The organism is Streptomyces sp. NPDC050625 (assembly GCF_040654755.1).
Classification (GTDB): Bacteria; Actinomycetota; Actinomycetes; order Streptomycetales; family Streptomycetaceae; genus Streptomyces.
Genome location: NZ_JBFAIQ010000011.1, coordinates 1 through 56,675 on the forward strand (window position 1 = coordinate 1; position 56,675 = coordinate 56,675).

General features: G+C 71.1%; 53 protein-coding genes (1 of these 53 running past the window's edge). 28 read left to right on the forward strand and 25 right to left on the reverse strand.

The features are described from left to right. The 7 genes from AB0I54_RS24195 to AB0I54_RS24225 all read left to right on the forward strand — a co-directional run. Window positions 1-618 (forward strand): putative PEP-binding protein (locus AB0I54_RS24195; RefSeq protein ID WP_363298212.1); only part of this gene is annotated, 618 nt, incomplete at its 5' end. A gap of 2 nt (window positions 619-620) precedes the next feature. Then, window positions 621-1,613 (forward strand): dihydroxyacetone kinase subunit DhaK, encoded by a 993-nt coding sequence (gene dhaK, locus AB0I54_RS24200; RefSeq protein ID WP_363298213.1) that lies wholly within the window; start codon window positions 621-623, stop codon window positions 1,611-1,613. 67 nt (window positions 1,614-1,680) lie between these two features. Next, a complete protein-coding gene (gene dhaL / locus AB0I54_RS24205; RefSeq protein WP_363298215.1) occupies window positions 1,681-2,334 on the forward strand; it encodes a dihydroxyacetone kinase subunit DhaL in 654 nt (217 codons plus the stop codon). A 372-nt stretch (window positions 2,335-2,706) separates the two neighbouring features. After that, entirely contained in the window at window positions 2,707-4,797 is a 2,091-nt protein-coding gene (locus tag AB0I54_RS24210; RefSeq protein WP_363298216.1) for a nitrate- and nitrite sensing domain-containing protein, read from the forward strand. Between the two features lie 247 nt (window positions 4,798-5,044). Then, window positions 5,045-5,716 carry a hypothetical protein gene (locus tag AB0I54_RS24215; RefSeq protein WP_363298217.1) on the forward strand — a complete coding sequence of 224 codons (672 nt, stop codon included), beginning with the start codon at window positions 5,045-5,047 and terminating at the stop codon, window positions 5,714-5,716. Between the two features lie 294 nt (window positions 5,717-6,010). Next, window positions 6,011-6,394, forward strand: coding sequence for a hypothetical protein (locus AB0I54_RS24220; protein ID WP_363298218.1), 384 nt, complete (start codon window positions 6,011-6,013; stop codon window positions 6,392-6,394). A gap of 353 nt (window positions 6,395-6,747) precedes the next feature. Next, window positions 6,748-7,530, forward strand: a complete 783-nt coding sequence (locus AB0I54_RS24225) for a class I SAM-dependent methyltransferase (protein WP_363298219.1) — start codon at window positions 6,748-6,750, stop codon at window positions 7,528-7,530. A 30-nt stretch (window positions 7,531-7,560) separates the two neighbouring features. Here AB0I54_RS24225 and AB0I54_RS24230 read toward each other — a convergent pair whose 3' ends face one another. The 3 genes from AB0I54_RS24230 to AB0I54_RS24240 all read right to left on the reverse strand — a co-directional run bounded on the left by AB0I54_RS24230 (window position 7,561) and on the right by AB0I54_RS24240 (window position 9,432). Next, the gene (locus tag AB0I54_RS24230) at window positions 7,561-8,001 is read right to left on the reverse strand and encodes a VOC family protein (protein ID WP_363298220.1); all 441 of its coding nucleotides are present in this window, start codon (window positions 7,999-8,001) and stop codon (window positions 7,561-7,563) included. Between the two features lie 207 nt (window positions 8,002-8,208). Then, window positions 8,209-8,550: a hypothetical protein gene (locus tag AB0I54_RS24235; RefSeq protein WP_363298221.1), complete on the reverse strand. Its 342-nt coding sequence runs from the start codon at window positions 8,548-8,550 to the stop codon at window positions 8,209-8,211. A gap of 135 nt (window positions 8,551-8,685) precedes the next feature. Then, window positions 8,686-9,432: a hypothetical protein gene (locus tag AB0I54_RS24240; RefSeq protein WP_363298222.1), complete on the reverse strand. Its 747-nt coding sequence runs from the start codon at window positions 9,430-9,432 to the stop codon at window positions 8,686-8,688. 311 nt (window positions 9,433-9,743) lie between these two features. On the opposite strand from AB0I54_RS24240, the gene AB0I54_RS24245 reads away from it, so the two are divergent. The 3 genes from AB0I54_RS24245 to AB0I54_RS24255 all read left to right on the forward strand — a co-directional run bounded on the left by AB0I54_RS24245 (window position 9,744) and on the right by AB0I54_RS24255 (window position 11,834). Next, window positions 9,744-10,085, forward strand: coding sequence for a hypothetical protein (locus tag AB0I54_RS24245; RefSeq protein WP_363298223.1), 342 nt, complete (start codon window positions 9,744-9,746; stop codon window positions 10,083-10,085). A 291-nt stretch (window positions 10,086-10,376) separates the two neighbouring features. Then, entirely contained in the window at window positions 10,377-10,628 is a 252-nt protein-coding gene (locus AB0I54_RS24250; protein WP_362331596.1) for a hypothetical protein, read from the forward strand. Window positions 10,629-10,640: 12 nt separating this feature from the next. Continuing rightward, a complete protein-coding gene (locus AB0I54_RS24255; protein WP_363298224.1) occupies window positions 10,641-11,834 on the forward strand; it encodes an SPFH domain-containing protein in 1,194 nt (397 codons plus the stop codon). A gap of 67 nt (window positions 11,835-11,901) precedes the next feature. Here AB0I54_RS24255 and AB0I54_RS24260 read toward each other — a convergent pair whose 3' ends face one another. Then, the gene (locus AB0I54_RS24260; protein ID WP_363298225.1) at window positions 11,902-12,468 is read right to left on the reverse strand and encodes a hypothetical protein; all 567 of its coding nucleotides are present in this window, start codon (window positions 12,466-12,468) and stop codon (window positions 11,902-11,904) included. Window positions 12,469-12,499: 31 nt separating this feature from the next. After that, a complete protein-coding gene (locus AB0I54_RS24265) occupies window positions 12,500-14,242 on the reverse strand; it encodes a VCBS repeat-containing protein (protein WP_363298227.1) in 1,743 nt (580 codons plus the stop codon). 434 nt (window positions 14,243-14,676) lie between these two features. Between AB0I54_RS24265 and AB0I54_RS24270 the strand changes: the two genes are divergently transcribed. Then, entirely contained in the window at window positions 14,677-15,105 is a 429-nt protein-coding gene (locus AB0I54_RS24270; RefSeq protein WP_363298414.1) for a GNAT family protein, read from the forward strand. A gap of 180 nt (window positions 15,106-15,285) precedes the next feature. Next, window positions 15,286-16,431: a hypothetical protein gene (locus AB0I54_RS24275; RefSeq protein WP_363298228.1), complete on the forward strand. Its 1,146-nt coding sequence runs from the start codon at window positions 15,286-15,288 to the stop codon at window positions 16,429-16,431. Between the two features lie 83 nt (window positions 16,432-16,514). Here the strand turns inward: AB0I54_RS24275 and AB0I54_RS24280 are convergent, their stop codons facing one another. The 4 genes from AB0I54_RS24280 to AB0I54_RS24295 all read right to left on the reverse strand — a co-directional run bounded on the left by AB0I54_RS24280 (window position 16,515) and on the right by AB0I54_RS24295 (window position 20,177). Continuing rightward, a complete protein-coding gene (locus AB0I54_RS24280; RefSeq protein WP_363298229.1) occupies window positions 16,515-17,072 on the reverse strand; it encodes a dihydrofolate reductase family protein in 558 nt (185 codons plus the stop codon). Between the two features lie 56 nt (window positions 17,073-17,128). Then, window positions 17,129-18,076 (reverse strand): sigma-70 family RNA polymerase sigma factor, encoded by a 948-nt coding sequence (locus AB0I54_RS24285; RefSeq protein WP_363298230.1) that lies wholly within the window; start codon window positions 18,074-18,076, stop codon window positions 17,129-17,131. 84 nt (window positions 18,077-18,160) lie between these two features. Further along, the gene (locus tag AB0I54_RS24290; RefSeq protein WP_363298231.1) at window positions 18,161-18,724 is read right to left on the reverse strand and encodes a low molecular weight phosphatase family protein; all 564 of its coding nucleotides are present in this window, start codon (window positions 18,722-18,724) and stop codon (window positions 18,161-18,163) included. Between the two features lies 1 nt (window position 18,725). Further along, window positions 18,726-20,177, reverse strand: a complete 1,452-nt coding sequence (locus AB0I54_RS24295; protein ID WP_363298232.1) for a polysaccharide biosynthesis tyrosine autokinase — start codon at window positions 20,175-20,177, stop codon at window positions 18,726-18,728. A 300-nt stretch (window positions 20,178-20,477) separates the two neighbouring features. On the opposite strand from AB0I54_RS24295, the gene AB0I54_RS24300 reads away from it, so the two are divergent. From AB0I54_RS24300 to AB0I54_RS24315, 4 genes are all read left to right on the forward strand, one after another. Continuing rightward, on the forward strand, window positions 20,478-21,209 hold the full coding sequence (locus tag AB0I54_RS24300) for a hypothetical protein (RefSeq protein ID WP_363298233.1): 732 nt from the start codon (window positions 20,478-20,480) through the stop codon (window positions 21,207-21,209). A 76-nt stretch (window positions 21,210-21,285) separates the two neighbouring features. Then, the gene (locus AB0I54_RS24305) at window positions 21,286-23,133 is read left to right on the forward strand and encodes a DUF4012 domain-containing protein (protein ID WP_363298234.1); all 1,848 of its coding nucleotides are present in this window, start codon (window positions 21,286-21,288) and stop codon (window positions 23,131-23,133) included. Then, window positions 23,126-23,917 carry a glutaminyl-peptide cyclotransferase gene (locus AB0I54_RS24310; RefSeq protein WP_363298235.1) on the forward strand — a complete coding sequence of 264 codons (792 nt, stop codon included), beginning with the start codon at window positions 23,126-23,128 and terminating at the stop codon, window positions 23,915-23,917. The genes AB0I54_RS24305 and AB0I54_RS24310 overlap by 8 nt, the downstream gene beginning before the upstream one ends. 193 nt (window positions 23,918-24,110) lie before the next feature. Continuing rightward, the gene (locus AB0I54_RS24315; RefSeq protein WP_363298236.1) at window positions 24,111-25,574 is read left to right on the forward strand and encodes a sugar transferase; all 1,464 of its coding nucleotides are present in this window, start codon (window positions 24,111-24,113) and stop codon (window positions 25,572-25,574) included. A 36-nt stretch (window positions 25,575-25,610) separates the two neighbouring features. Here the strand turns inward: AB0I54_RS24315 and AB0I54_RS24320 are convergent, their stop codons facing one another. Together AB0I54_RS24320 and AB0I54_RS24325 are read right to left on the reverse strand one after the other, a co-directional pair. Then, window positions 25,611-26,048, reverse strand: coding sequence for a DUF6233 domain-containing protein (locus tag AB0I54_RS24320; protein ID WP_363298237.1), 438 nt, complete (start codon window positions 26,046-26,048; stop codon window positions 25,611-25,613). 107 nt (window positions 26,049-26,155) lie between these two features. Next, complete coding sequence (locus AB0I54_RS24325) at window positions 26,156-27,010, reverse strand: alpha/beta hydrolase (RefSeq protein ID WP_363298238.1); 855 nt, start codon at window positions 27,008-27,010, stop codon at window positions 26,156-26,158. Window positions 27,011-27,116: 106 nt separating this feature from the next. Between AB0I54_RS24325 and AB0I54_RS24330 the strand changes: the two genes are divergently transcribed. Beyond that, window positions 27,117-27,518, forward strand: a complete 402-nt coding sequence (locus tag AB0I54_RS24330; protein ID WP_363298239.1) for a hypothetical protein — start codon at window positions 27,117-27,119, stop codon at window positions 27,516-27,518. On the opposite strand, the gene AB0I54_RS24335 is transcribed toward AB0I54_RS24330, so the two are convergent. Then, entirely contained in the window at window positions 27,481-28,443 is a 963-nt protein-coding gene (locus tag AB0I54_RS24335) for a hypothetical protein (protein WP_363298240.1), read from the reverse strand. The genes AB0I54_RS24330 and AB0I54_RS24335 overlap by 38 nt on opposite strands. Next, window positions 28,440-28,787, reverse strand: coding sequence for a PadR family transcriptional regulator (locus AB0I54_RS24340; RefSeq protein ID WP_363298241.1), 348 nt, complete (start codon window positions 28,785-28,787; stop codon window positions 28,440-28,442). Before AB0I54_RS24340 ends, AB0I54_RS24335 begins: the two co-directional genes overlap by 4 nt. A gap of 150 nt (window positions 28,788-28,937) precedes the next feature. On the opposite strand from AB0I54_RS24340, the gene AB0I54_RS24345 reads away from it, so the two are divergent. Beyond that, window positions 28,938-29,774: a slipin family protein gene (locus AB0I54_RS24345; RefSeq protein WP_363298242.1), complete on the forward strand. Its 837-nt coding sequence runs from the start codon at window positions 28,938-28,940 to the stop codon at window positions 29,772-29,774. Here the strand turns inward: AB0I54_RS24345 and AB0I54_RS24350 are convergent. Next, window positions 29,710-30,909, reverse strand: a complete 1,200-nt coding sequence (locus tag AB0I54_RS24350) for an MFS transporter (RefSeq protein ID WP_363298243.1) — start codon at window positions 30,907-30,909, stop codon at window positions 29,710-29,712. The genes AB0I54_RS24345 and AB0I54_RS24350 overlap by 65 nt on opposite strands. Before the next feature lie 150 nt (window positions 30,910-31,059). Here AB0I54_RS24350 and AB0I54_RS24355 point away from each other — a divergent pair, with 150 nt between their 5' ends. From AB0I54_RS24355 to AB0I54_RS24365, 3 genes are all read left to right on the forward strand, one after another. Beyond that, on the forward strand, window positions 31,060-32,106 hold the full coding sequence (locus tag AB0I54_RS24355) for a winged helix-turn-helix domain-containing protein (protein ID WP_363298244.1): 1,047 nt from the start codon (window positions 31,060-31,062) through the stop codon (window positions 32,104-32,106). Window positions 32,107-32,115: 9 nt separating this feature from the next. Then, window positions 32,116-32,622 (forward strand): glutathione peroxidase, encoded by a 507-nt coding sequence (locus tag AB0I54_RS24360; protein ID WP_363298245.1) that lies wholly within the window; start codon window positions 32,116-32,118, stop codon window positions 32,620-32,622. Window positions 32,623-32,753: 131 nt separating this feature from the next. Beyond that, complete coding sequence (locus AB0I54_RS24365; protein WP_363298246.1) at window positions 32,754-33,602, forward strand: MerR family transcriptional regulator; 849 nt, start codon at window positions 32,754-32,756, stop codon at window positions 33,600-33,602. A gap of 322 nt (window positions 33,603-33,924) precedes the next feature. Here AB0I54_RS24365 and AB0I54_RS24370 read toward each other — a convergent pair whose 3' ends face one another. The 3 genes from AB0I54_RS24370 to AB0I54_RS24380 form a co-directional block, all read right to left on the reverse strand. Beyond that, a complete protein-coding gene (locus AB0I54_RS24370; RefSeq protein ID WP_363298247.1) occupies window positions 33,925-34,116 on the reverse strand; it encodes a DUF397 domain-containing protein in 192 nt (63 codons plus the stop codon). A 190-nt stretch (window positions 34,117-34,306) separates the two neighbouring features. Then, window positions 34,307-35,164, reverse strand: a complete 858-nt coding sequence (locus tag AB0I54_RS24375; RefSeq protein ID WP_363298248.1) for a helix-turn-helix transcriptional regulator — start codon at window positions 35,162-35,164, stop codon at window positions 34,307-34,309. A 265-nt stretch (window positions 35,165-35,429) separates the two neighbouring features. Beyond that, a complete protein-coding gene (locus AB0I54_RS24380; RefSeq protein ID WP_363298249.1) occupies window positions 35,430-36,185 on the reverse strand; it encodes a GPP34 family phosphoprotein in 756 nt (251 codons plus the stop codon). A gap of 211 nt (window positions 36,186-36,396) precedes the next feature. On the opposite strand from AB0I54_RS24380, the gene AB0I54_RS24385 reads away from it, so the two are divergent. Together AB0I54_RS24385 and AB0I54_RS24390 are read left to right on the forward strand one after the other, a co-directional pair. Further along, window positions 36,397-39,477: a D-alanyl-D-alanine carboxypeptidase gene (locus AB0I54_RS24385; RefSeq protein WP_363298250.1), complete on the forward strand. Its 3,081-nt coding sequence runs from the start codon at window positions 36,397-36,399 to the stop codon at window positions 39,475-39,477. A 197-nt stretch (window positions 39,478-39,674) separates the two neighbouring features. After that, entirely contained in the window at window positions 39,675-41,585 is a 1,911-nt protein-coding gene (locus AB0I54_RS24390) for an MFS transporter (protein ID WP_363298251.1), read from the forward strand. Between the two features lie 17 nt (window positions 41,586-41,602). On the opposite strand, the gene AB0I54_RS24395 is transcribed toward AB0I54_RS24390, so the two are convergent. Continuing rightward, a complete protein-coding gene (locus tag AB0I54_RS24395) occupies window positions 41,603-42,445 on the reverse strand; it encodes a hypothetical protein (protein ID WP_363298252.1) in 843 nt (280 codons plus the stop codon). A 97-nt stretch (window positions 42,446-42,542) separates the two neighbouring features. On the opposite strand from AB0I54_RS24395, the gene AB0I54_RS24400 reads away from it, so the two are divergent. Then, on the forward strand, window positions 42,543-43,328 hold the full coding sequence (locus tag AB0I54_RS24400) for an SDR family oxidoreductase (RefSeq protein ID WP_363298415.1): 786 nt from the start codon (window positions 42,543-42,545) through the stop codon (window positions 43,326-43,328). Between the two features lie 218 nt (window positions 43,329-43,546). Continuing rightward, window positions 43,547-45,094 carry a sodium:solute symporter family protein gene (locus tag AB0I54_RS24405; protein WP_363298253.1) on the forward strand — a complete coding sequence of 516 codons (1,548 nt, stop codon included), beginning with the start codon at window positions 43,547-43,549 and terminating at the stop codon, window positions 45,092-45,094. Window positions 45,095-45,145: 51 nt separating this feature from the next. Here AB0I54_RS24405 and AB0I54_RS24410 read toward each other — a convergent pair whose 3' ends face one another. Then, on the reverse strand, window positions 45,146-46,264 hold the full coding sequence (locus AB0I54_RS24410) for an ADP-ribosylglycohydrolase family protein (RefSeq protein ID WP_363298254.1): 1,119 nt from the start codon (window positions 46,262-46,264) through the stop codon (window positions 45,146-45,148). 141 nt (window positions 46,265-46,405) lie between these two features. Continuing rightward, a complete protein-coding gene (locus AB0I54_RS24415) occupies window positions 46,406-48,886 on the reverse strand; it encodes a tetratricopeptide repeat protein (protein ID WP_363298255.1) in 2,481 nt (826 codons plus the stop codon). A 90-nt stretch (window positions 48,887-48,976) separates the two neighbouring features. Here AB0I54_RS24415 and AB0I54_RS24420 point away from each other — a divergent pair, with 90 nt between their 5' ends. Continuing rightward, window positions 48,977-49,480 carry a DUF2165 domain-containing protein gene (locus AB0I54_RS24420; protein WP_363298256.1) on the forward strand — a complete coding sequence of 168 codons (504 nt, stop codon included), beginning with the start codon at window positions 48,977-48,979 and terminating at the stop codon, window positions 49,478-49,480. Here the strand turns inward: AB0I54_RS24420 and AB0I54_RS24425 are convergent. From AB0I54_RS24425 to AB0I54_RS24435, 3 genes are all read right to left on the reverse strand, one after another. Beyond that, the gene (locus AB0I54_RS24425) at window positions 49,473-50,057 is read right to left on the reverse strand and encodes a hypothetical protein (protein WP_363298257.1); all 585 of its coding nucleotides are present in this window, start codon (window positions 50,055-50,057) and stop codon (window positions 49,473-49,475) included. The two genes, AB0I54_RS24420 and AB0I54_RS24425, sit on opposite strands and share 8 nt — an antisense overlap. A gap of 122 nt (window positions 50,058-50,179) precedes the next feature. Next, window positions 50,180-52,765, reverse strand: coding sequence for a bifunctional FO biosynthesis protein CofGH (locus AB0I54_RS24430; protein WP_363298258.1), 2,586 nt, complete (start codon window positions 52,763-52,765; stop codon window positions 50,180-50,182). 69 nt (window positions 52,766-52,834) lie between these two features. Then, entirely contained in the window at window positions 52,835-53,701 is an 867-nt protein-coding gene (locus tag AB0I54_RS24435) for an LLM class F420-dependent oxidoreductase (RefSeq protein WP_363298259.1), read from the reverse strand. 110 nt (window positions 53,702-53,811) lie between these two features. Here AB0I54_RS24435 and AB0I54_RS24440 point away from each other — a divergent pair, with 110 nt between their 5' ends. Then, window positions 53,812-55,221, forward strand: coding sequence for a CehA/McbA family metallohydrolase (locus AB0I54_RS24440; RefSeq protein ID WP_363298260.1), 1,410 nt, complete (start codon window positions 53,812-53,814; stop codon window positions 55,219-55,221). Here the strand turns inward: AB0I54_RS24440 and AB0I54_RS24445 are convergent. Then, the gene (locus tag AB0I54_RS24445) at window positions 55,175-55,735 is read right to left on the reverse strand and encodes a GNAT family N-acetyltransferase (protein ID WP_363298261.1); all 561 of its coding nucleotides are present in this window, start codon (window positions 55,733-55,735) and stop codon (window positions 55,175-55,177) included. The two genes, AB0I54_RS24440 and AB0I54_RS24445, sit on opposite strands and share 47 nt — an antisense overlap. Before the next feature lie 52 nt (window positions 55,736-55,787). Here AB0I54_RS24445 and AB0I54_RS24450 point away from each other — a divergent pair, with 52 nt between their 5' ends. Continuing rightward, complete coding sequence (locus AB0I54_RS24450; protein WP_363298262.1) at window positions 55,788-56,183, forward strand: nitroreductase family deazaflavin-dependent oxidoreductase; 396 nt, start codon at window positions 55,788-55,790, stop codon at window positions 56,181-56,183. 3 nt (window positions 56,184-56,186) lie between these two features. Here the strand turns inward: AB0I54_RS24450 and AB0I54_RS24455 are convergent, their stop codons facing one another. Beyond that, window positions 56,187-56,675 carry the final stretch of an aldehyde dehydrogenase family protein gene (locus AB0I54_RS24455; RefSeq protein WP_363298263.1) on the reverse strand. Its footprint extends 1,002 nt past the window's final position, so the window shows 489 of its 1,491 coding nt (coding positions 1,003-1,491); the start codon falls outside the window, past its right edge; the stop codon is at window positions 56,187-56,189.

Below are 56,675 nucleotides of genomic sequence, written 5' to 3' on the forward strand. Positions count from 1 at the left end.
GACGCCTTCATCGACCAGTTCCGCAGCCTGCTGGGCGCCGGAGCCGACACCGACCTGCGCATCATGATCCCCATGGTCGCGAGCGTCGACGAACTACGCGCCTGCCGACGCCTCCTTGAGGCAGCAGCCACCGAAGCCGGCGTCCCGGTGCCGCCCCTGGGCATCATGGTGGAACTCCCCGAAGCGGTCGCCGCGGCCGACGACCTCGCCCGCGAAGCTGCCTTCTTCTCCATCGGCAGCAACGACCTCACCTGCCAGATCCTGGGCCTGGACCGGCGCGACCCCACCGCCACCCCCGCCATGGCCGCACACCCCGCCGTCCTCGACGCCATCTCACGCGTCGTCACCGCCGCCCACCGCCACGATCGTCAGGTCTCCGTCTGCGGCGACGCCGCCGCACACCCCCTCGTGACACCCCTCCTCATCGGCCTCGGCTGCGACAGCCTCTCAGTCGGCCCCGCAGCCCTCGACGAAGTCCGGGCCCGCATCCGCCGCCTCCGCCACGACACCTGCGCCTCCCTGGCCGCCCTCGCCCTCACCCGCAAAACCCACGAAGAGGTCTGGCGCCTCGTCGAGCAATGCGGCCGGCCCTCGCTGCTCGAAGAAGAAGGGGCCTGACCGTGAAGAAGCTCATCAACTCGCCCGATGAGGTGCTGGCCGATGCTCTCGTCGGTGTGGCCGCCGCGCACCCTTCGCTGACGGTCAACATGTCCGACCGCTACATCGCCCGTGCGGGCGGGCCGACCCGTGGGAAGGTCGGCCTGGTGTCAGGTGGCGGAGCCGGGCACGAGCCGCTGCACGGCGGCTTCGTCGGGTACGGGATGCTCGATGCGGCCTGTCCCGGTGAGGTGTTCACCTCTCCCGTGCCTGACCAGATCCTCGCCGCCACGCGGGCCGTGGACGGCGGGGCCGGCGTCCTGCACATCGTGAAGAACTACACCGGAGACGTACTGAACTTCCAGATGGCCGCCGATCTGTCCGCCGACGACGGCGTACGGGTGGAGGGCGTCGTGGTCAATGACGATGTCGCCGTGGAGAACAGCACGTGGACGGCGGGCCGACGGGGCACCGGGGCGACCGTGTTCGTGGAGAAGATCGTCGGTGCGGCCGCCGAGCTCGGCGCCGACCTGGGCACGACCGCGGCGTTGGGCCGGGAGGTCAACGACCGCTCCCGTTCCTTCGGGGTGGCGCTCACGCCGTGCACGGTGCCCGCGTCCGGCAAACCCGGTTTCGAGTTGGGCGAGGACGAGGTCGAGCTGGGCGTCGGCATCCACGGCGAGCCCGGTCGTGCCCGCGGCAGGCTCGCCTCCGCCAGAGAGATCGCCGGTGTCGCACTGGACGCCATCCACGCCGACATGCCTCTGTCGAGTGAAGTGCTCGTGATGGTCAACGGCCTGGGCGGCACCCCGCTGATCGAGCTGTACGTGGTGTATGCGGCGGTTGCCGAGTGGCTCGCCGGCCACGGCGTGAGGATCACCCGCAACCTGGTCGGCAACTACGTCACCAGCCTGGAAATGGCCGGCTGCACGATCACGGTGTGCCGGCTCACCCCACAGCTCACCCATCTGTGGGATGCCCCGGTCGTGACCCCCGCGCTGCGCTGGGGACACTGAGCGGCCGAGGCCATCGACGCCAGACCGTACGAGATCGTACGAGATCGTACGAGGGAGAGGGACGACGATGGACGCGAGCATGTTCCGGGCCTGGATCCATGAGGCCGCCCGATCGGTGACCGAGAACGCCGATCATCTGACCCGCCTCGACTCCGCTGTCGGCGATGCCGACCACGGCATCAACATGCGCCGTGGCCTGCAGGCGGCGGTGGCGATGCTGGACGAAACCGACCCGTCCACCCCCGGCGCGGTACTCGCCACCGTCGGCCGGGCATTGATCAGCAAGACCGGCGGGGCCTCGGGACCGCTGTACGGCACCGGGTTCCGCCAAGCCGCGCGGATCCTGGGCGAGGATCACGACGTCTCGGCGGCACAACTCGGGACGGCCTTGGCGGCCGCTCTCACCGGTATCCAGCGGATCGGCGCGGCGCTGGAGGGCGACAAGACAATGATCGACGCCCTCAGCCCCGCCGTGACCGCCTACCAGGCCGTCATCGACACCGGCGGCGACCTGGCGGGCGCCACCCGCGCGGCGTACGACGCCGCCGTGCGGGGCCTGAAGCAGACCGCCGGCATGCAGGCCCGCAAGGGCCGCGCGAGCTATCTCGGCGCCCGCACCGTCGGCCACGAGGATCCCGGCGCGGCGTCGACCGTCCTCATTCTGTCCGCCCTTGCGACCGTCAGCTCGGCGGGCGAGCGCCGTGCGGAGGGTCATCACTAGGCCCATGCACATGGTTGGCCCCCAGCGGCAAGGCGGCCTCGCCGCCGGCACAGACACGGGCCACCTCGCCGTCGATGCCAGGCCCCACCCCGCCGGGCACAGACGACGGACGGCCGAACCCGGTTCTGAGCGGATCGCCACAGCGACCGCCGCCGAGTAAGTGGTCGAGGTCTCGAACAACTTCCGAGGCCGACGCATGGTTCGCGTCCGCAGGCGCCTGCCGGCGGAGGCACGAGGCCATGGCTTCGTTCATCGACGTCACGTTCATCACGACACGACAAGCGCACTCGCGCGATGAGCGGAGTGTCCGCGACGTGTGGACGCTCCGCTGAATCACGCATGTCCAAGGGCGGGGAGTAAGTGGAGGGGCAAGTGCAAAGACAACGGGGCAGCAACCAGGGACGGTTCGCCCCGGGCAACTGGAGCGTGCGCGCCCAACTGCTGGCCGTGGTGGTCATCCCGATCGTCACCGCGCTGGTACTGGGCGGTCTGCGGATCGCAACCGCCGTGCAGAACTCACAGGACATCGACAACGCCAGTCAGCTCGTACGTGTCGTCGACAAGGGAACGACACTGTTGCAGGAGATCGAGGACGAACGCGATCTCATCGCCCTCTACGTTGCCGCAGGGCGTACGGGTGGCACCAGCCGACTCGACGCGCAGCGTTCCAAGGTGGACGCGGCGCTGGCCCGGGTCCGTGCCGAGGACGCTCATGTCCGCCGCAAGACGAACTCCGCCCTGGCCACCCAGCTCGCGCTGCTCGACGCCTTCGACCGAAAGGTGACGTCACTGCGCTACACGGTGGCCCGGTCGACTATGCGCTGGCCGACCGTGGTCAACGCTTACACGGCCTTGATCACCGACCTCGCCGACGCACTCGACCTTCTCACGCCCGACATCGCCGGCCAGCCCCTTGTCATGAGGGCCGGCACACTCAAGACCTTCGCCCAGGCCACCGAGAAAGCGTCTCAGCAACGCGCACTGCTCGGCGGCGTACTGGCCCAGGGACACTTCGATGCGAACGAGGCCCAGAGCGTGACCCTCGCCAGCCGGCAGCAACAGGCATCGATCGACCAGTTCCTGTCCAGCGCACCGGCCGCGCAGCGTCAGTTCTACGAGCGCACCGTCACCGGAAGAGACGTCGACAAGGCCGACACGCTCCAGAAGCAGGCACTCGCCCTGCAGGGCACCAGCCGCCTCCGCCTCGCCGCCGGCACGTGGTTCGACACCATGACGAGCAAGCTCGACCTGATGCGACTGGTCGAGAAGCAGCTCGTCGGATCAGTTGAAAAGGAAAGCCTGCATGAGCAGCACGAGGCCGAACGCTCAGTGTTCATCGCCGCGCTCGTCGAGCTGATGCTTCTCCTGTTCACGTTCGGCGTGACGTACGTCCTCGTACGGTCGATCGTCCGCCCGCTGCACACCCTGCGCGCCTCCACTCTCGATATCGCGCAACGCCGCCTGCCCGAGGTGGTCCGGTTGCTGCGGGGCTCCAGCGACGCGAAAGTGAAGGCCATCGAGGTCGAGCCCGCGGCCGTCGACTCGAGCGACGAGATCGGCGGTGTCGCTCGTGCGTTCAACGACGTCTATCGCGACTCCGTACAGCTGGCGTTCGAGCAAGCGCAACTGCGCGGCCGCATCAACTCGATGTTCGTCAACCTCTCGCAGCGCAGCCAGGGCCTCGTGGAACGGCAGTTGGAGCTGATCGACCACCTGGAGAACGGCGAGCAGGATCCCGACCTGCTCGCCAGCCTCTTCAAGCTCGACCACCTGGCCACCCGCATGCGCCGCAACGGGGAGAACCTCCTCGTCCTCGCGGGTGAGAAGGCGGGCCGCCGCTGGAGCGCCCCGGTCCGGCTCGTGGATGTCCTCCGGGCCGCCATCAGTGAGATCGAGCAGTACCAGCGCGTGCAGCTGCGCGGACTGGTCACCGCGGACGTTGACGGCCAGGCAGTGAACGACATCGTTCACCTCATCGCGGAGCTGCTCGAGAACGCGACGACGTTCTCCTCGCCCGACACTCAGGTGCTCGTTACGTGCCGGCTGCTGTCCGCCGGCGGCGCAAAGGTCGAAGTCCAGGACAACGGAATCGGCATGTCCACCCAGGACCTCGAGGAGGCCAACGCGAAGCTCCTGAACCCCCCAGTGGTCGACGTCGCGGTGGCGCGGCGCATGGGCATGTTCGTCGTCGGTCGGCTCTCCGACCGCCACGGCATCCGCGTCCAGCTCCGCGGATCATCGCCCCACGGCGTCACAGCAGCAGTCATGCTGCCCCAGCAACTGGTCCGGGAACACGAAGATCACATGGATCCGCCCGGACTCTCAGCCAGGTACAACCCGGAAGGACGCCTCACCGGCTGGCGCAACTACGACACGACCGAGCAACTCGACGAGAGCGCGTCGGCCAAACGAGCGCACCGGACACCCCGTCACGGCGCCCGCCCGAGCGGCACCGTGTCCTGAACGCGTCGTCTCCTCGCTCATGCCCACCCTCAGCCTCTCCGGTGACCCACGGCTCAAACACGGACCCGCCGCCCCCGTAGCCGGTGATCGGCTGGTCTGCCCCGGCTGTTCCGCGAGGAGGGCCGGTCAACGAGCCGCCGCCCCCTGAACCACGCCCGCTCCACGGTGTGTGGGTCGACGGCGGACGGGATGGGAGCTGGGGTGAGTGGTGGGTGAAGGAGGGAGGCCCGCAGGCGACACTTGGGCCGTGACAATCAACGATGGCAGCGGGGCAATCGACCCCTGGGCACTCCTCCTGGAGACGGACTGGAGCAGCGTCGAACACTGTTGCCCTAACGTCGCCCCGGCGACCCCCGTCATTCTGGCAGGGCTACTGGATGACGACGAGGACGTTCAGCGAACCGCGGTACACAACCTCGGTCAGGCCGTGACCCACCAGAACAGCATCTATGGCGCCACCGCCCCGGCCGCCCGCTTCGTCATCGCCATCCTTGGCCACCCCCGAACGATGACCTTGGGGGTCTACTTCCACGAGGAGCGCCGCCGGCCCATGCGCGCGGCACTCCTGCAATGGCTGGGTGACCTCGCCGACGACGCGACGTACGACGAAGACGGCCCGGGAGAACCTGATGATGTCGCCGCGGTGCGTGCCATCCTCCCGCTGATCTACGAGGCGGCGCGGCCGTACCTTGTCGATGCGGACCTTCTGATCCGGGAAGCTGCGGTGCACGCAGCTGCGATGACTTTCGTCGCACCCGAACTAGCCATAGAGCACGGCCAAGACTCCCTACGGCGATCCGTTCGCGGAAGAGCGCGCGTGCCAATGCTCGCCGGAGTGGCCCGGCTTGGAGACGACGGCGAACGGGCACATGCTCCCGGCTCAGCCCTCCAGCCACTACAGCGCTCTCACGAACCCTGAGGTCGGCCCGTTCGTCGCGCGCTGCACTGGTTGTCACGCCCGCTATCCCCACCCTTGGGTGATCCCACAGGGCGCGCCGATGCCTTTCGACTGGGCTCGTGAGACTCCGCCGACCGCGTGAGCGCCGAGCAGGCTCAGCATGGGAAGGATCACACTCACGGCCGGTTACACGATCTTCCGAACTCGTGCGGCACAGCCGCTACGATCGCCCCATGACGACACATCAGGCGGATGCCGCGTAGATCCCCGCGCGAGCTGAGGGCCACCGTGCCCGACAGGCAAAGCGATGGTCCGGTGAGCACGCTGTTCATCAGCGCGTGTCCTGGGCCGTCGGCGTGTACTGCCGTGCACACGTACCTCTTCGTCGATGGCCTCGACGTGGTGGCATGCAGCGATAGCAGGATGGCCGGCCTGAGTCCGAGACGACTGCTCCGCCCAGGCGGACCGCTCTATCCGACGGATATGCCGCGCACGGTGGATGTGGCGGCCCAAGAGGCGCCCGAGCCGGGGCCGAACAGGCTGACCATCCGGATCCAGCTCCGGGGCGAGACGGTCATCTGGTCCGACCTGATCTACCCGGGCCCCGATGACAGGGCCATCGAGGAAGTTCGCTTCCGCCTGGATCAGTACCTGGGCGAGGTCGAGCGAGCCTACGCGGCGTTGAAGGACCACCCCTGATCACCAACGATCGGCATCGGTCGATTCTGGATGGGGACCGATCGCCCTGAGGTATCCGTCTGGCCAGAAGCCGAGGCCGTCGCCGGACGCCTCGCTCGCGTCATGGCTTGCGAACGACCTGAGGGAACTTGCCGTGCTGCTCGGCGAAGGGACCGTGCCAGACCCGTGCCAGGTCGTGCGGGATGCCACGGGGAACACCAAACGCGATACGCGCCGCCCAGTGACGGGAGGACGAGGACCCCTTCGGCGGACGCCCCCGCCCCGCCCGGGCCACGCTCCGCCGTGAGCAGGCCAAACCTGCTGAGCCGCACTACCCTGCCGAGCAGGGGCTGTCGTGGATCACGGAGTCAGCCATGCCGAAGCCTCAACTGCGGAAGAACCGGTCGTCGCTACGACACAAGCTCCGCCATGCCGTACGGCACCCCGAGCGGATCCCTCCCTACCTGCGCCGCGCCGTGCGAGACACCTGGCTGGGCCTGCGGCACCGCGACCACGTCGCGTACTACCGTGCCGTCATGGCCGCGGACAGCGCACGCAGCCCGGAGCGGGCCGTCGGAAGCCGTTCGGAGGAGCGGTGGCTGGCGTTGGGCCAGATGCAGTTCGACTACCTGGTCGAGCACGGCCTGAGGCCACAGGACCGGATGCTGGAGATCGGCTGCGGGAACCTGCGCGCGGGGTGGCGGTTCATCGACTACCTCGAACCCGGCCACTACTACGGGGTGGACATCTCGCCGGACATCCTCCTCGAGGCGCGGCGGACGCTAGTCCGCCGGGGCCTGCGGGACCGACTTCCCCATCTGGCCCTGGTCGAGAACCTGACGCTCGACTTCCTGCCCTCGGACTGGTTCACCGTGGTGCACGCCCACAGCGTCTTCTCGCACTCGCCGCTGGAGGTGATCGACGAGTGCCTTGCCAACGTCGGCCGGGTGCTGGCCCCGGGCGGCTTCTTCGACTTCACCTTCGACCGCACGGAGGGAACCGAGCACCAGGTGCTCCGCGAGGACTTCTACTACCGCACCGAGACCCTCGTCTCACTGGCCGAGCGACACGGCCTGACCGCCCGTTTCATGGACGACTGGGAACGGCGCCCGCATGGCCAGTCGAAGATCCGGGTCACGCACGCGGCAGCGACATAGCAGCGCCCCCTCCACATCGGCTCCTCCTTCTCAGCGCAGTTGCTCGGCCAGTCCGACGATGATGCCCTCCGGGCCGCGGAGGTAGCAGAGCAGATAGCTGTCCTCGAACCGGGCGATCTCGCCGACGAGTTCGGCGCCGTGGGGGCGCAGGCGGGCAACGGTGTCCTCGATGTCGTCGACGGCGAACATGACGCGGTGCGTGCCCAGAATGTTGTGCGGCCGGTTGCGCGGCCCGGCGCTGGTCGCCGCGGGCGTGCGGTACTTCGCCAGCTCGAGCCGGCCGTGACCGTCCGGGGTCCGGACCATCGCGATGTCACAGCGGACGCCGTCGAGTCCGGTGCACTGGTCGGCGAAGAGGCCCTCGACCTCCGCCCTGCCCTCCAGCTCCATACCGAGTTCCACGAAGAACGCGATGGCGGCGTCCATGTCCTCGACGACGATGCCGACGTTGTCCATCCGCTGAATCGCCATGCTGGTTTCTCCTTCTTCCTCGTGCTTCCTCATGCGTCCTGTGGTGGCCGCTGATGTCCCTGGGACGGAGCCCGTGGCACGTACTCGACATCCGCAGACCGCGGAAATCCGAGAAATCTGGATCGCGCCTCAGGTGAGATTCACCCGAATGTACCGACAACGCCCTTGTTCCTGCGGTCACGGCCGCCGGTGATCAGTTGTGGCTGATCAGACGGGGATCCAGTCAGGCCACTGGGGCGGGACGTTACTCACGGGGCAGAGGCCGGAGTCGCCGGGATAGCCGTCCAGCGTTCCCCGGGTCGCGAAGAACCACCATGCCGGTCCCACCGTCGCAACAACCACCAGCAGGGTCGGCAGTGAGAGGCGGACCGCCGTCGGCGCGTGAAGCACCAGCCGTCGGCCGATGGCCCACGCAACGAGCCCGACGAGTGCTTCGGCTCCGACGATCAGAGGGAGCAAGAAGTTCAGTTCGAAGCGTCCGCCGGCGTCGTAACCCGCGTCGCAGTACGCGCGTGCCCAGACGGTCAGCGACCAGGCGACGCCGCCCATGGCAGCTCCGAACAATGCGGAGACCGTCCAGGGGAGACAGGAGCTGGAACTCGGCTTGGCTGTGTCCACGACACAGCACGACATCAAACACGGCACGCACGGTTCCGCGATGAGCAAGGCGGACCGCCACGCACTTCAGCTCCAACCGGCGATGACCTGCCCGACGACGGAGAAGCGCTGCCCGCACTCCGGGCAGGTCGCCTCACCGAAGGCATAGGTCAGGGCACGCGCGATTTCCTCATGTCCGTCGGCCAGGGCAAGGTCGTAGAGGCGCCTGCCGAGACCTTCCAGGTCACGGGGATCGGCCGGATGGAGAGGGAAGGTCTCGACGTCGTCGGAGAGGGCGTAGTCCTCCGCTGCACTGAAGAAGCCCCGCTCTCCGAAAATCACCCACAGCGACGCGCACCCGTCGGGATCGGGGCAGTCGAGTTCGTATTCCTCGCCGACGACGCCACCGATCAAGTCCTCCGCCCAGTGGATGTCGCCTTCCAGGTTCAGGACCGCCTCAACCAGATAGCAGTAGTCGTTCCGGTCGGCGGTGACCTGCCGCCACCGGATTGCCGCGCCCAGTAGGCATGCGACTTCCGGCGCGTACTGGTGCCGCAGGTTCCGCGTCTCGTACCGCTGGTCGGCCTGGACGAGAAGAGCGCCGGCCAGGTGGAGGGCCGAAGCTGCCGTGCCGGCTTCGTCGGCCTGCGCCATGTCGGCCAGCGTGTGCAGCACCAGCGGATGGGCGACGTCCAGAGAGCCGTTGTGGTAGAGCCCCGTCCAGAGGTCGCTCCAGGCCTGACTGTCCCGGCCCGTGGCGGCACGTTCCAGCAGGGCCCTCAAGCGGTCGGAATCGGCGTCGTCTGCGCGGGGAGCGGGAGAAATCGTCGTCATCTTCGGTATCCAAGCAGCACGGGCGCCGCAGCGGGTCACCCGAACAGAGGCCCCGCGTCGTTACCGATGGCGTTGAGCCGTTCGGAGGACCGGGCCGGGACAGGGGCAGTGGCCAGCCCCCTTCCCCCGTGTCAGTGGCCCGTACAAGGGAGAGTCACGGTCCTGTCTGCGCCCTGTAACCGCGGGCCTTTGTCGCGTCTCGTGTCGCCGTGCAGGGCCACAGTGTGGGGCCTCGGCGCTGAGCCGGGGATTCCGGATCGCACGCCGCGCCCGGCCAGGGGCGGTGTGCACGAACGTGAGGTGATGGATTCATGTCTGTTTCTCGTACGACGGTCCGCCTGATCACCAACTTGGTGGTTTCGGGGGCCCTCGTCGGCGCGGCCGCCGTACCGGCGCTGGCCTCCGGAGCCGACCGCGACCATGACCGCGACCGCGACCGCGACAGGAGTTACTCACACAGCCGCGGGATCGACCACGACCACGACCGCGACGGTCGCTTCGACGACCGGCACCAGGGCTGGGACCGCGGCTGGCACGGGGACCGGAACCGGGGTTGGGACCAGGGGCGCAACCGCGGTTGGGACCAGGGGCGGCACTACGGCTGGTACAACGACCGACGCCACGATCACTACCGCTACTTCGGCCACCACTAGCCCGCCTCGGAGGCCGGCCACTCCTTCCGCCGCCCTTCGTCGTCGCAGTCGGCGCAGTCGGCACAGTCGGCACAGCCGTCGCAGCCGTCGCAGCCACCATCCCGGCCGGAGGGTCGAAGACCGCGAGGAACGGTCTTCGGCCCTCCGGCCATGTGTCGCGTCGTGCGGTCGACGCCCGGGCGTGGGTCTTGGCCAGCAGTGCCGAGCATCTCCGCCTCCCGGCCGTTGGGTCCCGGTCGGACTGGGTCTATCGTCGGAATCATGGGGCCAGGACGAGGAGGACGGCCGGTGATGCCGCAGGACGAGGCCGTGATCGGGTGTATGGGGACGGTACTCATCGGGACGCGTGGTTCCGCAGGCCCCGGTGAAGTCCTGGTGCGCGTCAGAGGCGGTTCCGAGACGTTTCTCGCCTGGTCGGAGGAGCCCCTGCCCGTGGGTGCCACGGTGCTCGTGATCGAATCACGAGGATGCCGCGAGGTCGGCGTCATCGAGTGGGTGGATCCATTGGACGCGCTCGGCGGGGATGCCGCCGAGGCCGGCTGAGGAGTAACAGGAATGTTCGGATACCGCGTACCCGCTCCCGACGAGGCGATGTTGATCTCGGGGGGCAGGCGGGGACTGGGGGGCGCGCCGTTCCGAGTGGTCACGGGGCACGGGAAGTTCGTGCTGCCGGTGTTCCGGAAGGTCCGGTTCCTCACCCTCTCCATGTGTGAGTCCGAGGTCACCGAGACCTGTGTGACCAGGCAGGGCATCGCGCTGCACGTCCGCGCGGTCATCGCCTTCAAGGTCGGCAACGACCACGAGAGCATCATCAATGCCGGTCAGCGGTTCCTGTCCGACCAGGAGCAGATGTCCGTGCTCACGGGCCGGATCTTCGCCGGTCACCTGCGGGCCATCATCGGCTCGATGACGGTCGAGGAGATCGTCACCGAGCGGCAGAAGCTCGCCGCGGAGGTGCTGGACACCTCGAAGACGGAGATGGCGAAGATCGGCCTGATCGTCGACTCGCTGCAGATCCAGTCGATCGACGACGGCGACACCGGCTACATCGACGCGATGTCCGCGCCGCACAAGGCGGCCATCCAGCGGCAGGCGCAGATCGCCCAGGCGCAAGCCACCCAGGCCGCGGTCGAGGCGGAGCAGGCGGCGGCCCGCAAGCAGGCCGAGTACGCCCGGCAGACCGCCATCGTCAAGGCCGAGTACTCCGCCGAGGTGGACCGCGCCCAGGCGCAGGCCGGGCAGGCCGGACCGCTGGCGCAGGCACACGCCCAGCAGGAGGTGCTCGCCGCCCAGACGGAGCTGGCCCAGCGCCAGGCCAAGCTGCGCCAGCAGCAGCTGGTCGCCGAGGTCGTGAAGCCCGCCGAGGCCGAGGCAGAGCGGGTCAGGATCCTCGCGGCCGCGGAGGCGCAGCGGATGAAGATCCAGGCAGAGGCGGCGGCGTCGTACGACCGGGTCGCGCTCGACCGGATGCTGATCGACCAGCTCCCGCAGATCGTCAAGGAGGCCGCCGGCGGCCTCGCGGGCGCCAACGTCAACGTCCTCAACGGTGCGGACGGCCTCGGCGAGATCGCCGCCGGGCTGGTGTCCCAGGGCCTCACGATCCTCGACTCGGTCCGACAGAACCTGAACGGGCAGGACGCCGAAGGACGGCGGACCGAGGAGGAGCGCGAGGGCAGCGGCAGCGGCCTGCTCCAGCTGCCCGCCAACAAGGGGAGGAAGTCGAACGACGGTCCGGTGGACGTCGACTAGGGCGGCGACCAGGGGCGGCGGCCAAGCGCGCCCACTGCGGAGTCGTCGGGGCGCCGATGGTCCGCGGTCAGGTGTTGCTGGTTCTGCGGCGGCGGCGAACGACGGTGTAGCCGACGGCGGCTAGGGCCATCGCGCCGCCGCCGCCGACGACCGCGGCAACAGTGCCGGTACGGCTTGAGGAACCCGCCGCCTGCCCGCAGTACCGGTCCTTGTCGTCCTTGACCGTGATGGTCAGGTGGCCGCGGTTGCCGATCGCCTCGGACTTCTCGTGCTGCCCGGCGATGTCGACCGGGTAGCTTCCCGGCCCGATGTCGCAGCTGATGGTGCCGTAGCCCTCCCCGAAGCTGTTCTTCCGCATCTCCACGGTCACGTCCTTGGTGAACGCCGGAGACTTCACGGTGAAGCGGCCGTTGCCGTCCGCCGCCAGGGAGGTCAGGTCGACGTCGGAGGTGACCACGACGGGCGCACCCTGCTCAAGCGGGCCGTCCCCGGTGCTGTCGCTGTCGTTTTCGCGGATGCTGATGCTCAGGCCCGGACCGTCCGCCGCCGAGGCGGTGTGGGAGCCCGTGAGGCCGATGACGGTCGCGGTGAGAGCGGTCACGGTGAGAGCGGTCGCTGCAGCGCGCAGGTACATCGTGCGTACCTCGCCTTCCTGAGAGGGGGGTTCAGCCGGCCTTGGGCGGCACGAGCATGTGCTCACGGCCGAGGGTGGTGGAGGTGTCGGTGTAGAGGGTGGTCTCACCGTCCGACCAACGCACCAGCAGGTCGTCGGGCTCGCCCGGCGTGTAGGCGCCCGCGGTCATGACGGAGGCATGGGTCCACAGCTGGTTAGAGGACAGCATCCGGACTTCCGTTCCCACACCGGAGGGGCCCGCGTCGCGGTAGAGCGAGAGCTCGCCGTCCGACCAGCGCACCACCAGGTCCCAGTTGGGGCCGCCGGTGAAGTTGCCTGCGGTGAGGATCGTGGCGTGCTTCCAGGTGTCGTTGGGGTCCTTGAGCTTGTGCTCGTGGAGGAGGCCCCGGCCGTCGACGTCGGTGTAGAGGGAGAGTTCCCCGTCGACCCAGCGGACCATGAGGTCGTCGGTCCACTTGTTGTCGCTGTAGCGTCCGGCCGTGATCTGGCCGGCGTTCCGCCAGGTGTCGTTGGGCTTCTGGAGCTGCGTCTCCTTGGCGAATCCGCCCCTGCCGTCGCCGGTGTAGAGGGTGACCTCGCCGTCCGTCCAGACCACGACGAGGTCGGAGGAGTCGCTGCCGTTGAAGTCGCCTCCGGCGACGACCTTGGCGTTCTTCCAGGTGTCGGACTTCGTGATCCTCTTCTCGCCGGAGAAGCCGCCCTTGCCGTCACCGGTGTAGAGGGTGACCTCGCCGTCCGTCCAGACCACGATCATGTCGGTCCTGCCGTCGCCGTCGTAGTCACCGGAGGCCGTCTTCCTGGCCTTGGTCCACAGGCCGCCGCCGGTGGGGTACATGCTGTAGCCGCGCGGGTATTGCCGCGGCTCGGTGTTGTTCTTCGCGGCGGCGTAGATCTCCAGGGCACGCTTGTCGTAGGTGACGGCGAAGGAGATGCGGTCGCTGTTGTTCTCCAGGCCGCCGCCGTAGTAGCCACCGAGGTTGCCGATCACGGTTCCGCTGCCGGTCGTGGTGTTCAGGCCGGTGATCCAGGGGCTTCCGGAGGTGCCTCCGTAGAAGCCGCCGCACTCCATGCGCAGTTGCCGGTAGCCGCGGAGCTGCCGGGTCGTGACGCCGGGGCAGATGATGGGCCGGTTCTTCGGGTTGTGGCTTCCCGGGTAGCCGATGACGGTCACGGTCCGGCTGTAGTCGCCGTTCACCTGACCGAGCTTGAGAGCGGCGCCGACCGCCTTCTGCAGGCTGCGGTTGCTGCTGTTGGTGCCTACCCGGGCGAAGGCGTAGTCCAGGTCTGAGTAGGCGTCACGGGTGGGCTGGCCGCCCACCTTGTACCAGCGGGAGTCACGGATCCACTTCTGCACCGGGAACCGGCCGTAGGGGGCGGGGTTCGTGGCAGCGCCGTCGTAGCGGGGTACGAACATGCCCTTGCTGCCGCCCGAGCAGTGTGCGGCGGTCAGGATGACGTTGCCCTGCGGGCTGTCGATGACGCTGGCCGAGCAGAACCGCCCCTCCAGTTGGTCGGTGGCGGGGTTCCTCGTGTAGTGGAAGAAGGTGCCGACGGTGGGAACGCCGCCGAAGTAGTGGCCGTCCTTGGCGGCTGCCGCGGTTGTCCCGGCTGCCGCGGTCGGCCGGCGTGCGGCGGGCTTCCAGCCGGCGGGCGCATCGGGGCGGGGGGAGTCCGGTGCGGCCGCGGCCATCCGCTCGGGTGTCCAGAACTTCTCGGCCGCCTCGCTCGTCCACTGACCGCCTTCGACCGCATCGTCAACGTCGGCGGAGGGCACAGGCGTAGAGGGTGTGGGTGCTGCCGACGTGGGGCGTGCGATCGGGGGAGCGGTGTCGGCGCTGGCGGGCGTGGCAGTTGCCAGGACCAGCGCACCGGCTGACATCAGTAGCTTATGTATGCGAGTTGTGCGCATGCTTCCTCAACATGTATGACGCTCTTGGCATGCTGGTGGTCCCTGTGGTCCCTTAGGGGCGGCCCAGTCGACTCGACGCATGCCAAGCCCGACCGCAGGCGCGGTGACGCTCCAGCCGTTACTTCAGGGAAAGCTCGATTCCCCGGTCATCCGATCCGTTGTGATCGAAGCGCGGCGCCGCCGACGGCAATCGCGCCCGCCGCAGCGGGCACGCACTGATACCTGGTCATGAGTCCCCCGTTCCGCGAGCCTTGGCCGGACGGGCGAGTTGGTCGGACTCCCCCGTGCTCCGGCCCGGCATGCATGTCTTCGGCAGATCACTGCCGACCTTGATCCAAACCTACCTCAAGGGCACCTGTGTGGTACGGGTCGCCGCCGTGCTCGTCTACGCGCTCAACGGCGAACTCGGCATCCACAACCGGTCCGCACACATCGGCCTCGGACTGCTGCCGTCCGCCCGCGGCAAGGGCTACGGCACCGACGTGGTCGCGGTGCTGTGCCACTACGGCTTCGTCGTGCGCGGTCTGCAGCGGCTGCAGATCGAGACACTCGCGGACAACACCGCAATGCTGCGCTCAGCGGAGCGCAACGGCTTCGTCCGCGAGGGCGTACTGCGCTCCTCGGCCTGGGTGATGGGCGAGTTCCTGGACGAGGTACTGCTCGGACTCCTCGCCCAGGACTGGAAGCCGGACCGGAAGCCGGACCTGAAGCCGGACTCGAAGCCCTAGGTCGCCGAAGAGCGGCAGGTGCACCGCGGCCGCCACCCGGAGCGATCGGCATTTGGCGGATGTGGTCGAGCGGTCTGCGGTGATACGTGCCTAACGTGACGTCCTGGGGGGACTCTGAGCACTTTCGCGGGCCAGGGCGTTCTGTCCCGACTGTCCGGCCCGCCCTTCAGGAGGCAGTACATGAGACTTCGGGTATGTTCGAGCGCGCTGGCGACCGCCGCGCTGACGGTAGGCCTGACCGCCGTCGCGCCCCCGGCCGCGCCCAGCGGTCAGACGCCGTTCCTGGACCGGTTGAACACCGTGTCCACCGTCGCGTCCACCGTCCCGGAGAACGGCGACGTGAACCCGTACGGCACGTTCACCATCCAGGAGAGCACCGGCGATCTGCACCGGGGCAACGTCCTGGTCAGCAACTTCAACAACTCGGCGAATCAGCAGGGCACGGGTACCACGCTGGTCCAGATCACCCCCGGCGGCACAAGGACCACGTTCGCCACGATCGACCCGAACAACCTGCCGGGCGAGTGCCCCGGCGGGGTCGGCCTGACCACGGCGCTGACGGTCCTGCCCGGCGGATGGGTCGTGGTCGGCAGTCTCCCCACCGCGGACGGCACGTCGGCCACCGCCCAGGCCGGCTGCCTGCTGGTGCTCGACAAGCACGGCACGGTGCGCGAGACGATCGCGGGAGACGGCATCAACGGTCCGTGGGACATGACCGCTGTCACCTCCGAAAAGCGCAGTGAGCGGGGCGGGAGCAAGCGGCAGACCGAGCTGTTCGTGACCAATGTGCTCAACGGAACGGTCGCCGGTGGCGGTGCGGAGGTCGACGAGGGCACGGTCCTGCGGATCACCCTCCAGTGCGAGGGCAACGAGCCGCCGAAGCGGGTGGCAACCACCGAGATCGGCTCCGGCTTCCCCGAGCGGACGGACCCGGAGGCCTTGGTGGTCGGCCCGACCGGCGTCGGCCTGGGCCATGACGGCACGCTCTTCGTCGCCGACACCGTGCGGAGCCGTATCACCGCCATCCCGCGGGCCACGACCCGGAAGGACAGCGCGGGCATCGGGAAGGTCATCACCGAGGGCGGCCATCTCAACGGCCCGCTGGGCATGGCCATCACCCCCAAGGGCGACATCCTGACGGTCAACGGCGGAGACGGCAACATCGTCGAGACCACCGAAGCCGGTCAGCAGGTCGCGTTCAAGCAGATCAACAACGAGGGCAGCCCGCCCGGTGCGGGTGCGCTCTTCGGCCTCGCACTGGATCTGGACCGCGACGCGGTCTACTTCGTCAACGACGCCGACAACGAGCTCGACGTCCTGCACTGAGAACCGGGACCGCAAGGAGGCGCTGCACCGGCCGCCACGGCGGCCGGTGCAGCGCCGTTGCCGGCAACCGCGTGCAGGGACCGTCATCGTGCCGTCCTCCGGTACCGCGCAAGGACGGCGGCGCCGGAACGCTCGGCCGACACGCACTCCAGGTCGGTGTGCGGGCCGTGGTCGGGGAAGAGCCGTCGGCCGGTGCCGAGGATCGTGGGGAAGGTCAACAGCCGGTATTCGTCGATCAGTTCCTCCACTATCAGCGCGTGTACGACGCTCAGGCTGCCGGTGATGATCACGTCCCGCTTCTCGTTCCTGACGGCGTCGCTGACACTGCCGTCGACGAGGCGCGAGTTCGTCCACGTCGAGGTGTCGGTCAGCGTGCGGGACACGACCAGCTTCGGTACGGCGTTCATCCGCGCGGCGAACGGGTCGTCCCGTCCGGGCCAGATGCGTGAGAACAACTGCCAGGTCGTACGCCCCAGCAGCAGGACCCCGTCGTCGAGGGTGCCGCCGAGCCGGAACTTGTCCCCGGCGACCGCCTCGGGTCCGTGCTGGAACGCCCAGCCGCCGGTCGGCGTGCCGGCGGAGCCGTCCGGGTCGGACACGAATCCGTCCAGGGTGATGAACTCAATGACGATGACGCTCACGATGGGTGTCCCTTCGCTCGATGCTCAGCCGTACATATCGGCGGCATCGGCCCCACTCATCGCGCCCGGCGGAATCCGTCTGAAGAAATCCGCCCGGGCAGGTCGAACGCCCTGAACACGTGCGGATCGGCGAACACGACGTTGTGCGCGACCCGCCCGCCGGTGACGGTGAGGACCTGCAGCGTGTGCAGCCGATGCCCGCCGCCGGGCTCCGGCGCGTAGGCGGCGAGCGCGGGCTGCCCGTTGGCGGTCAGGGGCGTCATGGTCCAGCCCGTCCCCCGCATCCGGAACACACGCTCCATGAACAGGCCGTAGTCGCGGCTGCCCCGGTACCACAGCGGCACCGGCGGCATCTCCAGCACCGCCTCGTCCGTGAGCAGTCGCACCAGCGCGGGGACGTCGGCCGCCTCGAACGCCCGCACATACCGCTGGATCACCGCGCGTGCCTCGGGATCGTCCGGCTCCGTGATTTCGTCGATCTCGTCCACACCACCCACGCCGGCCAGGGCGGCACGGGCCCGCTGCAACGCGCTGTTGACGGCCGCGGCCGTGGTCCCCAGCTGCTCGGCGACCTCGGCGGCGGTGAACTCCAGGACCTCGCGCAGCACCAGCACGGCCCGCTGCCGCGCGGGCAGGACCTGCATCGCCGCCACCAGCGCGAGCCGCAGGTCGGTCCGCGCCTCCGCGTCGAACCGCGCGTCGGGGAACGGCTGCAGCCAGGGGATGTCGAGGGCCGGAGTGAGCGGCGCACCGGGGTCCTCGCTGGGCGCGCCCAGCCCGGAGGGCAACGGCCGCCGGGCCCGCCCCTCCAGCGCCGTCAGGCAGGCGTTGGTCGCGATCCGGTACAGCCAGGTCCGCACGGACGCGCGGGTGCGGTCGTACCGGTCACGGGCCTTCCAGGCCCGCAGCATCGTCTCCTGCACCAGGTCCTCGGCCTCGTCGAACGAGCCCAGCATCCGGTAGGAGTACGCCACCAACTCGCCCCGGTACGGCTCGAAGTCCACGGGCCCATCATGGCGCACCCGGGCGGCTCACCTTCGGCGACGGCGGTGACGGCCGTGACGGCGGCAGCCGCTGACGGCCCGCCCTCAGGCGCTCGCCCCGCCGCCCAGCAGCCGCGCGAGCGTGCTCACCGCACCGTCGATCTCGCGGGCGCACTCGTACAGCACCGTGTGCGGTTTTCCCCACGGGTCCGCGATGTCGTCCTCGGCCGGCGGGACCGGGGCGGCGCTGCCCCGGCGACCCGCCGCGGCCGCGACCACGGCGTCCACGTCGTCGACGACGTCCCCGTCGTCCCCGATGTCGGCAGCAACCGCAAGCCGCAGGAACTCCTTCAGGGTGAAGCAGCGCCGCATCGCCGCCGGCGCGAGCCGCACGGCCGCCTCCCGGTGTTCGCCCGCGAGTCCGAGGACCAGCCCCGCTTCCGCGACGAGCCGTGCGGTGAGCGGGCGGGCCTCGAAGCCGGAGCCGTCGCCGCCCAGCTTCTCCAGCACCGCCCTGGTGGAGCTCTCCATGCCGGGCCGGGGCCATGCCTCCGTGCCGGCGCTGCTCGGCCGTACGGCCGAGCCCGGCGGAAGCCTCGCGGCCAGCAGCCGCTCGGCGAGCACCGAGCGGTGGACGTTGCCCGTGCAGACGAACAGGACCCGGGTCATGTCATCCTTCGCCGGTGAGTTGCGTCGCAGCGGGCGCCGCGGCCTCCTCCTGGCGGGCCGACACACGGGGTGCGGGCAGCTCGCCGTAGGGCCCGTAGGCGCCGTAGCGGTCGCCCCTGGGGACCGGAGCCATGTTGAAGACGGTGCCGAGGACGCGGACGCCCAGGCGGTCCAGCGATTCCGCGGCGGAACGGACCTGATCCCGGCTGGTCTTCGCGGCGCGTACGACGAGCAGCGCGCCCTCGGCGAGCGAGGCGAGTCCGGCGGTGTCGGCGACCGGCAGCAGTGGCGCGGTGTCGACGATCACGGCGTCGTAGGTGTCGGCCAGCTCGCGCAGCACCTCCTGCATACGTGCCGAGGCGAGCAGTTCCGTGGGGTTGGGCGGTACGGCGCCGCTGGCGAGCACCGAGAGCCGGCCGCCCACCTGCTGCATCACGTCCTCGGCGCGGGCCTGCCCGATCAGCACCGTGGTCAGACCGGCGTCCCGGACGAGGCCGAAGGTCCTGGCCACGCACGGGCGGCGCAGGTCGGCGTCGACCAGACAGGTGGAGACGCCCGCCTCGGCGAGCGAGAGGGCGAGGTTCACCGCGGTGTTGGTCTTGCCCTCGCCGGGCAGCGAGCTGGTCACCACGATGATCCGCGGCGGATCGTCGACCTGGGAGAACTGCAGGTTGGTACGCAGCTTGCGGAAGGCCTCGGCGCGGTTGGAGCGCCCGTCGGTGCTGACGAGCGGTTGCCTGGGGGCGTTCCTGTCGTACGGGATGGTGCCGAGACCCGGCAGCGCGGTGAACTCGCCCAGCGCCTCGCTCGTCTTGAGCGTGGTGTCGAGGGTCTCGCGCAGGGCGACGAGTCCGGCACCGAGCAGCAGTCCGCCGAGCACGCCCACGGCCAGGTTCAGCAGCGGGCGGGGCGAGACCGGGTAGATGGGGGTGACGGCCTCCTGGGTGACGCCCAGGGAGACGGGTGAGACGGGCGAGGCGGGCGCAGCCCCCTTCGTCGGCTGGACGACGCGCTTGGGCGTCTCCAACTGCTCGACGACCGCGCTGAACCGCTCCGCGACGGCGTTGGCGATGCGTGCCGCCCGTCTGGGCACGGTGTCCCGGACGGTGATGTCGATGAGCACGGTGTTGAGCGGGGCGACCGCGGTGATCCGGGACGCCAGTTCCTCCGGCGTGATGCGCAGCTTCAGCTTCTTCACCACGGGAACGGTGACCTGGCGGGTCGTCACGATCGAGGCGTACGACTGCACGCGCGCCTGCGAGAAGTTCTGCCCCTGGTTCAGCTGGGCGGTGTCCTCACTGCTGGGGGTGGCCACGAAGAGCTGGGTCCGCGCCTCGTAGACGGGGGTACTCAGGCCGGTCACGGCGAGTGCCGCGCCGATCGCGAGGACCAGACAGACCAGGAAGGTCGGCCAGCGTCTGGCAATAGCTTTAAGGAATCCGTGGAGATCCAAGCTGCACCCCTCATAACCCCTCGCAGACCGAGGGACATATCCGAAATGAAATGCCTTGTTCCCTATGGGCACACCGAAACATAGGGACTCGAGCACTCAAACGGGGGGAGCCGACGCGGCGACGTAGGCCAACGGTGGGCAAGCACTCCACCATCCGATGGCTTCTGAGTGCCGCCACACCAATAGCTATCGGTATGTCCCACTTATTCCATGTATCAAGACCCTTGGTACCCGAAATCTTGATCACGACCACGCTGCAGCCTGATCCGGACCGAAGTCGAGACGAGGAGAGTGAAAAAGATGACGACATCGCCCAAATGGCGGGTTGCCGTGGCATCGGCGGCATCGGCTGCCATGCTCATCGCGGCACCCCTGGTTGGCGCGCAGGCCGCCTACGCACAGCCATACCCGGGGTCACCTCCGCCCCTGAACGTCAGCACCACGACGGTGACCGCCGGAGGACTGCTGAGCTTCGACGCGCCCGCGGGAGTCTTCGAACCCTTCCAGGACGTCACGGCGTTGCTGGAATCGACGCCGATCGTCCTCGGCCACTTCCAGGCCGGGGCCGATGGATCGGTGGCCGGGACGGTGACCATCCCGGAGGACGCCCCCAACGGCTGGCACGTCTTCCGGCTCACCGCGGACAACCCCGACCAGAGCGTCGGCGTCACCATCTACATCGTGGGCGGGGTCGGTGGCACCCCGACGCCGACGCCGACGCCCACTCCTACACACACGAAGCCCCCGAAGCCGACCAAGCCTCCGAGGCCGACCAAGCCCCCGAAGCCGACCCACAGCCCCACCCATCACCCCGGTGGGCACGACGGGCATGACGACGGAAACAACGGATCCCACGACCGCGGCCTGGTCACCGACCCGGTGAGCTACGAGCAGCAGGCTCAGCAGCACAACGGTGAAAGCCTCGCCGAGACGGGCAACGCAAAGGCCCTGACCCTGGGTGGCGCCGCCGCGGCGCTGCTCCTGGCGGGCGGTGGCACAACGCTGGCCGTACGCCGTCGCCGCAACTCATGACGGGCAGTTCATGACGGAGCGAGACATCCGTACTGATGTGGAACGGCGTCCCGGCCCCGGCCGGGACGCCATCCGCATGCCTGGGGCAGAAGACTCCCCCAAGGACTCCTCCAAGGACTCCCCCGAAGACTCCTTCCGCGAACCCTCACCAGGTCGCCGCCGCCTGCTCAGGACCGTACTGCTGGCCGCCGCGCTGCTTCCGCTGGCCGGCGCCGTCTGGATCGGTGCCACCGGGCTGTTCGCCCGCCGGGAGCTGCTCGCGGCCCAGCAGGACCTCGACGCGCTGCGGCACTCCGTGGCGGCCGGCTCCGCCTCCGGCACGGTGCCCGCCCGGGCGGCGGAACAGGCCGTGCGCTCGGCCGCCGACCACGCGGCTCGGGCGCATCGCCTCACCACCGGGCCGGCCTGGTACTCCGTTGCCGAACTGCCCCTTCTCGGGGAGCCCGTGCGCACCGTGCGCGGCGCCGCCTACGCCGTGGACCGGCTGGCCGGCGATGTACTGCCCGCCCTGACCGACGTCCTGCCGCCGGCCACGCAGGACGCGAGCGGCGGCGGTATGTCCGAGGCCCTCGCGGGGCTGCGACAGCACGGGCGGGACATCACCCGGGCCGCGGATGTCGTGGCCGAGGTACGGACCGATGTGCAGGGTCTGCCGCGGTCCACCTGGCTGCCGGCGGCCGACCGGGCCCGCGCCGGGCTGCAGCAGCAACTGGACCGCCTCGCCCCGGTGATGACCGACGCCTCCGTGGCCGCTCGCATCCTGCCGCCCATGCTCGGCACGCAGGGACAGCGGCGTTACTTCCTCGCGTTCCAGAACCTCGCCGAGTCGCGCGGCACCGGCGGCCTTCCGGGCGCCTTCGCCGTACTGCGGGCCGACCGGGGCCGGCTGTCCTTCGAGCGGTTCGGCAACAACACGGAGATGGAGACGGTAAAGCCGGACATCGACCTCGGAGCGGAGTTCGACACCCGGTACGCGGGCAGCGACCCCGCCCATACGTGGCCCAACTCCAACATGAGCCCGCACTTCCCCTACGCGGCCCGCATCTGGGCGGCGGCCTGGCGCAAGCACACCGGTGAGCGCGTGGACGGGGCGATCGCCGTCGATCCGGTCACGCTGAGCCGCCTGCTCAAGGTCACCGGCCCGGCCCGGATGGCCGACGGCACCGAGCTGACCCCCGGCAACGTAGTGGACCTCACCGAGCGGACCAGCTACGCGAAGTACGACGACGTGGCCCGGCGCAAGGCGTTCTTCGTCGACGCAGCCCGTGCCGCCGCCGCCCGGCTGATGGGGGCGCTCGACGACACGCACCGGCTGCCCGCACTGCTCGTCGCCGTGAACGACGCCCAGCGGGCCGGACGGCTGAAGGTCTGGAGCGCCCACCCGGCGGAGCAGCGCCTCCTGGAGTCCCGCCCCTACTCGGGCGCGCTCCCGGACACCCCCGGCCCCTTCGCGGGAATGGTGGTGAACAACGCGGCCGGCGGCAAGCTGGACTACTACCTCGACCGCAGCCTGACCTGGGAGGCGGGCGCCTGCTCCGGCGAAGGGCGCGCGGTCACCGTACGCATGACCCTGACCAACCGGGCCCCGGCCTCCGGCCTGCCCGACTACGTCACCGTCAGGGCGGATCACCCTCCCTACCGCACCCGCCCGGGGGACAACCGCCTGAGGGTGTCGTACTACGCCGGGGTAGGAGCCACCCTCACCGACGCCACCCTGGACGGCCGCAGCGCGCTGCTCGCGCCGGCCCTGGAGCGCGGCCACTCCGTGTTCACGAAGGACCTGGAGCTGCCCGCGGGCTCCAGCCGCACCCTGGTGCTGCATCTGCGGGAGCCGCACGCGGACGGCACGCCGACGCTGCTGCGGCAGTCTCTGGTGAGGCCGCAGCGGACCACGATCGAGCCGGGCGGCGACTGCCGTGTCTGAGCGTGTGCGCCGCACGGCGGGGGCCGTACTAGCGGCCACACTGCTGCTCGCGGCACGCCCGCCGGCGCACCGGGTCGAGCAGCCGCGGGTCGAGCAGCTGCGGGTCAAGGTGCTCAAGACCTTTCCGCACGACCCGCAGGCGTTCACCCAGGGACTCGAGATGGCCGGCGGCACGCTCTACGAAGGCACCGGCCTGTCCGGTCGGTCCTCGGTGCGGGCGGGGCCCTTGGGCAAGGAGCCCACGGTGCGTGCGGCGCTCCCCGCGCCCTTGTTCGGTGAGGGCATCACCGTGCTCGGCCGGACCCTGTGGCAGCTGACCTGGCGGGACCGGACCGCCATCGAGCGCGACGCGAGGACACTTGCGGAGCTGCGCCGCGTCCCGTACCCGGACGACGGCTGGGGCGTGTGCCTCCAGCGGGACCGGAACCGGCTGGTGACCAGTGACGGCTCGGCACGGCTGACGTTCCGTGACCCCGGCACGCTCGCGAGGACGGACGAGGTCACCGTGACCGACGACGGCCGGCCGGTGACGGAGCTGAACGAGCTGGAGTGCGTCGGCGGCGCGGTGTACGCCAACGTGCTCTTCACCGACCGCATCGTGCGCATCGATCCCGCCACGGGAGCGGTGACGGCGCGCATCGACGCCTCCGGACTGCTGCACGCCGACGAACTCGTCCCGGGGGCCACGCTCAACGGCATCGCGGCGGTCCCCGGCACGGATCAGTTCCTGGTCACCGGGAAGTTCTGGCCGAAAATGTTCAAGGTGGCGTTGGTCCCGGCCTGACGAACAGGACGTCGCGCGCCGACGCACGGGCGCCGGACATATGCAATCGGCATGGAACTCTGCTCATCGGGTGAGAGTTGCCCGCGCCCCAGCGTCGTGCCCCCATGTGCATGGCACATCCCTACACACTCGAACAGTCCTTTTTGATGTACTTGGAGGCGGAATGTGGCTGTTCGAGGACACGATGCCCCACGTGCCTGGGGCAAGACCTGCGCAGACACAGGTCGTCCGGGAACCGCCGCCACCCCGGCGCCGCACCGGCAAGGCCGCCTGGTACGCACCCACCGCCGTCGTCGGCGACGCGACCGGCGCGGCCCTGCCGGTTTACCTGGCCTTCACCCTGGTCGACCGCGCCAGTGCCCTGGCCTACGCGACGGTGGCGGCCGCGGCCTGGCTGCTCGTACGCGTCGCACGGAACCGCTACGCCGAACGCGGTCTCGGCGAGGGCAACAGCGCCGGGCTCGCGCTGCAGGACTGGCTGGTACTCGTCGGCCTGCTCGCGGTGGTGCGGGCGGCGACGGGCGAGGAGTCCCCGTTCCTCGTCGCGCTCGCCGCCCTGGTGCCCTGCGTGCCGACGAGCGCGGTCGTGCACCGGCTGATCCACCGTCATCTTCTCGCCCGGCGCCGCGCCGGCCTCGCCGTCCGCCGGGCCCTGGTGATCGGGGAGGCGCACGCCGTCGACGGTCTGGTGAGCCACCTCGCGCGACGGACCGACCACGAGCTCGTCGTCGTCGGGGTGTGCCCGGTCGGCGACGAGGACCCGCACGCACTGGCCCCGGTCGCCGCCCGCCTGGGCAGGCAGGCGCCGCAGCGCCCGTCGGCCGACACCGCCCCGGTGCTGGAGGCGGCCCGGCGGCTCGATGTGGACGTGGTCGTCGTCGTACCGGGCTCGCATCTGTCCGGCACGCGCCTGCGGCGGCTGTCGTGGGCCCTGCACGGCGAGGAGCGCCCGCTCGTGGTCGTACCCGGCCTGAGCGAGGTCGCCGGGCGCCGGGTGGGCGTCCACTCGGTGGCCGGGCTCACGATGCTGAACGTGGCCCCGCCGCTGCGGCGCGGGCTCGCGATGCTGGTCAAGTCGGTGACGGACCGGCTCGGCGCGGCCCTGCTGATCGTGCTGCTCGCCCCGGTGTTCGCGGCGGTGGCCCTGGCCGTACGGCTGGACTCCCCGGGCCCGGTGGTGCACCGGCAGACGCGCATCGGCCGGAACGGGAGGCCGTTCACCATGGCCAAGTTCCGCACCATGGTCGCCGACGCGGAGCGGCTGCGGCACCAGCTGGCCGGGGGCAACGAGCAGGACGGCCGGATGTTCAAGATCCGCCGCGATCCGCGGATCACCCGCACCGGCCGGGTGCTGCGCCGCTGCTCCCTGGACGAACTGCCCCAGCTGTTCAACGTGGTGCAGGGCCGCATGTCCCTGGTCGGTCCGCGGCCGCCGCTGCCCGACGAGGTCGCCGGGTACGACGAGGTGGAGCTGCGCAGGCTGGCCGTCAAACCGGGGCTCACCGGCCTGTGGCAGGTCAGCGGTCGCTCCGACCTGTCCTGGGACGAGACGGTCGCCCTGGACCTCCGGTACGTGGACAACTGGTCCCCGGCCGGAGACCTCGCGGTTCTCGCTCGTACGGTGCGTGTCGTCGTGGCCGGCACCGGGGCCTACTGAGCGCCGGCGGGACGGTCGGGACGGGCGGCGGTGCCTCTAGTCCAGGACGCCCAGCTCGGTGTCCGGGCGGCAGAACGCGCACGGTTCGATGTTCGGGTCCGTGAGCGCGACGCGGGCCTCGTGGTCTCCGATCGGGTGGGGGGTGCCCTCGATCATCGTGCAGTCGTCCGTGTGGATCACGGCGGGCTCGGGTCCGCCCGGCGTCCGCTTCTGCTGGACGACGAACCCCGTCGACCGCCGCCGGCCCCGGCCCCGGCTCGGCGCGAAGGAGGGCGGTACGGCGGGATGCCGTGCGGGCGCGTGCGGCCGTGGGCTTCCCGGCGCCGGCCGGCCCTCGGCGCGGTCCAGTGCCTCCCGTACGGCGTCCCGCTGCAGACGCAGATAGATGCCGACGGTGTCGCTCTGCGCGATCTGTTCCTGGAGGTACGCGAGGATCGCCCGGAGCCGCGGTGCGTCAGGTGGCAGCGCGGACATGCCCCGCACCGGTGGCGCTCCACGCCTGCTGCGCCTGGACGAGGTCGTCGAGGAACGGTCGCATACCCAAATTCAAGCACGTGTTCGATTTCTGGCGCCATCCTGGGCTACGCGGCAACGATCGCGTCGGCCACTTGCCCGGGCTCGTCGACCTGGACGTAATGACCGGCGTCGACGAGCAGACACAGCTCGCTGTTCGGGAACAGGTCGGTGAACTGCCGTGCCACCCGCGCGTTGAGGTAGCGGTCGCGGGCCCCGAAGACGACCCGTACGGGCGGCTGGAACGCGCGCAGTTCGGAAAGGCGGCGTGTGCGGCTCAGTACGGCCGCGATGAGTTCGTCGTTGAGCCGCCAGAAGGCCGGGCGCGCGGCGGGAAACTGCTCGTAGAGCCGCGCCACGCACTGCTCGCGCACACCTGGGTCACGGATGAACCGGCCCACCTGCCAGGCGAAGAGGCGCCGGTCCAGCTCCGGCCGGCGCCGGACGGCGGCGCGCGCGGCCGTGCGCACCAGCGGCGTGGAGTAGAGGGCGATGGCGGGTGGGCGGCGCAGCGCGGGGGTCCAGTGGTAGTAGGTGTTCAGCAGGACGAGCCGCTCGACCCGGTCCGGGTGGGCGAGCGCCCAGTCGATCGCGGGCGGTCCCGAGGCGTCGTGCGCCACCAGCACCAGCCGGCGGGCGCCCAGGTTCTTGCCCACCGCCTCCGCGACGGCGGAGAGGTCGCCCACCTGACCGGCCACCGTGTAGGGGTACGCGCGCGGCTTCTCCGACTCCCCCCAGCCCAGGAAGTCGAACCGCACCACGGGCGCCCGGCCTTCGAGGTGCGGCAGCAGTCGGTCGTAGAGGCGGGTGCTGTCGGGAAAGCCGTGCATGAGGACCACGGGCGTGCCGTGCCCCGGCAGGACTTCGGCGTGCAGGCGATAGGGACCACGCGATACGGCCAGCGGCTCGACGGTGGGCTCCATGACACCCTCCCTCGTCCTACCTCGTCACACCCTCATCCCTCCGCACACCCTCATTCAAGCCCTCCCGCCACAGTCACGCGACCGCTCCCCCACTAGCCTTGGAATCGTGGACGAGAACGGACTGCTCATGGCGAACTTCCGCGTCAACCTCGTCCCGGCAGTCCTGGCGCTGGCCAACCCGCCGTGGCAGCAGGAAGTCTGGCTGGACCCGTCCGTCTTCGAGAACATGGATCACATCATCCACACGCTCTTCGACGACTTCTGCGATGCCGACAACCCGGAGACCTACCTCGGCACCAGCCTGAGGACCGAGGAAGAGGTCGCTCTCATGCGGCAGTTGGGGGCCGCACTCGACGCCGCGATGGACGAGGTGCCCCACGGCACCGACGCGGAATACCTCTCCTCGAAGGCCTGGCCCGAGGTCGTGGCAGTCGCCGGACGTCTCGCGCAGGTCATGGTCGCGAACGACCTCAGCGAGCTCGTACGGCTTCATCAGCGGGACCGTTGAGCCCGCGTCGGCGGTTGCGGACGGTGCGGGTCGCGTAGGCGGTCAGGGTCAGGGTGCCGGTCAGGAAGGTCAGGCGGGCCAGCAAGCCCCCGCCGGCGTACGGCACTTGTTGCAGCCAGCCGACCGGGACCAACGCGAGTACCGAAGCGGTCATCAGGAGGGCCGCCAGAAGGGGGCCGAAGCGGGCGCGGGCCATCGCCAGGGCGGCGGGCACCACGAGGACCAGCGGGGTGAAGAAGAACAGCAGACGCAGCGGATCGGGGCGCGCGTCGGTCGTGGTGGCCGGGCCGGAGTCGGCCTGGAAGACCGTGAGCGACCCCACCAGCAGCGGCACTCCCAGCGCCAGGGCGATCAGCGCCATGGTCCGGCGGGCGGAACTCGTGGTGGGCGGCAGGTCCGGCGGGGCGAGCAGGACGAGGACGGCGACCAGGGCCAGCCCCGCGAGCGTCGACCGGTTCTCGGCGAGGCCTTCCGCGCCGTCCGTCCAGCGGACCAGGGGGAAGGACACGACGGCGCCCAGCAGCGCGGCCCCGGCGGCGATCCGGGCGGCCGGCCAGCGGCCCGCGAGCGCACAGCCGAGGACGGCGAGCCAGGGGACGTACGCGAGCGGGGTGTAGGCACGCTCACCGTCCCAGGGCAACGGAGGCACCCGCCACAGGACGAGCAGGGTGAGGGAGAGAGTGGCGGCTATCGGAATCACCAGGGGCAGCAGCCTCGCCAGGAGGCGGCCGCCGGGGCGGGCGGAGTCCAGGCCGGTGCGCAGGCGCAGAGCGTGCCCGAGGACCGCGGCCTGTTCGAGGGCACCGGCGCGCCGGCCCTCCTCGGCCGTGACGCGGAGGATGAGGTCGCTGATCTCGGCGGCGTACTCGCGGCGGTAGGCGGCGGGGTACGCACGGGTGGTCCAGTGCGGCCGGGGCATGCTCATGCGGTGGCTCCGTCCGGCCGGGCGGGGTTGGCGCCCAGGCGCCGTACGGCTTCGTCGGCGGTGGCGCGCAGGCGCTCGGCCTCGGCGGCCAGCAGGACGGAGCCGGCGTCGGTGAGGGCGTAGGTGCGGCGCATCCGGCTGTCGACGATCTCCTCGCTCTCGACGCGGACGAGCCCCTGCTTGAGCAGGCGGTCCAGCGCGCCGTACAGGGTGCCGGCCCGCATCCGGACCCGACCCCGGGAGATCTTCTCGACCTCCTGCATCAACGCGTAGCCGTGGCGGGGGGCGTCCGCCAGCGCGGTCAGGAGAAGGAGCGTCGGCTCCCGCAGCGGTTGCTCGGTCATGCACCGAGCATATACCGGCTAGCGATATATACCGCCACCTGCCACCCCGCCAGGATTCTTTACGCACTCCTGACGCGCCCCACCGCATCCGCCGGACCCCGGCCGGTGTCATCTCCGGTGTCCCAATGTCCCGTCGGAGAATGGAGTGCCATGGAGGGCACCGTCGTCGCAGTCGTGCTCGTGGTCGTACTGGCCCTGCTCGTGCTGCGCAGTGGGATGCGGGTGGTCAACCAGGTCGAGCGCGGAGTGGTGTTCCGCTGGGGCAAGGCGCTGCCGTCGTACCGTCATCCGGGCATCACCTTCCTGATCCCGTTCGCCGACCGGATGCGGAAGGTGAACGTGCAGGTGGTCACCATGCCGGTGCCCACCCAGGAGGGCATCACCAAGGACAACGTGTCCGTCAAGGTCGACGCCGTCGTCTACTTCCGGGTGACCGACCCCCTACGGGCCGCCATCGAGGTGCAGGACTACGTCTTCGCCGTCGGCCAGGTCGCCCAGTCCTCGCTCCGGTCCATCATCGGCAAGAGCGACCTCGACGACCTGCTCACCGACCGGGAGCGGCTGCACGAGGGCCTGGCGCTGATGATCGACAGCCCGGCCGCCGAGTGGGGCATCCACATCGACCGCGTCGAGATCAAGGACGTACAGCTGCCGGAGTCCCTGAAGCGGTCCATGTCCCGGCAGGCCGAGGCGGAGCGCGAGCGGCGCGCCCGGGTCATCACCGCGGACGGTGAGTTCCAGGCCGCGCAGCAGCTCGCCAACGCCTCGCGGATCATGTCGGACACCCCGGAGGCCATGCAGCTGCGTCTGCTCCAGACGGTCGTGGAGGTCGCCGCCGAGAAGAACTCCACCCTCGTGATGCCGTTCCCGGTGGAGCTGCTGCGCTACTTCGACCGGGCCGCGCAGAAGCTCGACGCGGGCCTCAGCGCCCCGACGGTGCCGGCTCCGGCTCCCGCTCCGGAAGCCGGGGCCACCGAGCAGCCGTAGCCAGCGCGAGCGTCACCGCGAGTGACGCCACCGCCATCACCGTCATCGCCGTGGCGGGCGAGGTGAACTGGGCCACCGAACCCGCCAGCGCGGCACTCACGCCCTGAAGGGTCAGCATGCCCGCCGAGTGCAGCCCCAGGGCGTGGCCGCCGAGCTCGTCCGGGGTCAGCGCCATCAGCCGCTCCTGCTGGACCAGGCTCGCCCCGAAGCCGACGGAGGCGACGGCGGCGCAGACCGCGGCGACGGGGACCGCGGGGTGCAGCGCGAAGAGGGTGTACGGCGCGGCCAGCAGCAGGAGCAGCGGGGTCGCCAGCCGGGCGCGCACGGCCGACGGGACCAGCCGTCCGACGGTCAGGTCCCCGGCCAGCATGCCCAGCGCCGCGCAGGCGAACAGCGTGCCCGCGGCGCCGGGGTCGTACGACACGAAGAGGGACTCGCAGCCGACGACCAGGCCGTTGGGGAGCCACAGGCCCAGGTAGGTCAGGCGGCGGGGGCGGGCGGACCATAGGACGGCGTTGGTGCGCCACGTCGCCGACACCGAGGGGCGGCCGGTGGCCCTCGGCGGGCGTGCGGTGAGGCCCAACCGCAGGCCCAGGGCGGCCGCCAGATACAGCGCCGCCGACAGCAGCAGCGAGGCGCGCGGGGAGAGGGCGGCGACCAGGAGGCCGCCGGTCGCGTAGCCGGTGATCTGCATGATCCCGCTCATCATGTTGAACACCGAGCGCCCCAGCAGATAGCCGTCCTTGGGGAGGATCTCGGTCAGCAGGCCCCACCGGACCCCGCCGCCGAGCGAGGCGACCAGGCCCAGCACCAGGACGACGGCGAACACCGCCCCGACCGGCAGGCCGGGCAGGGCCAGGGCCGCGGTACCGGCCGCGAAGGCCAGGGAGATCCCGGTCAGGGCGGCCCGCGGGGGCAGCCGGTCGGCGCCCGAGAGCAGGAAGGCCGCCCCCAGCACCTGGGCCAGCGACGGGCCGAACATGCTCACCGCGGACAGCAGCGGCGACCCGGTCGCCCGGTACACGAGCGTGCCGAGGGCCAGACCGCCGACCGTCTGGGCCGCCGTGTGGGCGGCGGAGGCGACGAAGAGCGGGGTGAACTCCGGCGTGCGGAACAGGACTTGGTAGCTGCGCATGCCGCGGAGTCTGCGGCGGCCGCGCGGGCGGCCGTTATTGTTTCGCCCTGACGCGAAACGTCGTACGAAACATCGTGGGGAACGTCGTACGAAACATCGTGGGGAACGTCGAGCGAAACCTCGTGGGGAACGTCGTGGGGAGGGCCGCGGATGGGCTGGTGGCAGGTCGACGCGGACACGCTCGCGAGCAGCCGGTTCGTCCTCTCCCCCGTCGCCGAGACCTTCGCGTGCCTCAAGCTGCTGCACGCGGCCGAGGGCGCCCACCCCGGGGAGCAGGACTGGCTGCGGACCCACCTGCCCGGATACCGGGCCCGGCTGGCGTCCGACCCGGTCACCGCGCTGCTGGTGCGCGCGGGTCTCGGCGCGGACTGGATCGCCGACTTCCTCACGCCCACGCCCCGGGACGGCGAGACCTTCGAGCAGGGCGTGGCACGGGTCCGTGCGGCCCGCCCGGCGGACGCCCGCGCCCATCTGCGCGTGTCCCTGGCCGGGCCGCTGCCGCCGGCCCTGGACCGGGACGACCTGCCGGAGCGGGCGGCCGCGCTCCTGGAGTACGTCTGGGAGGAGACCGTACGGCCGTACTGGCAGCGGCGCCGGCGCGTCCTGGAGGCCGATGTGGTCGCGCGGACGGCACAGGTGAGCCGGGGCGGCTGGGCGGCCGTGCTGGACTCGATCCGGCCGGGGCGGACGCGGTGGCTCGGGGACAGCAGGCTCCAGGTGAACCGGCACGAGTACCCGCCGCGCGAGATCTCCGGTGCCGAACTGGTCTTCGTTCCGGTGACGCCGCAGCGGCACGGGTGGGTGTCGTGGGAGGAGCGGAACCGGTACGCGGTGATCTACCCCTGCGCGGGCGTGCTCGCCGACGGCCGCGCCGCGCCCGTGCCCGCGAGCCTGGGCGCGCTGCTCGGGGCGGCACGGGCCGGGGTGCTGGTGCTGCTCGACTCCCCCATGAGCACCACCCAGTTGACCGCGGTGACCGGGCAGGGCCTCGGGTCGGTCGGACGGCATCTGAAGGTGCTGCTGGACGCGGGTCTTGTGGAGCGGCGGCGGGCGGGCCGCTCGGTGCTGTACTCGCGCACCGCGGCCGGCGAGGTCCTCGTCGAGGCCGGGAGCCGGGGCCGGGAGCCGGGCGCGGAGCCGTCGGCACACCGGTCACCGCCGGACACCGGTCACCTCCAGGACATTTACCGGAGTTAGCATCCGCTTATGACGACTACTGACGACAACGGCTCCGTACTGGACGTCGAGATCGGCGCCCTCCGGGGCGGTTCCGCGGACCTGCCGCAGTACGCGGGCCAGGCCGTGCTCATCGTGAACGTGGCCTCCAAGTGCGGGCTGACCCCGCAGTACATCGGGCTTGAGCGGCTGCAGGAGCGCTACGCCGGACAGGGCTTCACCGTGCTGGGCGTGCCCTGCAACCAGTTCCTCGGCCAGGAGCCCGGGAGCGCCGAGGAGATCGCCGAGTTCTGCTCCGCGACGTACGGCGTGACCTTCCCGCTGACCGAGAAGGTCGAGGTGAACGGCGAGGGCCGGCACCCGCTGTACGACCGCCTGATCGGCTTCGCCGACGCCGAGGGGCACGACGGGGACATCCGCTGGAACTTCGAGAAGTTCCTGATCGGGCAGGACGGCAAGGTCGTCGCCCGCTTCTCGCCGCAGACCGAGCCGGAGTCGGCCGAGCTCGTGGCCGCGGTGGAGGCCCAGCTCTCCTAGGCCTGTCCGGGCTGTCCGGGCTGTCCGGGCTGTCCGGGCCGTCCGGGCCGTCCGGGTTGACCTTGCCCCTGGGGCAAGGGTGAGCGTCCTTGTCACCGGGCGGAAGGCGCCCGGTGACGGAGGATGGCGTAGTGGACGACGAACTGCTCACCATCGGCGCGTTCGCGGCGCGGGCCAGGCTCTCGGCCAAGGCCCTGCGGCTGTACGACCGGCTAGGACTGCTGTCCCCGGCACGCGTCGACGAGGCCAGCGGCTATCGCTACTACCGCGCCGACCAGGCGGAGCGTGCCCGCCTGGTGGCGCTGCTGCGGCAGCTGGACATGCCGCTCGCGCGGATCGCCGAGGTGGTGGAGGCGGACGGGCCCGAGGCCGCGGACCGGCTCGCCGCGTACTGGGCGGACGTCGAGGCGCGGGTCGCGGGGCAGCGGACGCTCGCCGAGTACCTCCGTGGACGGTTGTCCGGGAGGAGTTCGGAAATGTACGGGAAGTTCGTGGTGGAGACGGTGGACGTGCCCGAGCAGGTGGTGATCACCGAGACGCGGCACACCCTGGCCGACGAGCTGCCGGCGTGGATCGGGGCGTCGCTGGGGCGGCTGGAGTCGGCGGCGCGGGAGTGCGGGGGCGTGGCGGGTGCCCCGTTCGTCGTCTACCACGCCGAGGTGTCCATGGAGAGCGACGGCCCCGCGGAGTCGTGCGTACCGGTCGCGGACGCGGAGGCGGCCCGCGCGTGGGCGGCCCGGCAGGGGCGGGCCTGGGAGACGCAGGTGAAGGTGCAGCCGGCCCAGCGGCTGGCGTTCACCCGCATCACCAAGGCCCAGGTGGCCCATCCGCAGATCCTGGCCGCCTTCGGGGCGGTGGAGGAGTGGATGTCCGGTCAGGGCCTGGAGATGGCCGGGCCGTGCCGGGAGGTGTACTTCGCGGACTGGGAGGCGTCGGGGGCGCATGACCCGGTGTGCGATGTGGCGTTCCCGGTGAAGTGAGGGCCGGGGCAGGCGCTTGGACGCCGCGCTGTCCGACGGCCACCTACGGCGAGTGAGCCGAAGGGGCGCGCCGGTGTCGGGAGGGCATGGGGGTCCCCCTGCTCGAACGAAGTTGAGAGCTTGGGGGAGCGCGGAGGCCCGAAGGGCTGAGCACGATCGGCCTCCCGACACCGGCTGAGGCGCCCAGGAGGCGAACCGAGCCCAAAAAAAGAGGGTGAGCCCCCTCGGCAAGGACGGCGGGCTGGTCGAGAGGGCTCTGGGTGGTGCTTGTGCAGTTGTCGTGTAGGTGTCCGGGGCCTGCTGGCGAGGGTCAGGGAGCCCCCTAAGCCTTGACCGAGGCCACGAACGCGTTCCAGGCGTCGGCGGGGAAGGCGAGGACCGGGCCCTCCGCGACCTTGGAGTCACGCACGGCGAGTTCGACGGCGGCGGCCGACTTGACCTCGACGCAGGCTCCGTTCCCTGCGGAATAGGAGGACTTGGTCCACGTCTCCGTGGCGCCCTGAAGCAGTGCCATTTCCACTCCTGTTGCGAGTTGCTGTAGTGCGATTCACGCCAACCATGTCGATCGGTTGGCGTGATCGACGCTACTCGGCAACATCCCTTCCCGGAGTGGCCGTTCACTCGACCGGATGGCATATTCCAGGTGAGCCTTCCGCCGGAGCGTTACACCGGTGTACGATCCGGCGCTTCACGCGGGAGCACCCTCAACGGGCATACTCTTTGGCCACGTCCGCAATGTATTGCCGGGATTGCTCCACATTCAGGGACTGTGCCCGCAAGTGCTCGTACATCACCGCGTACTTCTGGACGTCGTGCGCCTTCTCCAGATAGAGGTCACTCGTGACACCCTCCAGGTACACCACGCTGGAATCGGCCGCGTCGGCGAACTCCAGGATCGCGTACTGGCCGTTGAGCCCGGGGTGCGCGCCCACCTCGAACGGCAGGACCTGCACGGTGACATGGGGCAGCTGGGACATCTCGATGAGGTGCTCCAGCTGCTCCCGCATGACCAGCTTGCTGCCCACCACCCGGCGCAGCGCCGCCTCGTCCAGCACCACCCACAGCCGGAGCGGGTTGTTCTCGGCAGCGATACGTTCCTGTCGCCGCAGCCGCACCTGGACCCGCTTCTCGATGTCGGTCGTCGAGGTCTCCGGCAGCGCGCCCTGCACCAGGGCCTCCGCATACGCCCGGGTCTGCAACAGCCCCGTGACCAGCTGGGGTTCGTACACCCGCAGCGACTCGGCGTCGGTCTCCAGGCCGATGTAGACGCTGTACGGGATGTCCCCGAACGCATGCCACCAGCCCTGTTGCCGGGAGTCCCGGGCCATCTCCATCAGCGAGTCGACGACCCGCTGGTCCTCGACCTCGTACACCCCGCACAGATCACGGACGTCACGCTGGCTGATGCTGCGCCGGCCGTTCTCCAGACGGCTGATCTTCGACTGCGAGACCAGCAGTCGCTCCGCCACTTCCTCGGCCGTCATGCCCTTGAGCTCGCGGAGCCTGCGCAGCTCCTGGCCCAGCCGGCGTCGCCTGACGGTTGGATTGACATTGGACGCCACGGGACGTGCACCTCCGGCTGCCTGCCTGTACCTGGCACTTTGCGTATCTGCTGCTGAGCAGACTGCCACCAAGGTGCTTACTACCGCTGGCAAACGGTGGATATGCGGCGCGTACGCGTCAGTTCGGGCACAAGCAGCCGAGCGGGGCGGTGAGACACGCTGTCTCACCGCCCCGCTCGGACCAGCGGCTCCCGAACCGGGTCGTGGGGACTGACGGTGCGGCTGTCGTGCGGTGTGTGCGGGTGCGATGCCGTGGTGCTGCGGCTCAGTGGACCACGGCGCGCGCCATGGACCCGTGGCGCGGTTGCATCGGAACGCCACGAGCGGGTTCCGCTGCGGCCCTGGCTCCCGGTCCGGCCTGGCGGCCGGCGGAGGCCGGGTTGCGGCGTGGCTGGGCCACGGCGCCGTTCTGGACGTCCATCACGGCGTGTGCCACGAGGCCGCCCATCGGGTCGTGCCGAATCAGGTCCCGCAGCCGGGAGCGGGACGAGCGTCCCTCGTTCCCCGGATACAGGTGCTTGCCGAGGCCGACCGCGTGCGCCAGGGCGGCGAGCGCCGCGGTCCGCGGGTCCGGCGGTACGCCGGTGCGGATCGCGGAATCCAGCCGGGAACGGATCTCCCGGCTGATGGCGGTGTCCGTCGCCTGGTAGCGAGTCGTCGGCAGCACCCCGCACATCTGCCCCGGTACGGCGGCGACCATGCCGCACCGCTCCAGATGCGAGAGGTACGTCTGGCGGAGCCCGAGACGCGGCCCGCCGATCCAGTGGACAGCACGAACCGGAGCGCCGCGCCTTCGCAGCAACTCCAACGCGCAGTCCAGAGTTGGATCTCCTGTCGGCCGTGGCACCACCACGGCGATACGATCCCCGTCTGGGGCTATCCGTCCGGCCAGCGCCAGCTCCACTAGCTGTGCTCCGGCCAGACCGAGGTCGAGCGACTGCGGCTGCGCAGTGGTACCCGTGGCCGGGTCCAATGCCAGCAGCAGAAGCTCCTCCGGAATTGTTCTGCGGCTCCTGCCCATCCATGCCTCCCCGCGTGGATGAATGACAGGGTGACCCCTCTCACATTGGTCTGTCGAGGGTGCGTGACCGGTTCGTAAGGGAACCGGTAGGTATGTCGTTCTCGTCTAGCCGCATGGGTTAAGCCCGCACACAGGACACTGGTACATGGTTCGGACAGCGTCGGGGAGGCGGGGTCCGGACTGCGGTTAGGGCACGGAGGGCGTGCGGCACATGGAGGAGGCATCGGTGGCGGGCGAGTCCCCCGACAAGTCGAAGCAGCGCGAGTCGTCGGCAGAACCGACGCCGGGGAGCGGGGGTCCGGTTCCCGAGGCACGCGACCCGCGTCTCGCGGTGTCCCGCCGCACCGCGGACACGGCGACCCGTGTCCTGTCGGTCCGGGACGTGCCCGCTACCGCGGGAGGCCCCGAGCAGGAGGCCGAGGACAGCCGCCTGCGCGCGGCGGTGGCAACGTGGGTCCGCACGGGCGGCTCCGCCGGGTCCGACGAGGAGGCCCAGGCCAACTCCGAGGACGAGGGGGCCCGGAGCACGGCACGGGCGGACTCCGAGGGCGAGGAGGCCCGGAGCACGGCGCAGGCGGACTCCAAGGCCAAGGGCGAGGGCGGGTCGGCGGCGGCCGACGCGGAGACCGAGGACGACGAGGCGGCGGAGGCCGACTCCGCGCCCGAGGACGCGCGCAGCTCGGCACAGGCCGGCTCCGAGGCCAAGGCGGGCGAGACCGCCGCCGGTTCGAAGACCGAGGACGAGGCACGCGCCGACTCCGACGGCGAGGACGAGCAGGGAGCGGCACAGTCGGGCTCCGAGGTGACGGGCGAGGACGGGTCGGCAGCCGACGCCAAAGCCAGGGGCGAGGGCAGGTCGGCGACGGTCGACACCGAGGCCGAGGACGACGAGGCGGCGGGCCGGGACGACTCCGAGCCCGAGGACGCCCGCGGCACGGCGCAGGCCGACGCCGAGGCCAAGGCGGGCGAGACCGCCGCCGGTTCGAAGACCGAGGACGAGGCACGCGCCGACTCCGACGGCGGGGACGGCCGCGGAGCAGCACAGCGCCAGACCGACTCCGAGCCCGAGGACGCCCGGAGCACGGCGCAGGCCGACACCGAGGCCAAGGCGAGCGAGACCGCCGCCGGTTCGGAGGCCGAGAGCGAGGCGCACGCCGACTCCGAGCCCGAGGACGCCCGCGGCACGGCGTACGCCGACTCCGAGGCCAAGGCGAGCAAGGCCGCCGCCGGTTCGAAGACCGAGGACGAGGCACGCGCCGACTCCGACGGCGGGGACGGCCGCGGAGCAGCACAGCGCCAGACCGACTCCGAGCCCGAGGACGCGCGCAGCACGGCGTACGCCGACTCCGAGGCCAAGGCGAGCAAGGCCGCCGCCGGTTCGGCGACCGAGGACGAGGCACGCGCCGACTCCGAGCCCGAGGACGCCCGCGGCGCGGCGCAGGCCGACTCCAAGGGCGGCGAAGCCCCGGAGGCGGGCGACGGCGGCGAGGGCGAGCGTTCCGGTGCGGAGGGCGCTGCCCTCAAGGCCGCTGACGCCGAGCCGGTTTCCGTGTCGAAGGCGGATGCCGGCGCAAAGGGCTCCGCCCCGAAGTCGACGCCCGGCCCCCGAACCCCCCGCGACCCGCGAGCCGCCGACGGTGAGGACGCCCCACAGGGGCCACCCGCACCCAAGGACGAAAGCCGCACGGGTGGTGCGGGTGGGAACCGCACGGCCGAAGGCGGAGCCGAGGCCGCCCCCAAGCCCCCCGTCGGCCACCCCACCGCCGTCTTCAAGGCACCCAGGCCCAAGCCCCAGGTCGACCAGCCGACCACCATGCTCAAGCTGGGCGGCACGCAGAAGCCGAAGCCCTCCGAGCCGGCGGAAGCCGAACGCACCAGCAAGTTCGTCGCGCTCAAGCCCCTCGACGCCCCGGCAACCCGTACGCCGAACCCGCCGGCCCAGGCCCAGGCAGACGTCACCACCGCCATCCCCCAGGTCGGCCCCGAGCGCACCACCCAGCAGCCGCTCCCGCCCAAGCCCCCGCTCGACCTGCTCGCCGAGCTGACGAACACGCCCCCGCCGCCGGAGACCCCGGTCAGGACGATCGTGCGGCGGGTCAAGATCTGGACCCCGTTGGTCGTCCTGCTGGTGATCGTCTTTGCGGTCGTACAGGCCATGCGCCCCCTGCCCACCCCCACCCTCGCGCTGACCGCCGAGGAGTCGTACCAGTTCGAAGGCGGCAAGGTCACCCTCCCCTGGCCCGCCGAGGGGCAGGGCTGGATGGACGTCGACGGCATCGGCACGATGGACAGCTTCGGCAAGCAGACGCCCGTCGCCATCGGCTCGGTGGCCAAGACGATGACCGCGTACATCGTGCTGAAGGACCACCCGCTCAAGGCGGGCGAGGAGGGTCCGACCATCACCGTCGACGCAACCGCCGAGAAGGAGGGCGGCTACGACAAGGCCGGCGAGTCCACGCTCAACAGCATCAAGGCCGGCGACAAGCTCACGCTGAAGCAGGCCCTGTCGGCTGTCATGATCCCGTCCGCGAACAACATCGCCCGGCTGCTGGCCCGTTGGGACGCGGGCGGCTCCGAGGCGGCGTTCGTCAAGAAGATGAACGCCACCGCCAAGGAGCTGGGGATGTCGGCGACGACGTACACCGACCCCTCCGGGCTGAAGGAGACCACCGTCTCCACGGCCGGGGACCAGGTGAAGCTCGGCAACGCGGTCGTGAAGGTCCCGGCTCTCGTCGCGATCACCAGCGCGGCCAGCTGGAAGGACCCTTCCGGACACAACTGGCCGAACTACAACCAGCTCCCCTACCTCGTGGGCGCGATCGGCATCAAGACCGGCAGCACCACGGCGGCCGGCGGCAACCTGCTCTTCGCCGCCCGCAAGAAGGTCGGCGGCGAGACGGTCACCGTCGTCGGCGCGATCCTCGGCCAGCACAAGCCGTCGATCCTCGACACGGTCAACGCGGTCAGCAAGACGGCGCTGCTCGCCGCCGAGGACGCGCTCACCTCGGCGAAGACCCTGAAGAAGGGCGATGTGGTCGGGTATGTGGACGACGGCCTCGACGGGCACACCCCGGTGGTCGTCACCGAGGACGTCACGGCCGTCGGCTGGGCCGGCCTGAAGGTGAAGCTGTCCTTCGCGGCCGACACCGTCCCGCACACCGCGAAGGCCGGCACCAAGGTCGGCACGCTCACCGTCGGTGACGGCAAGAGCGGCGCGGTGCAGGTCCCGGTGGCCCTGCAGAAGGACCTGACCGAGCCCGGCTTCGGCAGCAAGCTGACCCGTCTCGGCTGACGCACACGGCACGTTCCGTCACCGCACCCCGTCGCGCGGCCCCCACCCGGGAGCCCCGCGGCGGGGTGCGTGCTAGCGTCACGAATCGGGGCAGGTCGCCGGTCAGCGCGACCAGGCCGCGAACTGGACGAGAAGCGGCCGGGAACACCACGGGACACGGCCGAGAACAGAAGACGGGACACGGGGAGTGCCTTCAGGTGGCCACAGCGGAGCCGACACGCGCCGACGACGCCGATCCGGGCCCGGGATCCGGCCCGCGAATACGCCTGCCCGAAGCTGACACGGACGGTCACGGCACCGGGACGCACGGCCCTGGCGACGGCCGCGACGACCGCCGTGAGGACGGCCCGGGCGCCGGGCGCACCGGCAGACGGGCCCGGCTGCTCGCCGCCGCCGAGCCCCTGCGGCAGCGGCTGCTGCTCCATCCCGTGCTGTCCATGACCGCGCTGTCCGGTGTGCTGCACGTCATCTGGTTCTTCACGTTCGCCAACAGCGGCGGCGACCTCGCGGCGCAGGACGCATGGGCCGAGTTCGTCGGCCGGCACCCCGATTCGGCGTACAACCTGGCCTGGTACGGCGGGATGCACCCGGTGTCGTACAGCGTGGTCTCGCCCTACCTGATGTCGGTCCTCGGTGTCCGTACGACGATGATGATCGCCGGGACGGTCTCGGCGGGCCTGCTGACGTTGATCCTCATCCGCAGCCGGGTCGTCAAGAACCCGCTGTGGGCCGCGCTGGCCGGGGTCTTCGCGCTGATCTGCAACGCGGTCTCGGGCCGGGTGACCTTCGGCCTCGGCACGGTGTTCGCGCTCGGCGCGGTCGCGGCCGTGTTCTGCTGGCCGTACCGCTGGCGGCACAAACGGTGGGCGAAGGCGCTGGTCGCCGCGCCGCTCGCCGCGCTCGCCACCATGGGCTCCCCCGTCGCGGGCCTGTTCGTGGGCCTGGTCGCGGCGGCGCTCTTCCTGCAGAAGCGGCGGCCGGGCGCCTATGCGCTGGGGCTCGCGCCGACGGCGGTCGTCGCCGTCTCGGCCTGGCTGTTCCCCTTCTCCGGCACCCAGCCGATGACGATCTTCTCGGTGATCCTGCCGCTGTCGTACGGGCTGCTGTGCCTCTTCCTCGTCCCCAAGGAGTGGCGGACCGTCCGGCTGACCGCCGCGGTCTTCAGCATCGGGGTGGTACTGGTCTGGCTGGTCAGCTCGCAGATCGGGTCGAACATCTCGCGGCTGCCGATGCTGTTCGCGGGCGTGACGCTGATCGCGGCGCTGCCGTTCGCGGTGCCGCGCTCGCGCAAGTGGTACACGATCGTGCTGGCGTTCCTCGGGACCGTCGGCTGGATAGGCTTCAAGTCGGTCGACGACATCATCCATACGACCCCGGCGGCGTCCTGGGCGCGCGAGCTGGCCCCGCTCGTGAACGAGCTGCAGCAGGTCGGCGCCGAGAAGGGCCGCGTCGAGGTGGTCCCGGCCCGCTCGCACCGCGAGGCCTCCGCGCTCGCGCCGTACGTCAACCTGGCCCGCGGCTGGAACCGCCAGGCCGACATGGAGCGCAATCCGCTCTTCTACGACGACACGCTCAACTCGGCGAACTACCACGAATGGCTCCAACGCTGGGCCGTCCACTTCGTCGTGCTGCCCAAGGACGATCCGGACGGGGACGGCGGCGAGCGCGAGCGGGCCCTGGTCCAGCGCGGTATGCCGTATCTGAAGCAGATCTGGGGCGACGCCAACTGGCAGCTGTTCAAGGTGACCGACCCGGCGTCGCTCGCCGAGCCCGACGCGGTGGTCGACCGGGCCGAGCAGGGCGAGCTGACGATCGAGGTCCGCCATGCCGGCCGCATCCTCATCCGCATCCCGTACTCGCCGTGGCTGAGCATCGTCGACGCCCAGGGCAAGAGCCTCAAGCCGCCGCAGGAGACGCAGGCCTCCAAGCACCGCGCCGAGGGCATGCCGAAGACGTACGACAACGTCAACGGGTGCCTGATGGAGACGGAGCAGGACGCGCAGGGGGACAAGTGGACGATGCTGCTGGCGCCCAAGGCCGGCACGTACCGCCTGGCCGCGCCCTACCAGTTGCCCCGGGGCACTCCCTGCCCCGACGAGCTGAAGTGAGCGTCCGGGGCCCCGGATCAGCCGCGTAGCTCCGCCACGTACTGGTCCGTGCCCGGAATCGTCGGAATGAACGGCGCCACCAGCTCGACCCGCCCCAGCCCCGACTCCGCCACCTGCTCGTCCAGGCCGGTGAAGTGCCCCTGCCAGCACTCCCGGGGATCCGTCTCCAGGAACCACAACAGGGTGAGCCGGGTGTCGACGCCCTCGACCTGTTTCACATAGGTCATGCGGTCGCCGGGGAGCGGGGTCGGGCGGAAGACGGTCACCATGGCCGTCGGGGAGGCCGCCACCCGCTTGGGTAGGTGCCGGGAGCGGAGCCACTCCAGGAGTTCGGCGCGCCGCTCCGGGGACTCGGCGTCGACGACCTCGACCACCAGGCCCGCGTAGGGATGGTCGAGGGCGTGGAAGTCCCTCGGTCCCGCCGCGCCGTCGCGGTAGACGGTCGTCTCGTGGTCCTGGAAGGCCGTGAAGACGTGGGTGCGGTCCTGGTGGACGCGGGCGTCGCGGTTGAGGCGCTTGTTGATGGCGACGGTCCACTTCATGTGGTCGTCGTAGCGGCCGTCGGTGATCCAGTACGTCGAGATGTAGCAGCCGGCGGTGACGGGCTGGGCTATCGCGGACTTCTCCGGGTAGCGCAGGAGCTGGAGGTCCCGCGTCGCCACCCAGCGGCGGCCCGCGTACATCCAGGGCATGGCCATCGCGCCGGCGTAGTAGTGGTCGTCCTCGTACCAGCGGTTGTAGGCGTACTCGTGGCCGGGGTGCGGCTCGACCATGGTGATCAGGGCGTGGCCGGGGCGGACGCCGTACGGGCCGACGGCGGCCAGTTCGGCGTACCGCTCGCTGCGGGTCTCCTCGCTCATGCCGTTCCCCTTCCGCTTCCGCTCTCTCTTCCGTCCTCCGGCGCTCGCCCATACTCTGACGGACCGTCAGATGAAGCGCCAGGGTCGGGAGGCCGCCATGTCACTGCTCGCGGGCAAGACCGTCGTCGTCTCGGGGGTCGGTGCGGGTCTCGGCCACCAGGTCGCGGCGGCGGTCGTACGGGACGGGGGGAACGCGGTGCTCGGGGCGCGCACCGAGGCGAACCTCGCCAAGAGCGCGGCCGAGATCGACGCGGACGGGGCGCACACGGCGTACCGGGCGACGGACATCACCGACGAGGGGCAGTGCGAGGCACTGGCGGGGCTGGCGCGGGAGCGGTTCGGGGCGATCGACGCCGTGGTGCACGTGGCGGCCTGGGACTCCTACTTCGGCGGTGTCGAGGACGCGGACTTCGCGACCTGGCAGTCGGTGATCGACGTCAATCTGCTGGGGTCGCTGCGCATGACCCGGGCCTGTCTGCCGGCGCTGAAGGAGCGCGGCGGTTCGGTGGTCTTCATCGGGACCCAGTCGGCGGTCGCCGCGCCCTCACAGGTGAAGCAGGCCGCGTACGCCGCCTCGAAGGGCGCCCTGACCAGCGCGATGTACTCCCTGGCCGGTGAACTCGGCCCCCACCGGATCCGCGTCAACACGGTCCTGCCCGGCTGGATGTGGGGCCCGCCGGTACAGGCCTACGTCCGGTTCACCGCCCACACGGAGTCCGTACCGGAGGCCACGGTCCTGAAACGCCTGACCTCCCGAATGGCCCTCCCGGAACTGGCGACGGACGGCGACGTGGCAGACGCGGCGGTGTTCCTCGCCTCCGACCGGGCGCGGGCGATCACCGGGCAGTCGCTGCTGGTCAACGCCGGGGAGCTGATGCGTTGAGGTGGTGCTCCCAGCTCAGGGATCTGTTCATATAGGTGAACCAAGGTCAGCAAGCAGAACATTTTTGCTCGCTCTTGACCTTCCGCTTGCTTGTCGTGCTCGCGTAACCGCACCCACGATGAGCGGGCACTTCGCGGCCTTCCCCGTCCCCGCTCCGCCTATGCGAAGTGCCAGCCAGCTGGGCGGAGTTCACAAGGCGGACCCTGGAAGGGGGGCATATGAACGGTCTCGACTGGACCGTGCTCATCGCCTACTTCGGCGTGATGGTCGCGATCGGCATCTGGTCGCACAAGCGCGTGGACGACGTCAGCGACTTCTTCACGGCCGGCGGCAAGATGCCCTGGTGGCTGTCCGGCATCTCGCACCACATGTCCGGCTACAGCGCGGTGATGTTCACCGGATACGCGGGCATCGCCTACACCTACGGCGTCACCTCCTTCGTCACCTGGTCCTTCCCTATCGCGCTCGGCATCGCCATCGGCTCGAAGATGTTCGCGCCGCGCATCAACCGGCTGCGGTCCAGGCTCCATGTCGCCTCTCCGCTGGAGTATCTGAAGAACCGTTACAACCTGCCCACCCAGCAGGCCCTGGCCTGGTCCGGCATGCTGCTGAAGATCGTGGACGTGGGCGCGAAGTGGGCGGCGATCGCCACGCTGCTGTCGGTCTTCACCGGCGTCTCACTGAACCAGGGCATCCTCATCACCGGCGCCATCACGGCCGTGTACTGCACGATCGGCGGCCTGTGGGCGGACGCGCTGACCGAACTCGGCCAGTTCGTCATCCAGTTGCTCGCCGGTCTGTCGATGTTCGTCGCGGTCGTGATCAAGCTCGACGACAAGAACATCGGCTTCCTCGGCGCCTGGGACGAGCCCGCGCTGCACGGCCACGGCAAGCCGCTGGTCGGCCCGTACGGCACCGTCTTCCTGCTGGCGTTCCTCTTCATCAAGCTCTTCGAGTACAACGGCGGCATGCTCAACCAGGCCCAGCGCTACATGGCGACGGCCGGCCCGCAGGAGGCCACCCGGTCCGCACGTCTGTCGGCGGCCCTCTGGCTGATCTGGCCCGTGGTCCTCTTCTTCCCCATGTGGATGTCGCCGCTGCTGGTGCACGCCAACAAGCCCGACGGCTCCGACTCCTACGCCCTGATGACCGAACAGCTCCTGCCGCACGGGCTGTTGGGCCTGGTCATCGTCGGTTTCTTCTCCCACACCATGGCCATGTGCTCCTCCGACGCCAACGCGATCGCCGCGGTGTTCACCCGGGACGTGGCACCGGTGCTCTCGGCCAGGGCCCGGGCCTGGAACGAGCAGTCGGGGCTGATCGCGGCGCGGGTGACCACGGTCGTCTTCCTCGGCCTGTCCATGTCGGTGGCGACGCAGGTCAACTCCCCCACGTTCAAGGACATCATCACGGTCGTCATCAAGTGGGTCGCCGGTCTGATGGGCCCGATCGCCATCCCGATGATGCTGGGCCTGCTCCGCCCGTTCCGCCGCTCCGGCCCGACGGCCGCGCTCACCAGCTGGGCGGCGGGTCTGCTGGCGTTCTGGCTGGTCAACTACCCGATCAACTGGAACGTCGACGGCGGAGTCCCGCTCCAGTACCAGGTGTCCGTACCGCTGGCCGTCTCCCTGGTCCTGTACATCCTCATCGGCTACCTGAAGCCGGAGGACACCCCGGAGCGGCTCGCGATCATCGAGCGGATCAACACGGACGGAGACGGGGCGGCGGCCCCGGTACCGGCCACGGCGGAAACCGAGCCCGCGTAACCGCGGGCCGCGAGGGCGCAGGGCAGGCAACGGAGACGGCGACGGCGACGGCTAGGCGCCTCTCGGGTACCTCGCCAGCCACCCCGGAGCCGCCCCCGCCGGACCGTGCAGCGCCGGGCCCTGGGTCATCTCCATCGCGAAGTCGTCGGCCAGTTCCAGGATCGTGGGGCGGCCCTCCAGTTCGGCCAGCCAGGCCGGCGGGAGGGCCGTCTCGCCGTGCAGAGCCCCGAGCAGACCGCCGGTCAGCGCGCCCGTGGCGCCGGAAGGGCCGGCCTGGTTGACCGCCAGGCACAGGCCATGTCGTACGTCCTCCCCCACCAGCGCGCAGTACACGGCGGCGGCCAGCAGACCGTCCGCGGCCCCGTCGCCCGCCAGCTCCTCCACCCGCGCCGGGCCGGGCATCCCCTGCCGCACCGTGCCCAGCGCGTGCTGGAGGGCGTCGGAGACGGGCTGGTGGCCTGGGCGGACGGCGAGCAGGGCGAGCGCGCGCTGCACGGCGCCGTCCAGGCTGTCGCCACGGGCCAGCGCGTGCACGATCACGGCGTAGGCGCCCGCCGACAGATACGCGGTGGGGTGACCGTGGCTCTGGGTCGCGCACTCCACCGCCAGCTGCAGCACCAGCTGCGGCTCCCAGCCGACCAGCAGCCCGAAGGGTGCCGAGCGGACGACGGCCTCCGGGCCCAGCTCGCCCGGGCTCTTGGGCGCCTCCAGCGTGCCCATGTTCTCGTCCCCGAAGCCGATCAGCAGCGCACGCGACGGATCGCGGCGGGCGTACAGCCACTCCTCGCGGGCCAGCCAGCCGTCGTCCTTGCGGCGCTCGTCCGGGCCCCAGTCCCGCTGGGTGGCCGCCCAGCGCAGATACGCCCGGTGCAGATCGGTCGGCGGATGCCAGGCGCCGGTGTCACGGCGGACCTGGGCGCGTATCAGCCCGTCCACCGTGAACAGGGTCAGCTGGGTGTGATGGGTCACCGCGCCGCGTCTGCCAATGGCGAGGGCGAGGTCGACGAGGCCCTCGACGCCGTACGACGTCTGGATCTCCTCCGTGGTGAGCCCGTCCACGGGGGCCCCGAGCGCATCCCCGACGGCGGCGCCGAGGAGGGTGCCGCGCACCCTGCCGCGGAAGTCCTGCTGCTCGGCGCGGCCCCAGACGGCGCCGGATGTCGCATCCACCGAGACCTCCTCACAGCAGTGTCCATACGTACGACAGCTCAGCACTGTAATCGACCGGGGACGATCGGTTCACGGGGGCAAATCATCCCGGCCCGGTCATTCCCGTACAGCGATGAGCGCCACGGGTGACCGGGGAGCCGGTCAGCGGATGAGGCGGTCGTGCAGGGTGCGGGCCGGGGCGTAGTCGGGGCTGAGCTCCAGCGCGCGGCTCGCGTCGGCCAGCGCCCGCTCGGTCCCGTCGAGTTCGAGGTGCACCTCCGCCCGTCGGCACAGGGCCCACGGGTAGGAGGGGTTGAGCTCCAGGGCCCGGTCCAGGTCGGCGAGCGCCTCGCGGTGGCGGCCGAGGTTGGACAGCGACACCCCCCGGCTCGCGTATGCCGACGCGTACCCGGGGTCGATGGCGAGCGCGCGCGTGTAGTCGGCGAGGGCTTCCTCGTCGCGACCGGCCACGCGCAGCGCGTCACCCCGTTCGCAGTGGCCCCAGCCCCAGTCGGGCCAGAGGGCGATCGCCCGGTCGAGGTCGGCCAGTTGCCGGTCGTGGTCGCCGAGGCCGCGCCAGACCCGGGCCCGGCGGCCGAGCGCCCAGGCGTAGTCCGGCTTGAGTTCCAGCGCGCGGTCGAGGTCCGCCAGCGCCGCATCGAGATCGCCGGCGCGCTCGTGGGCGGCGCCGCGCGAGGCCCGGGCGAACTCGCTGGCGGGGTCACGGAGGATGCCTTCGGTCAGGTCCCGCAGCGCCTCGTCGTGGTGGCGCAGGAGGCGGTGGTACTCGCCGCGCAGGATGACGTTGTACGGATTGTCCGGTTCCAGCGCGACCACCCGGTCGAGACCGGCGACCGCGGCCTCGTAGTCCCCCAGCCCGCCCCGGGTCGCGGCCTTCGCGCGATGCGCGCGCACCAGGTCCGGGTCGAGGGCGAGGGCACGGTCGTACTCCTCCAGCGCCCGCGCGTGTTCACCGTCACGGGCGAAGGCGTCACCCCGCAGCGCCATCGCCTGCGCCCGCCATGGCTCCTCGCCCCCCGCGCGATCCAGCAGCAGCCGGAGCGCCTCGGCCGGCCCGCTCCCCGTAAGCGTCTCCGCCAGCCCGTTCCCCCAGGTCCGCACGGCCTCCGCGTCCGCGTCCCCACCCGCCTCGACCAGGACCCGCGCCCAGCGCAGCGCCACCTCGTCGCCCTGCCCGCAGGCGTGGACGACATCGGCCAGGATCGCGGGCAGCGCGGCCCGGGGCGCCGCGCACAAGGAGTGGTAGGACTCCGCGAGCCGCAGCTCCCGCCAGTCGGCGTCCGCCCACCGGCGCGGGAGGTCCAGCCCGGCCTCGGCCTCGTCCCGCCAGCGCCCGAACACCTCCGCGAGCCGTCCGTGCCGCTCGGCCCACCCCCGCGGCGAGCGTGTCCGCTGCAACCGCAGCATCGGCACCCGTACGACGTCGTGGTACCGCACCCGCTCCCCGCGCCCGTCGACGAACGGCAGCCCTCTCAACCACCCGTACAACGAGTCGAGTTCGGACTCCTCGCAGTCCACCACCGCCCGGAACACGTCCGCGTCCAGCCGCCGGGGCAGCGCGCAGGCCAGGGCGACACCGCGCCGTACCGGATCGCGCTCCCACTTCAGGAACCGCTCCACGGCGTCCGCGCTCGGATCGCCCACGTCGTCCGGATCGGCGGGCCGGGCCTGGGCGAGCGTGGAGACGAGCACCGGCAGTCCGCCCGTCAGCCGCAGCACCTCGGCGACCACCGGCTCGTCCCGCACCCCCCGGTCCGCCAGCAGCCCCCGCGCCTCCGCCTCCGTGAACGCCCCGAGCGGCACATCGGTCATGAAGTCCGCGAAGCCGCCCCAGCGGGCGGTGTCGAAGGGACGCTGGCCGGAGGTCACCACGACGACGTTGGCGGGCAGGACCCCGTACCGATCGGTGGTCATCACCTCGTGCAGCCAGCCGTCGAGGAACGGCCCGGTGCGTTCGTAGGTGTCGAAGAACAGGACCAGCCACGGGACCGCCGACGCGACGGCGGCCAACTCGCCCAGCAGCACCGGCGTCAGCACCCGCTCCGGGGACAGCACCAGCTGTACGTCCTCCTGGTTGCGAAAGCGCGCGCTGAGTCCGGCCCGCAGCCGGTCCGCGCCCTGGGCGATCCGGTCCGCGTCCAGCGCCGGCGCGAAGGCACCGGCCACCGGGACGAGACCGAGGCCCACCAGGCCCGCCCGGGCCAGCGCCAGGCTGCCCGCCGACGGCCCGTCCGGTTCCGGTACGGCGACGGCGGCCGCCTCCGCCTCGTGCCGGCGCTCGCGGTGCGTGGCCAGCATCCGGTCCAGCTCCTTCAACCGGTGGCCCTGCGCGGTGAGTTGGCGGCCGATCACGGCCATCGTCTCCGGCACGCTGCCGGCGCCCTCGTCGACATACACGGTCGGCGCGCCGAGTTCCCGCGCGATCTGCTCCAACTCCCGGACCAGAAAGGTCTTTCCGACGCCCGCGTTCCCGTGCACATGGAAGAGGAAGCGGTGTCGCTCGTCCTCGGGCGGGATGCCGAAGTTCGCCCGGAACGCGGCCCGTTCGGCGCCACGCCCCACGAAACCGGCACGCCTGCGCCGTGCGATCAGCTCCTGCATCGACGGCCGCGCCTGCGCCATCCGTCCGTCCCTTCCTCCGGAGCCGACACCCCGTCATTCTGGCTCAATCCGAGCGGCACGTGGCGGGCCGGGCAGGGAAAGATCGCCTCCATGGCCACCCCCACCTCAGGCACCTCGCGCGCCCTGCGCCTCTCCGCCGCCCTGCTCACCGCCACCGTCGCCCTCTACATCTCCCTCGTCGCCCTGGGGAACATCACGGACTTCGGGACCAACCAGCAATTCGTGCGGCATGTTCTCGCCATGGACACCACGTTCAAGGACGACGACCTGATGTGGCGGGCGATCACGAACAAGGGGCTTCAGGACGCCGCGTACATCGCCGTCATCGTGTGGGAGACGGTCGCGGCGCTCGTGCTGATCGCCGGGACGTGGTTCTGGGCGAGACGCCGGCACGACCGGGCCCGGCAGCTCTCCACCTACGGGCTGCTGATGCTCATGCTGCTCTTCGGCGCCGGGTTCGTCGCGATCGGCGGTGAGTGGTTCGCCATGTGGCAGTCGAAGACCTGGAACGGGCTGGACGCGGCGACCCGCGTCCTCGTGCTCACCGGGATCACCCTGATCGTCGTACAGCTGCCGGAGAAGTCGGCTACTTGACGACCGTCACCTTGGTGTTCGGCTCCGTGCCGAAGGTCCATAGCGCCGTGCCGTCCGCCTTGGGCATGCGGATGCCGCTGGTCTGCTTGCCCGCGGCGGGCGCCGGGGAGGTGCCGTCGACCGCGTTGGAGAAGGCGATCGACAGGCCCGATTTCGCCGCGAAGTACAGAATGTGCTCGATCTGCACACCGTCGGAGCCGGTGGTGGCCGCGAGGGTCTTGGAGATCGTGTAGGTGCCGGGGTCGGGGCTCACCGTTCCCGGCCACACGGTGAAGGAGCGGTCGGCCTTGTCGCTCGCGTCGACCAGCCACACCCGCTTCTGCCCGAGCGAGTAGACGACCCGGCGGCCCGTGCCCGAGGCGGCCGGGATCGCGGGGACCGCGGACGTCTTCGGCTTCGACCTGGGCTTCGACGAGCCGGACCCGTGCGCCCCGGCCGACGCCGAGGCGCTCGGCCGGACGGACGCGGCCGTCGGGTGCGGGCCCCTGTCCGCCTGTACGGCGAGGACGACGACGGCGGCGGTCGCCCCCGCCGTAAGGCCGGTGACCCAGGCCCACGAGGGCAGTCGGGCAGGCACGGGCACGCATCTCCTCAGCTCCGGTTCCCCCATCACACGGGGGTCGGATCATCGTACTGCGAGCGCCCCCGAGCACTGCCGCCGTCCGGCCCCCGCAGGCCGCCGTCCGGCCCCGGCGGACCTCAGTCCAGCACCGGCAGCAGCTCCGGCAGATGCCCGTCCGACGCCGCCGCCGCCCGCTGCCGCTCCTCCGACACCTCCCCGTACAGCGTCGTCCGCGGCCGTGCCGGGCGGCCGGCCGCCTCCGCCACCGCGATCAGGTCCCTGACCGACTTGTACGAGCCGTACGACGAGCCCGCCATCCGGGAGATCGTCTCCTCCATGAGCGTGCCGCCCAGGTCGTTGGCGCCGGAGCGGAGCATCTCGGCCGCGCCTTCCGTGCCCAGTTTCACCCAGCTCGTCTGGATGTTGGGGATCCACGGGTGCAGCAGCAGCCTGGCCATCGCCGTCACCGCCCGGTTGTCCCGCGTCGTCGGCCCGGGGCGCGCGATGCCCGCCAGATAGACCGGCGCGTTGGTGTGGATGAAGGGCAGGGTCACGAACTCCGTGAAGCCGCCCGTCCGCCGCTGGATGCCGGCCAGGGTGCGCAGATGGCCGAGCCAGTGCCGGGGCTGGTCGACATGGCCGTACATCATCGTCGAACTCGACCGGATGCCCAGCTCGTGCGCGGTCGTGACGACCTCGATCCAGGTGGCCGCGGGCAGCTTGCCCTTGGTCAGCACCCAGCGGACCTCGTCGTCGAGGATCTCCGCCGCCGTGCCCGGGATGCTGTCGAGGCCCGCCTCCTTGGCGGCCGTGAGCCACTCGCGGACGGACATGCCGGTGCGGGTCGCGCCGTTGACCACCTCCATCGGCGAGAAGGCGTGCACATGCATGCCGGGGACCCGGGCCTTGACCGCCTTGGCGATGTCGAAGTACGCCGTCCCGGGCAGGTCCGGATGGATCCCGCCCTGCATGCACACCTCGACCGCGCCCACGTCCCACGCCTGCTGGGCCCGGTCGGCGACCTGCTCCAGGGACAGGGTGAAGGCGTCGGCGTCCGTGCGGCGCTGGGCGAAGGCGCAGAAGCGGCAGCCGGTGTAGCAGACGTTGGTGAAGTTGATGTTCCGGGTGACGATGTACGTCACGTCCTCGCCGACCGCCGACCTGCGCACGTCGTCCGCGATCCGGGTCAGCGCGTCCAGCGCCGGGCCGTCCGCGTGGAAGAGGGCCAGCGCCTCGGCGTCGGTCAGTCGCGTCGGGTCGTCGGCCGCGGTCGCCAGGGCCGCGCGGACGTCGGCGTCGATCCGCTCCGGCGCCATCCCCGGGGCGGCCGCCTCGCGCAGGGCGCCCCAGTCGCCGTACACCTCGTCGAAGTCGTCGCGCCGGTCGGAGGTACGGCCGTCGGTGTCGATGGTGCGGTGCAGATCGGTGCGCCCGGTGGCGACGAAGGCCTCCTCCGGCTCCTGCCAGGGGTGCCCCTCCACGACCGCGTCCGGCCGTGCCAGGCCCGTGTCCGGGTCCGCCAGCGCCCGCACGTGCGGCAGCAGCCGCGGGTCCAGCCAGGGCTCGCCGCGCGTGACGAACTCCGGGTACACGCACAGGCGTTCACGCAGCTCGAAGCCGGCCGCGCGGGACCGCTCGGTCAGCTCCTCGATCCGCGGCCAGGGGCGCTCGGGGTTGACGTGGTCGATGGTGAGCGGGGAGACCCCGCCCCAGTCGTCGATGCCGGCGCCGATGAGCCGCTCGTACTCGCTGTCCACGAGGTTGGGCGGGGCCTGGAGGCAGGCGGCCGGGCCCATGATGTGCCGGGCCACCGCCACCGTGGCGACCAGTTCGTCCAGTTCGGCGTCCGGCATCCCGCGCATCGCCGTGTCCGGCTTGGCGCGGAAGTTCTGGATGATCAGCTCCTGGATGCCGTGGTAGGAGCGGGAGATCCGGCGCAGCGCGAACAGGGAGTCGGCGCGCTCCTCGTACGTCTCGCCGATGCCGATGAGCAGCCCCGAGGTGAAGGGCACGGAGGAGCGGCCGGCGTCCTCCAGGACGCGCAGGCGTACGGCGGGCTCCTTGTCCGGGGAGCCGTGGTGGGGGCCGCCGGGCTCCGACCACAGACGGGTCGCCGTCGTCTCCAGCATCATGCCCATCGACGGGGCGACCGGCTTGAGCCGCTGGAAGTCCGTCCAGCTCATGACGCCCGGATTGAGATGGGGCAGCAGACCCGTCTCCTCCAGAATGCGGACGGAGACGGCCCGGACGTACGCGAGGGTGTCGTCGTAGCCGTGCGCGTCGAGCCACTCCCTGGCCTCCGGCCAGCGGTCCTCGGGCTTGTCGCCGAGGGTGATCAGGGCTTCCTTGCAGCCGAGGGCCGCGCCCTTGCGGGCGATGTCGAGGACCTCGTCCGGGGACATGAACATCCCGTGCCCGGCTCGGCGGAGCTTGCCGGGGACGGTGACGAAGGTGCAGTAGTGGCACTTGTCCCGGCACAGCCGGGTGAGGGGGATGAAGACGCTCTTCGAGTACGTGATGACACCGGGCCTGCCCGCCGCTTCGAGGCCCGCGTCCCGTACCCGGGCGGCGGACGCGGCGAGGTCCTCGAGGGCCTCGCCCCGTGCCTGGAGCAGCACCGCCGCCTCGGAGACGTCGAGGGCGACGCCGTCCCGGGCACGTTTGAGGGCGCGACGCATGGAGTTCTCGGTCGGGCCGGTTCCGGAGGTCGCGGAAGTCGTCATTGTTTGAGCATACGTTCGGGTTGATCAGGGCAAAGAGGTGCCGTCCGATTCGTCCGCGGCCGCTCGTCGTTACACGGTGTCACTGGCTGCCGGCAGGTATCGGGCGTACTCGTCGAGCACCCGCAGCACCTCCGGCTCCCCGGCAGGCGGCAGCTGCACCACGGTCTCCTCGATGCCGAGTTCGGTGTAGTGGGCGAGCTTTCCGGGGGTGGGCTGGACGGCGTACGGCACCACCTGGAGGGCGGCCGGGTCGCGCCCGGCGTCCGCCCACACCGAGCGCAGCACGGGCAGCGACTCGGCGAGCCCGCGCCCACCGATCGGCATCCAGCCGTCCGTGTACTCGGCGATGTGCGCGAACAGCTTGGGCCCGGCGGCGCCGCCGACGAGCGTACGGGGCCCGACGACCGGCCCCCTGGGCTTCTGGGCGGGCTTGGGGTGGGCCCGGCTGGCCCGCACGCTTCCGAACTCCCCCTCGTAGGCGGTGGGTTCCTCGTCCCACAGCGCACGCATGAGCGCCATCCGGTCACGCACCAACTCCCGCCGCGTACGCCACTCGACCCCGTGGTCGGCGGCCTCCTCGACGTTCCAGCCGAAGCCGAGGCCGAGCGTGAACCGCCCGTCGGACAGGTGGTCCAGGGTCGCGATCTGCTTGGCGAGGGCGATCGGGTCGTGCTGGGCGACGAGCGTGATGCCGGTGCCGAGCCCCAGCCGCTCGGTCACCGCGGCGGCCTGCCCGAGCGCGACGAAGGGGTCGAGCGTGCGGCCGTACTCGCGCGGCAGCTCACCGCCGGCCGGGTACGGGGTGGTCCGCTCGACAGGGATATGGGTGTGTTCGGGCAGATACAGCCCGGCGAAGCCGCGCTGTTCCAGCTCACGGGCGAGCCGGACGGGGGCGATGGTCTCGTCGGTCAGGAAGATCGTGACGGCGATTCGCATGTCCCAGGTGTACCCAGCCCCGGGCCAACTGTCGATACCGACCGGTAGGCATTGCCCTTGGCGGTATCGCGCCGATGACGGGACCGTGCGCCGCGTCTAGGTTGGGAAAGGTGAGGACGACAAGCGGCACCCTGCCGCCCGGCTCCCCGGACTACGTCTACGTTCCCGTCGAAGTCCCCGCAGGCGTGAGCGAGTTGAAGGTCTCCTACACCTACGACAGGCCTCCCGTGCCACCCGGCACCCCCGGGAACGCCCTCGACATCGGCCTCTTCGACGAACGCGGCACCGAGCCGGGCGGCGAGGGCTTCCGCGGCTGGTCCGGCGGCGCCCGCACCGAGTTCTTCGTCCGCGCGGACGAGGCGACACCGGGCTACCTCCCCGGCCCGCTGCGGGAGGGCACCTGGCACATCGTCCTCGGCCCGTACACCGTGGCGCCCCAGGGCCTGGCCTACGAGCTGACGGTCACGCTCACGCACGGTGAGCCGGGCACCGCCGTACCGCCGGTGTACCCGCCCGCCCGCGCCGAGGGCCGGGGCCGGGCCTGGTACCGGGGCGACTGCCATCTGCACTCCTGGCACTCCGACGGCCGCCGCACCCCGGCCGAGATCGCGGCGCTGGCGCGGGCGGCCGGCCTGGACTTCATCAACACCTCCGAGCACAACACCAACGCGGCACACGCCCACTGGGCCGCCGAGGCGGGCGACGACCTGCTGATCCTGCTGGGCGAGGAGGTCACCACGAGAAACGGCCATGTGCTGGCCCTCGGCACCGACCCCGGCACCTTCGTCGACTGGCGCTACCGGGCACGGGACCACCGCTTCGGCCGCTTCGCCCGGCACATCCACCGGGCCGGCGGCCTGGTCGTCCCCGCCCATCCGCACGCCACCTGCGTCGGCTGCGCCTGGAAGTTCGGCTTCGCGGAGGCGGACGCCGTGGAGGTGTGGAACGGCCCCTACACGCCCGACGACGAGGTGGCACTGGCCACCTGGGACGCGCAGCTGGTGGCCTCGGTGCGGGAGCCGGGACGGGGCTGGCTCCCCGCGATGGGCAACAGCGACGCCCACCGCGACCCGGACGTCGTCGGCATGCCCCAGACGGTCGTCCTCGCCGACGACCTCACACGGGAGGCGATCCAGGAGGGCCTGCGCGCGGGCCGCTCGTACGTCGCCGAGTCGAAGAACGTGGCGCTGACGTTCACGGCGACGAGCGAGGACGGGCAACGGGCAAGCATCGGCGAACGGCTGGAGTCGGACCCCGACACGCCGGTCACCGTACGCCTGGAGGCCTCGGGCGTCCCGCGCTGCACCGTCCGCCTCGTCACCGACCAGGGCGTCCTGCTGACGAGCGACCCGCTGCCGGTGACCGGCTCCGGGGTGGTCGAATGGCGTACGACACCGGCGTACGCGGCCTACGTCCGGGCGGAGCTGCGCCACGAGACCGCGCTGGGCCCGCTGCCGGGCTCACTGGCGGCCTTCACGAACCCGATCTTCCTGGGGCGTCGGCAGACCGCGGACCGATGACCCGGCGCCACCGCACCTCGCCGTCCCGCACGTCCCCGGTGGGCGTGAGCCCGGCGACGGTGGCGACGGCGGCGGATGCGCGGTGCTCCGGGTGGATGTGGGCGACGACACCCTCCACTCCCTTTTGCTCCGCGAGCCAGTCGACGAGTCCCCGTGCCGCCTCGGAGGCGATGCCCCGCCCCTGCCACGGCGTCCCGACGACCCAGGCGACCTCGGCGACGGAACCCGGACCGCTCCCCGCGGGCCCGACGGTCGCCTGGACGGTGCCCGTCAGCCGGTCCTCGTCCCGGAGCCGGATCACCCAGTTCAGCCAGGAGACGGCGGGATCGAGGGAACCGGCGGTGAGGCGCCGGTAGCGCGAGCGCAGCTCCCGCGGGGTGTCGGGAGTGCCGCCGATGTAGCCGTGCAGGGCGGGGTCGGCGAGCACCGCGGCCATCTCCTCGGCATGCTCGACGAGCAGCGGCAGCAGTTCCAGCCGCGCCGTGCGGATGATCCCGGCTCTCACGATGCTCATGGGCGTACCTTCGCATCAACCGGTCCAGCCGCCCGCGAGAGGCTTCGAGCGCATGTCCCGTTACACCGATCTGAAGCACCAAGCCGTCACCTGGTTCCAGCGCCACCTCGGCAACCCGGTCCTGCGCCGGATCCCGCTCCAGACGGTCCTGGAGACCACGGGCCGCAAGTCCGGTCTGCCCCGGCAGACGCCGGTGGGCGGACGCCGTATCGGTGACTCCTTCTGGCTGGTCTCGGAGTTCGGCGAGAAGTCCCAGTACGTGCGCAACATCCAGGCCGACCCGTCGGTCCGCGTCCGTATCCGGGGCCGCTGGCACACCGGCACCGCCCACCTCCTCCCGGACGACGACCCCCTGGCCCGCCTGCGCACCCTGCCCCGCATGAACAGCACGGCGGTGTGGGCGCTCGGGACCGATCTGCTGACGGTGCGGGTGGATCTGACGGGGTGAGGCTCACCCCGGCCAGACGATCGCCTGCACCTCGCTGTACGCGTGCAGGGCGTAGGCACCCACGTCCCGGCCCACCCCGCTCTTCTTGAAGCCCCCGAACGGCGCCTCCATGTTGCGGCCGACGGTGTTCACGCCGACTCCGCCGGCCCGCAGCCGCCGGGCCACCCGGAAGGCCCTGGCCACGTCACCCGACCAGACGTAGTCGATCAGGCCGTAGTCGGAGTCGTTGGCGAGGGCCACGCCCTCGTCCTCCTCGTCGAAGGGGATCACCGACACCACCGGGCCGAAGATCTCCTCCCGGGCCACCCGCATCTCGTTCGTGCAGTCGGCGAGGAGGGTGGGAGAGACGTAGAAGCCACGGTCGAGGGGAGGGCGTTCGCCGCCCGTCACCACCGTCGCGCCCTCCTTGCGGGCCAGTTCGACGTACGACTCCACCCGGTCGCGGTGTTCCGCCGAGATCACCGGGCCCACCACCGTGTCCGGATCCCTCGG

Bases quoted from the DNA above. Each gene is read 5' to 3' on its own strand.
- dhaL (WP_363298215.1), top strand. From the start codon at position 1,681: ATGGACGCGAGCATGTTCCGGGCCTGGATCCATGAGGCCGCCCGATCG.
- AB0I54_RS24225 (WP_363298219.1), top strand. From the start codon at position 6,748: ATGCCGAAGCCTCAACTGCGGAAGAACCGGTCGTCGCTACGACACAAG.
- AB0I54_RS24230 (WP_363298220.1), bottom strand. From the start codon at position 8,001: ATGGCGATTCAGCGGATGGACAACGTCGGCATCGTCGTCGAGGACATG.
- AB0I54_RS24235 (WP_363298221.1), bottom strand. From the start codon at position 8,550: ATGGGCGGCGTCGCCTGGTCGCTGACCGTCTGGGCACGCGCGTACTGC.
- AB0I54_RS24240 (WP_363298222.1), bottom strand. From the start codon at position 9,432: ATGACGACGATTTCTCCCGCTCCCCGCGCAGACGACGCCGATTCCGAC.
- AB0I54_RS24245 (WP_363298223.1), top strand. From the start codon at position 9,744: ATGTCTGTTTCTCGTACGACGGTCCGCCTGATCACCAACTTGGTGGTT.
- AB0I54_RS24250 (WP_362331596.1), top strand. From the start codon at position 10,377: ATGCCGCAGGACGAGGCCGTGATCGGGTGTATGGGGACGGTACTCATC.
- AB0I54_RS24255 (WP_363298224.1), top strand. From the start codon at position 10,641: ATGTTCGGATACCGCGTACCCGCTCCCGACGAGGCGATGTTGATCTCG.
- AB0I54_RS24260 (WP_363298225.1), bottom strand. From the start codon at position 12,468: ATGTACCTGCGCGCTGCAGCGACCGCTCTCACCGTGACCGCTCTCACC.
- AB0I54_RS24270 (WP_363298414.1), top strand. From the start codon at position 14,677: ATGCATGTCTTCGGCAGATCACTGCCGACCTTGATCCAAACCTACCTC.
- AB0I54_RS24275 (WP_363298228.1), top strand. From the start codon at position 15,286: ATGAGACTTCGGGTATGTTCGAGCGCGCTGGCGACCGCCGCGCTGACG.
- AB0I54_RS24290 (WP_363298231.1), bottom strand. From the start codon at position 18,724: ATGACCCGGGTCCTGTTCGTCTGCACGGGCAACGTCCACCGCTCGGTG.
- AB0I54_RS24300 (WP_363298233.1), top strand. From the start codon at position 20,478: ATGACGACATCGCCCAAATGGCGGGTTGCCGTGGCATCGGCGGCATCG.
- AB0I54_RS24305 (WP_363298234.1), top strand. From the start codon at position 21,286: ATGCCTGGGGCAGAAGACTCCCCCAAGGACTCCTCCAAGGACTCCCCC.
- AB0I54_RS24320 (WP_363298237.1), bottom strand. From the start codon at position 26,048: ATGTCCGCGCTGCCACCTGACGCACCGCGGCTCCGGGCGATCCTCGCG.
- AB0I54_RS24325 (WP_363298238.1), bottom strand. From the start codon at position 27,010: ATGGAGCCCACCGTCGAGCCGCTGGCCGTATCGCGTGGTCCCTATCGC.
- AB0I54_RS24335 (WP_363298240.1), bottom strand. From the start codon at position 28,443: ATGAGCATGCCCCGGCCGCACTGGACCACCCGTGCGTACCCCGCCGCC.
- AB0I54_RS24340 (WP_363298241.1), bottom strand. From the start codon at position 28,787: ATGACCGAGCAACCGCTGCGGGAGCCGACGCTCCTTCTCCTGACCGCG.
- AB0I54_RS24345 (WP_363298242.1), top strand. From the start codon at position 28,938: ATGGAGGGCACCGTCGTCGCAGTCGTGCTCGTGGTCGTACTGGCCCTG.
- AB0I54_RS24350 (WP_363298243.1), bottom strand. From the start codon at position 30,909: ATGCGCAGCTACCAAGTCCTGTTCCGCACGCCGGAGTTCACCCCGCTC.
- AB0I54_RS24355 (WP_363298244.1), top strand. From the start codon at position 31,060: ATGGGCTGGTGGCAGGTCGACGCGGACACGCTCGCGAGCAGCCGGTTC.
- AB0I54_RS24360 (WP_363298245.1), top strand. From the start codon at position 32,116: ATGACGACTACTGACGACAACGGCTCCGTACTGGACGTCGAGATCGGC.
- AB0I54_RS24370 (WP_363298247.1), bottom strand. From the start codon at position 34,116: ATGGCACTGCTTCAGGGCGCCACGGAGACGTGGACCAAGTCCTCCTAT.
- AB0I54_RS24380 (WP_363298249.1), bottom strand. From the start codon at position 36,185: ATGGGCAGGAGCCGCAGAACAATTCCGGAGGAGCTTCTGCTGCTGGCA.
- AB0I54_RS24385 (WP_363298250.1), top strand. From the start codon at position 36,397: ATGGAGGAGGCATCGGTGGCGGGCGAGTCCCCCGACAAGTCGAAGCAG.
- AB0I54_RS24395 (WP_363298252.1), bottom strand. From the start codon at position 42,445: ATGAGCGAGGAGACCCGCAGCGAGCGGTACGCCGAACTGGCCGCCGTC.
- AB0I54_RS24400 (WP_363298415.1), top strand. From the start codon at position 42,543: ATGTCACTGCTCGCGGGCAAGACCGTCGTCGTCTCGGGGGTCGGTGCG.
- AB0I54_RS24405 (WP_363298253.1), top strand. From the start codon at position 43,547: ATGAACGGTCTCGACTGGACCGTGCTCATCGCCTACTTCGGCGTGATG.
- AB0I54_RS24415 (WP_363298255.1), bottom strand. From the start codon at position 48,886: ATGGCGCAGGCGCGGCCGTCGATGCAGGAGCTGATCGCACGGCGCAGG.
- AB0I54_RS24420 (WP_363298256.1), top strand. From the start codon at position 48,977: ATGGCCACCCCCACCTCAGGCACCTCGCGCGCCCTGCGCCTCTCCGCC.
- AB0I54_RS24430 (WP_363298258.1), bottom strand. From the start codon at position 52,765: ATGACGACTTCCGCGACCTCCGGAACCGGCCCGACCGAGAACTCCATG.
- AB0I54_RS24435 (WP_363298259.1), bottom strand. From the start codon at position 53,701: ATGCGAATCGCCGTCACGATCTTCCTGACCGACGAGACCATCGCCCCC.
- AB0I54_RS24445 (WP_363298261.1), bottom strand. From the start codon at position 55,735: ATGAGCATCGTGAGAGCCGGGATCATCCGCACGGCGCGGCTGGAACTG.
- AB0I54_RS24450 (WP_363298262.1), top strand. From the start codon at position 55,788: ATGTCCCGTTACACCGATCTGAAGCACCAAGCCGTCACCTGGTTCCAG.